Consider the following 56555-nt stretch of genomic DNA (forward strand, 5'->3'; position numbering starts at 1 on the left):
ATGAACATCCTCCTCAACGGCGACTCGCGCGAAGTCGCCGACACCTGCACGCTCGCGCAACTCCTCGACGAGTCCGGCTACGCCGCCAGGCGCATCGCGGTCGAAGTCAACCGCGAGATCGTTCCGCGCAGCCGCCATGCCGAGGTTCGCCTCGCCGACGGCGATCGCGTCGAGATCGTGCACGCGATCGGCGGCGGTTGAGCCTCGCGCGATGATGCGCCCGACGCAGGCGCGCCGGGCCGCGCATGCGCGGCCCGAAATCGGCGAAAATGCTGCGTTCGACCCAGCCGATGCCGCCGCCATGAACACGCTTGCCCAATCGCCGCTCGCCACCGACACGCTCGTCATCGCGGGCAAGCCATATCGTTCGCGCCTGCTGACGGGCACGGGCAAGTTCAAGGACCTCGACGAGACGCAGCGCGCGACCGAGGCCGCGGGCGCGCAGATCGTCACCGTCGCGGTGCGGCGCACGAACATCGGCCAGGATCGCGACGCGCCGAACCTGCTCGACGTGCTGCCACCGGATCGCTACACGATCCTGCCGAACACGGCGGGCTGCTACACCGCCGACGACGCCGTGCGCACCTGCCGGCTGGCCCGCGAACTGCTGGACGGCCACACCCTGGTGAAGCTGGAAGTGCTGGGCGACCAGAAGACCCTGTATCCGGACGTGGTGCAGACCCTGACCGCGGCCGAGAAGCTGGTGGCCGACGGCTTCCAGGTGATGGTCTACACCAGCGACGACCCGATCCTGGCCCGCCGCCTGGAGGACATCGGCTGCGTGGCGGTGATGCCGCTGGCCGCGCCGATCGGTTCGGGCCTGGGCATCCAGAACCGATACAACCTGCTGGAAATCATCGAGAACGCCAAGGTGCCGGTGCTGGTCGATGCCGGCGTGGGCACCGCCTCGGACGCCGCCATCGCGATGGAACTGGGTTGCGACGGCGTGCTGATGAACACCGCGATTGCCGGTGCGCGCAATCCGCTGCTGATGGCCAGCGCGATGCGCAAGGCGGTGGAAGCCGGCCGCGAGGCATTCCTGGCCGGCCGCATTCCGCGCAAGCGCAATGCCTCGGCGTCCAGCCCCATCGACGGCCTGATCGGTTGAGCCGATGACCGATCCGTTCTCCAGTCCCGGCGCCAAGACGCCGCCCAAGCCGTTCACGGTGGAGGAAGGACGGCGCCAGATCCGCAGTTTCGTGCTGCGCCAGGGCCGCTTCACCGAGGCCCAGCAGCGCGCGTTCGACACGCTCTGGCCGCGGTTCGGGCTGGATTACACCGGCCAGCCGCGCGACTACGACGCGGTGTTCGGGCGGCACGCGCCGCGGGTGCTGGAAATCGGCTTCGGCAACGGCGAGGCGCTGCGCTTCGCCGCCGCGCAGGATCCGGATCGCGACTACATCGGCCTGGAAGTGCACGCGCCCGGCGTGGGCCGGCTGCTGAACGCGCTGGCCGAGGACGGCAGCGATCACGTCCGCCTCTACCACCATGACGCGGTCGAAGTGCTCCAGCACGAGGTCGCCGACGGCTCGCTGGACGAGATCCGCATCTACTTCCCCGATCCCTGGCACAAGAAGCGCCACAACAAGCGGCGCCTGATCCAGCCCGGATTCGCCGCCCTGCTGGCGGCCAAACTGCGCAGCGGCGGGCGCTTGCACGCGGCCACCGACTGGCAGGACTATGCCGAGCAGATGTGGGATGTGCTCGACGCCACGCCCGGCCTGCGCAACCGGGCCGGTCCGCGCGGACACGTGCCGCGCCCGCCGTGGCGGCCGCAGACGCATTTCGAGACCCGCGGCCAGAAGCTCGGCCACGGCGTGTGGGATCTGCTGTATGACCGGGACTAGGAATCAGGGAGCCGGGATTGGACGTCTTCGCCACACCGCCTGACCGCCGCGCCGGCGCCGCGCCCGGCCCGCGCCGCCAGCGCGCCTGCCCCGGCACATCCCGAATCGCCACCCTCGACGGCCGCATGGCCGGCCATCCCGAATCCAGGCCGTGATGGAAAACGCGCTGACGCTGACCAACGACATGAAGCTCGTGCTCGGGCTGGTCGGCTTCACGATGGCGATGTTCCTGTTCGAGCGCATCCGCGCCGATCTGGTCGCGCTGGTGGTGCTGGTGATCCTCGGCATCACCGGCCTGATCGCCCCGGAGGAAATCTTCGGCGGCTTCTCCGGCAACGCGGTGATGAGCATCATCGCCACCATGATCCTGGGCGCGGGGCTGGATCGCACCGGCGCGCTGAACCGGCTGGCCTCCTGGCTGCTGCGGCGCGGGCACGGCATCGAGCAGCGGCTGCTGCTGATGACCACCGCCATCGCCGGCCTCAATTCCTCGTTCATGCAGAACCCGTCGGTGATGGCGCTGTTCATGCCGGTCGCCTCGCGCCTGTCCTCGCGCACCGCGCTGTCGCTGCAGCGGCTGCTGCTGCCGATCGCCGCCGCCATCGTGATGGGCGGCGCGCTGACCATGGTCGGCAACTCGCCGCTGATCCTGCTGAACGACCTGCTGGTCTCGGCCAACAACAACCTGCCCTCCGGCATGGCCACGCTGGAGCCGCTGCGCATGTTCGCGCCGCTGCCGATCGGCGTGGCGCTGCTGCTGGCCTCGCTGCTCTACTTCCGCTACTACGGCGACAAGAAGCTGAAGGAAGAGACCGAGACCAGCGTGACCCCGGCGCGCACCGAGAGCTACTTCGCCAATACCTACGGCATCGAGGGCGACGTGTTCGAGCTGCTGGTCACCGCGGAAAGCCCGCTGGTGGGCATGTCGCTGGGCGAGGCCGAGGCCATGCACGACGCGCCGCTGATGCTGGCGCTGCAGACCGGCAACGACACCCGCCTGGCGCCGCCGGCGGACATGCGCATCTGGGTGGGCAGCGTGCTGGGCGTGATGGGCCCGCGCCCGCAGGTGGCCGACTTCGCGCAGAACCATTTCCTGCGCATGTCCTCGCGGCTGCGCCACTTCGGCGATCTGTTCAATCCCAGCCGCGCCGGCATCTCCGAGGCGGTGATTCCGCCCACCTCCAAGTTGATCGGCAAGACCGCCGCCGATCTGCGCCTGCGCAAGCAGGCCGGCATCAGCCTGCTGGCGATCAACCGCGACAAGAAGGTGCTGCGCGAGGATGTGCGCAAGATTCCGCTGCGCGCCGGCGACATGCTGGTCTTCCACAGCATCTGGACCGATCTGCACCAGGCCGCCGAGAGCCGCGACTTCGTGGTGGTGACCGATTACCCGAAGGGCGAGCAGCGCCCGCACAAGTTCAAGATCGCGATGACCATCTTCGCGGTCACCATCATCATCGCGCTGACCTCCAAACTGCCGGTCTCGCTGACCCTGATGACCGGCGTGGCCGGCATGCTGCTGACCGGCGTGCTGCGCATGGACGAGGCCTACGCGGCGATCAACTGGAAAACCGTGTTCCTGATGGCGGGGCTGATTCCGCTGGGCTGGGCGATGGACAGCAGCGGCGCGGCCGCGTGGGTGGCCGGTCACACCGTCGAGCGGCTGCCCGAGGGCATGCCGGTCTGGCTGATCGAAATCGCGGTGGCGCTGCTCACCACCGGCTTCTCGCTGGTGATCAGCCACGTCGGCGCGACCATCGTGATGGTGCCGATGGCGATCAACCTGGCGCTGGCGGCCGGCGGCAATCCCACCGCGTTCGCGCTGATCGTGGCGCTGTCGGCCTCCAACAATCTGATGACCGCCTCCAACCCGGTGATCTCGATGGTCACCGGACCCGCCAACTACACCTCGCGGCAGATGTGGCGGGTCGGCGGACCGCTGTCGCTGATCTATACCGTGGTGGTGGTGCTCGCGGTCAACGCGCTGTTCTGGTGGAACGGCCGCGCGGGTTGAGGCCGATGGCCCTGATCCGTCCGTGATGATCGCGGCGGCGAAGGCCAGGCAAGGAGTTCGCGGCTGACGCCGCTGCCATAGGCCCCGATTCCGTCAGGCCAGCCGCACCATCCCCTCGGTCACCCGCACCGGCACCGCCCGCAGCGAATCGCCACGGCAGGGACCGGCCACGCAGTCGCCGCGCTGCAGTTCGAACGAGGCGCCGTGCGCGGCGCAGACCAGCAGGCCGTCCTTGCTTTTCAGGAACTTGCCGGGCGCCCAGTCCAGCCGGCGGCCGGCATGGGGGCACACATTCAGCCAGGCGCGCACTTCCGCGCCCTGCCGATAGAGCAGCAGGGACTCGCTATCTCCGTCGATATCGGCTTCGACTTCGGCGAAACCACCGTCTTCTATGCTGTCCAGCGCTATAAGAACCATGGCCGTCTTAACGAACTTCTCACACCGTCATATTCTTGTCACCGGATACTGCTCGCCACCCGGCTCCGGCCGCATTGTGTCACGACCCATCGCCATGTTCGCACGCAGCTTCCAGTTCAACGCCTTCCGTTCCGCCTTCGCGCCGCGCAAGCCGCGCCATCCGCTGCTGCGGCTGGCCATCGGTCTGCTGGGCCTGGGCGTGCTGTGCGTGCTGGTGTTCTTCAGCGTGTTCGTGGGCGCAGCGATGATCGCCGCCGGCCTGCTCTACAAGCTGTTCAAGCAGCGCGGCAAGCCGATCGCGCGCGGCGGCGACCGCGTGGTCGAGGGCGAGTACCAGGTGGTGCGCAAGCCGGTGCTCCCGCTGTCGCGCTGATCGCGGCGGACGCCTACACTCAGCGGCTGTTTTCCTGCCCGGCACCGGCCGGCCGCTGACATGACCGATCTGTTTCCCGCTCCTCCCGTTCCGCGCGTCCCGGTGCGCGGTGGCGGCACGTTCCCGGTGCGCCGCATTTTCTGCGTCGGCCGCAACTTCGCCGATCATGCCCGCGAGATGGGCGCCACCGCGCCGGCCTCCAGGGACGAACGCGGACAGCCGACGTTTTTCCACAAGCCCGCCGACGCCATCGTCGTCGACGGCACCGATGTGCCCTACCCGCCCGGCACCCGGGATCTGCACCACGAAGTCGAACTGGTGGCCGCGCTCGGCCACGACGCGCCCGCCGGCCCGCTCGACGCCGCGCAGGCGCAGGCGCTCGTGATTGCCTACGGGGTCGGCCTGGACCTGACCCGCCGCGACCTGCAGGGCGCGGCCAAGGCCAAGGGCCTGCCCTGGGACACCGGCAAGGGCTTCGATCATTCGGCGCCGATCAGCGAACTGGTGCCGGCGGCCGAGGTGGGCGAACTGGCGCCGCGCACGCTGACCCTCGCCATCAACGATCAGGTGCGCCAACACAGCGCGCTGTCGAATCTGATCTGGGACGTGCCCGAGATCGTGCAGGAGTTGTCCAGGCTGTATGCGCTCAAGGCGGGCGACCTGATCTTCATGGGCACCCCGGCCGGCGTGGCCGCGCTGCTGCCCGGCGATCGCTTCACCGCATCGCTGGACGGCGTGGTCGAACTGCGGGGCACGATCGTCGGCTGAAGCGGCACTTCCGCGCCCCGTGTCGGAACCCGATTCCAGGGCGGTCGGCCGGACATCGACCGCCCGCCACCTCGGCCAACCCCGTCGTCCCGGCGAAAGCCGGGCCCCATGCCGGTTTCTTCCGCTTGTTTCTTCGGTGCCACGTCGACGCCGCCAGCGCCGCAATGGATTCCGGCTTTCGCTGGAATGACGACGAAAAAGAGCATGGGGAGGATGCGTTCTTCACCGGCCACGGTATAGTTTTGCGCGTACGGGCACGGCCGCCCGGATCACGAGGACCTCCAGCATGGGCATGATCAGCGAGTTCAAGGAATTCATCGCACGCGGCAACGTCGTCGATCTGGCGGTCGGTGTGGTGATCGGCGCCGCCTTCGGCAAGATCGTCACCACCCTGGTGGACAAGATCATCATGCCGCCGATTGGCCTGCTGGTCGGCAGCGTGGATTTTTCCAAGCTGGTGTGGACGCTGAAGGAAGCCAGTCTCGATGCCGCCGGCAAGGAAGTCCCGGCCGTGGTCATCGGCATCGGTGAGTTCATCAATACGCTGATCCAGTTCGTCATCGTCGCCTTCGCCATCTTCCTGCTGGTCAAGGCGGTCAACCGCCTGCACAAGAAGGCGCCGGAAGCGCCGGCCGCCACGCCCGAGGACGTCCTGCTGCTGCGCGAGATCCGCGATTCACTGAAGAAGTAAGCCACGACTCGCTTCACAATCGAGGAAAGCCGCGGGCTGCTAAGCTCGCGGCTTTCCCATTTCCAGCCCGTCTCCAGCCGGTTTCCAGCCCATTTCCAGCCTGTCCCCAGGGGTACTCCATGCGTCTGACGCCGTTGTTGCTCGCCCTCAGCCTGTCCCTGCCGTCCCTGTCCGCGCACCCCGCGCAGAAACCCACCCGCATCCCCGATGCCGCTCTGGCCACCGCCGCGCAGCTGCGCGAGCAGGCGTTGGCGGACGACACCGGCTGGAAGGTGGTGGAATCGCTGACCACCGAGATCGGCCCGCGCCTGGCCGGCAGCGAGGCCGACGCGCGCGCGGTGGCCTGGGCCACCGCCAAGTTCAAGGCGCTGGGTTTCGACAAGGTGTGGACCGAACCGGTGACCTTCCCCAAGTGGGAGCGCCGCAGTGAACACGCCTCGGTGCTGGGCACGCATCCGCAGCCGCTGACCGTGACCGCGCTCGGCGGCAGCCCGGGCGGCACGGTGGAAGCCGAGATCGTGCGCTTCGCCGATCTGGCCGCGCTGGAGGCCGCGCCGGAAGGTTCGCTGGCCGGCAAGATCGCTTTCGTCGATTACCAGATGAAGGCGGATCGTTCCGGCAGCGACTACCGCAATGGCGGCGCGATCCGCTCGCGTGGCCCGTCGGCGGCGATCCGCAAGGGCGCGATTGGCTATCTGATGCGCTCGGCCGGCACCGATCACCATCGCGTCGCCCACACCGGCATCACCCGCTTCGACGACGGGCTGACTCCGGTGCCGTCGGCCTCCCTGACCATCCCTGACGCCGATCAGCTGGCGCGCCTGCTGGCGCGTGGTCCGGTGAAGGTGCGGATGGCGCTGGACTGCGGCTGGGACGGCGAGGCCACCTCGTACAACGTGATCGGCGAAATCACCGGGCGCAGCCTGCCCAGGGAAGTGGTGGTCATCGGCGGCCACCTGGATTCGTGGGACCTGGGCACCGGCGCCATCGACGACGGCGCCGGCGTCGCCCTGACCATGGCCGCCGGCCATCTGATCGGCCAGCTGAAGCAGGCGCCGAAGCGCACCATCCGCGTGGTCGCCTTCGCCAACGAGGAACAGGGCCTGTACGGTGGCCGCGCGTACGCGGAGAAGCACGCCGCCGACGTGCGCCTGCACCAGATCGGCGCGGAGAGCGATTTCGGCGCCGGCCGCATCTACGCCTTCAACACCAGCGCGCCGGACTACGCCCGCGACGCGACCCGCCAGATCGCCGAGGCGCTGGCGCCGCTGGGCATCGAGTACCAGGCCGACAAGGGTGGCCCGGGTCCGGACATCAGTCCGTTCGCCGCGCAGGGCCTGGCCTGGGGCTGGCTGGCGCAGGACGGCAGCGACTACTTCGATCTGCATCACACCGCCGACGACACCCTCGACAAGATCGATCCCAAGGCGCTGGCGCAGAACGTCGCCGCCTATACCGTGTTCGCCTATCTGGCGGCGGAAGCCGAGGGCGGATTCGGCAGCGAACCCAAGCAGGTCAGGCCGCCGCAGGAATGACGGCGTTCGTCGTCCGGGCATGAAGAAAGAGCGGGCCGTGGGCCCGCTCTTTTTTGGGAGCGAAGGATGCCGGTAATCGAAGCCGCATCCGCGCGCCGCGGCTCAGCCCTTGCGCAGGCGCTGCCGCCACTGGGCCAGGAACACGGCGGTCGCCGAGGCCACGTTGAGGCTTTCCACCGCGCCGGTGCCGGGAATGGACAGGCGCGCGTCGCAGGCGGCGGCCAGTTGCGCGTCCATGCCCTCGCCCTCGGCGCCCATCACGTAGATCAGCCGCTCCGGCAGGCGTGCGGCGAACAGATCATCGCCCCCGCGCACCACCGTCGCCGCCAGCGAGAAACCCGCGCCGCGCAGTTGCGCGATCGCATTGGCGGTGTTGCCCAGGCGCACCAGCGGCACCTGCTCCGCGCCGCCCTCGGCCACCCGCGCCGCCGCGCCGGACAATGCCAGCCCGCCCTGCGGCGGCAGCAGGATCGCCGATACGCCGAAGTGGGCCGCCGAGCGCAGGATCGCGCCGAAGTTGTGCGGATTGCCGACCCCGTCCAGCCAGAGCGCCGACGCCGGGCCGGCCGGCAGTTCGCGCAGCCAGTCGCCCAGCGCCCGCGGTTCGGTCTTGCGCACGTCGACGACGATGCCTTCGTGGTGTTGGCTGGCGGCCAGTCGATCCAGATCGTCCTCCGCCACCACCCGATATCCGACCCGATGCTTCACGCACCAGGCCAGCAGCGCCTTGAAGGAGGGAATCCGCGCTTCGGTCAGATAGACCTTGCGGATGGCGTCCGGACGCCGCGCGAACACGGCCTGCACGGCGTTGATGCCGTACAGCCGCAGCTCGTCACGCGAGCCCGCCACCGGCGCCGCGCGCGCTTCGTCGCGCGGGGCGGGCGGCCGCGGCGGCCGCGGCGGACGCGACGGCCGATCGCCGGAGCCGGTTCCGCGCGGCGGGGTTGGACGCCTGTCCCAGGGACTGCTCATGTCAGTGCGGCTTCTTCTTCCAGAAATCGGCGTTCTTGACCCCGGCCACGTCCGGATCGAACACCGGGTCCAGGCCCAGCTTCTTCTGCCGTTCGTAATCGCGCAGCGCGGCCATGGCCGGCTTGTGCAGGATCAGGATCGCGATGATGTTCAGCCATGCCATCAGGCCCACGCCGATGTCGCCCAGCGCCCACGCGGTCTTGGCGTTGTGGAACGCGCCGAAGATGACCATGCCGATGATGCCCAGGCGCAGCAGCAGCACGGTCAGCGGACGGCGCCGGTTGCCGTTGACGTAGCTCAGGTTGGTCTCGGCCATGTAGTAGTAGGCCATGATGGTGGTGAAGGCGAAGAAGAACAGCGCCACCGCCACGAAACCCGCGCCCCAGCCCGGCAGCACCGATTCCACCGCCGCCTGCGCGTAGCCCGGTCCTTCCTCGATGCCGGGAGGCATGCCGGTGTACAGATGCGGGCCCTTGTCGGGCGAGTAGACGTTGTACTTGCCGGTGGTCAGGACCAGGAACGCGGTCGAGGTGCACACCATCATGGTGTCGAAGTAGATCGCGAATGCCTGCACGTAACCCTGCTTGGCCGGGTGCGACACCTCGGCGGCGGCGGCGGCGTGCGGGCCGGTGCCCTGGCCCGCTTCGTTGGCGTAGATGCCGCGCTTGACGCCCCACTCCACGGCCAGGCCCAGGATCGCGCCGAACGCCGCGTGGGTACCGAACGCGCTGCTGAAGATGACCCGGAACATCTCGGGCACCTGTTCGGCGTTCAGCGCCATCACCGTGACCGCCATCAGGATGAAGCCGGCGGCCATGAACGGCACCACGATCTCGGCGAAGTTGGCGATGCGCTTGACGCCGCCGAAGATGATGATCGCCAGCAGGATCGACACCGTGATGCCGATGCCCAGCTTGAACGCATCGCGCGCCGGCATGCCCAGCCACTGGCCGTCCATCGGACCGCACAGGGCGGTGCCCTGGCAGACGTTGGCGGCGCTGTCGGCGATCGCGTTGGCCTGCACGCCGGGCATCAGGAAACCGGTGGCGGCGATGGTGGCGACGGCGAACAGCAGCGCATACCACTTCAGGCCCATCGCCTTTTCGATGTAGTAGGCCGGACCGCCGCGATAGCGGCCCTCGGCGTCCTTGACCTTGTAGATCTGGGCCAGGGTGGATTCGACGTAGGAAGTCGAGGCGCCCAGGAAGCCCATCACCCACATCCAGAACACCGCGCCCGGGCCACCGAAGGCGATGGCGGTGGCCACGCCGGCGATGTTGCCGATGCCGATGCGGCCGGCCATCGACATGGCCAGCGCCTGGAACGAGGACACGCCGGCCTCGGATTTCTGCCCGCTCACCGTCAGCCGCAGCATTTCGGCAAAGCCGCGCACCTGCATGACGCGGGTGCGGATGGTGAAGTACAGGCCGGCGCCCAGGCACATGACGATCAGTGCCTTGCTCCAGATGATGCCGTTGACGGCATTGATGATGGCTTCCACGCAGTCTCCCCAGCCCAAAAAGAAAGTCCCCGTCACCGGGGGCCGGTCGATTCTCCACGAATCGGCCCGGCCTGCGAAGCCCGGAAAGGGAGAATCTTCCGCTGAACAGGGGATCCGGCGGGGTTCAGTGCGCCGTCGGGGTCCGCAGGCGCGAGAACACGCGCAGATCGTGCAGCTGCCCGTCCTTGCGGATGGCGTGGCGCAGCAGCCCTTCTTCCTGGAACCCGTTCTTGAGCAGCACCCGCGCCGAGGCCGGATTGATGTCCAGCACGTTGGCCTGCACGCGGTGCAGCTGCAGGTGGTCCATCACCCACGGCACGTAGGCGGCCACCACCCGGCTCATCAGCCCCTGGCCCCAGTAGCGGCGCCCCAGCCAGTAGCCGAGATCGGCGCTGCCGCTGCGCTCGCCCGGGCGCGGATGCGCGCCGATGCCGCCGCAGGCGCGGCCGTCGATGTCGATGGCGAACACCGGATCGTTCAGATCCACCACTTCGCCGGCGAGGAAGCGCCAGGCGTCCTCGCGCCGGTACGGGTGCGGGAAGCGCTCGCTGAGCCCGCGCACGACCTGCGCGTCGTTGGCGTGCCGCAGCAGCCAGCGGGCGTCTTCCGCGCGCCAGGGCCGCAGCCTGAATCCATCGCCCTGAATCGTTTTTTCTTCCATGCCTTCCAGATCAACCATGACCGCCTACCGGGGGAGTTTCGTCTTCCAGTCGCCGCAGTTCATGCGCCACGGCTTCGGGGGAACGTGTGAACGGCGCCAGCAGCGCGTAGAACGCCGGCACCACGTACAGCGACAACAATGTGGAGAAGGAGACGCCGAAAATGACCACCACGCCGATCGTGGCGCGACTGGCCGAACCCGGCCCGCCGGCGACCACCAGCGGCACCGCGCCCATCACCGTGGCCACGGAGGTCATCAGGATCGGGCGCAGGCGCACCTTCGAGGATTCGGCGATGGCGCGGGCCACGCTCATGCCTTCGTCGCGCAGCTGATTGGCGAACTCGACGATGAGGATGCCGTTCTTCGCCGCCAGGCCGATCAGCATCACGATGCCGATCTGGCTGAACAGGTTGAGCGTGCCGCCGGTGACCCACAGGCCGATCAGCGCGCCCAGCACCGCCAGCGGCACCGTCAGCATGATCACCAACGGGTGGATGAAGCTCTCGAACTGCGCCGCCAGCACCAGGTAGACGATCAACAGGGCCAGGCCGAAGGTCAGCAGCACCGCGCCGCCGGCTTTCAGGTACTCGCGCGATTCGCCCTTCCAGTCGATCTGCGCGTACTCCGGCAGTTCCTGCTGCGCGGTCTGCCGGGCCCACTCCATCGCCTCGCCCAGGGTGTAACCCGGCGCCAGCGAGGCGCTCAGGGTGATCGCGCGCAGGCGGTTGAAGCGGTTGAAGCTGCCCGGCTCGGCGATTTCCGACAGGGTCACCAGGTTGGACAGCGGAATCAGTTCGCCCGCGCCGCCGCGCACGTAGGTATTGGTCAGGTCGGCCGGCGAGGAACGGCGCTCGCGGTCGGCCTGCATCAGCACGTCGTACTCCTCGCCGTTGTCGACGAAGGTGGTGACCTGGCGCGAGCCCATCATGGTTTCCAGGGTGCGGCCGATTTCCTGCACCGATACGCCCAGATCCGCCGCGCGGCTGCGGTCGATGTTGACCCGCATCTGCGGCCGGGTTTCCTTGTAGTCCGAATCCACGCCGTACAGGCCGGGATTCTGTTCCATGCGCGCCATCATCCGATCGCGCCACTGCGACAGTTCGTTGTAGTCCGGCCCGCCGAGCACCATCCGGAACGGCTGGCCGCCGCCGCGGACCAGGCCGGTGCGCTGGGAGGGCTGGGCGCGGATGCCGGGCATCTTCTCCAGTTGGCCGCGCACCGACTCCAGCACCTCGGTGGTGCTCTCGTGGCGCTTGCTCCAGTCCTGCAGGAACACGATCACCTGGCCGGTATGCATCTCCTCGCTGGCGCCAAAGCCGCCCGGCACGCGGGCGTTGGCGCGCTGGATCGGCTTGCCTTCGCCGATGTTGTCGGCGAACAGATGTTCAACCTGCTGGATCTGTTTCACGGTGTAATCGAAGCCCGCACCTTCCGGTCCCTGGATGGAGACGAAGAAAGAGCCGCGATCCTCCATCGGCGCCAGTTCCTTGGGCACGCGCAGGCCCAGCACCGCCGCCACCGCCAGGCAGGCGCCCATCGCCACCAGCAGGATCAGCAGGATGCGCCGGCCCGGCATCGCCACCAGCCGCTGCACCTGGTGGCCGTAGCCCTCGCTGAGCCGGCCCAGCTGCCGGTTCATCCAGGCATTGAAGCCCTTCGGCTTGCTGTGCGGGCGAACCAGCTTGGACGACATCATCGGGGTCAGCGTCAGGGCGACGAAGGCCGAGATCGCCACCGCCGCCGCCAGCGCCACCGACAGTTCGCGGAACAGCCGGCCGGTGTTGCCCTCCATGAAACCCACCGGCAGGAACACCGCCACCAGCACCGCCGTGGTGGCGATGACCGCGAACGCCACCTGCGCGGTGCCGCGACGGGCGGCCACCAGCGGCGGCTCGCCGAGATCCGCGCGGCGCTGGATGTTCTCCAGCACCACGATGGCGTCGTCCACCACCAGGCCGATGCACAGCACCAGCGCGAGCAGGGTCAGCAGGTTGATCGAGAAGCCGAACGCGTACAGCGCGATGAACGAGGTGATCAGGCAGACCGGCACCGTCACCGCCGGAATCAACGCCGCGCGCAGGCTGCCCAGGAACAGCCAGATCACCGCGAACACCAGGATCATCGCCTCCACCAGGGTGGCGTACACGCGCTCGACCGAGGCCTCGATGAACACGGTGCTGTCGTAGGCGACGAAGATGTTGGTGCCTTCCGGCAGGGTCGGGCGGATGCGCTCGGCCGCCGCGCGCGCGGCGCGGGCCACGTCCAGCGCATTGGCGGTCGAGGTCTTGACGATGCCCAGGCCGACGTTGGGCTGGCCGTTGCTGCGGAAGTAGGCGCGGCGCTCGGCGGTGGTCAGTTCGACCTTGGCCACGTCGCCGACCCGCACCACGTAGCCGTCGGCGCCCTTGGTCAGCGGCATCCGCGCGAACTGTTCGGCGGTCATGTAGCCGCGCTCGACCCGCAGGGTGAAGTCGCGGGTTTCCGATTCGATGCGGCCGGCCGGCAACTCGATGTTCTCGCGTCGCAGCGCCGCCTCCACGTCGCCGGCGGTGATGCCGCGCGCGGCCATCGCCGCTCGGTCCAGCCAGATCCGCATGGCGTAGCGCTGCGCGCCGCTGATGCGCACCTGCGCCACGCCGTCCAGCGCGGACAACTGGTCGACGATGTAGCGATCCGCATAGTCGGTCAGCTGCAGCGTGTCCATTTTGGTCGAACTCATGTTCAACCAGAGAATCACGTCCGCATCGGCTTCGACCTTCTGCACTTCCGGCGGATCCGCCTCGTCGGGCATGCGATCCATCACCCGGCTGACCTTGTCGCGCACGTCGTTGGCGGCGGCCTCGATGTCGCGGGTCAGGGTGAACTCGATGGTGACCTGCGAACGCCCGTTGGAGCTGCGCGACTCGATGGTCTCGATGCCCTCGATGCCGGCCAGCGCGTCCTCCAGGATCTGGGTGACGCGGGTTTCGACCACCGCCGCCGACGCGCCCGGATAGGTCACGTCCACCGATACCACCGGCGGATCGATGTTGGGCAGTTCCCGCAGGGTCAGCCGCATGAACGACATCACGCCCAGCACGATCAGCAGCAGGCTCATCACCACGGCCAGCACCGGCCGCTTGATCGACAGGTCGGACAGCTTCATCGATCAGCCCTTTCTGGCGGCGGGCGCGCCGGCGTCGCCTTCGGTGATCTTCGCGCCGGGGCGCAGTTTGCCGGTGCCGTCGACGACGATGCGCTCGCCCGCCTTCAGCCCTTCGAGAATCTCCACCCGGCCCTCGCGGCGCACGCCGGTGCGCACCTTCACCTGCTCCACGCTGGTGTCGGCCTTGACCCGGTACACGAAGGTATCGCGTCCCACCTGCACCACCGCGATTTCGGGAATCACCAGCGCCTGCCGTTCCGGCCGGAACAGGTTGACGTTGAGCAGCATGCCCGGGCGCAGCGCGCGATCCGGATTGGCGAACACCGCGCGCACGGTGATCGCGCGGGTGGCGGGATCGACGCGGGCGTCGATCGTCTCCACGGTGCCGTCGAAGGCGCGCCCGGGAAAGGCGGCGGTGGTCGCGCTGACCGCGTCACCGTTGCCGACCGAGGCCAGCGCCGCTTCCGGGACCTGGAAGTCCACGTACATGCGCGAGACGTCATCGAGGGTGGCGATGACGGTGCTGGCGGTGATCAGCGAGCCCGGGCTGACCTGGCGGATGCCGAGCACGCCGGCGAACGGCGCGCGCACGCTGCGATCGCCGATGTCGGCCTTCATCTGCTGCACGCGCGCGGCGGCGGCGTCGCGCAGGGCCAGTTGGGTATCCAGGGTCGAGCGGGCGACCAGTTGCTGTTCGGCCAGTTCCTTCTGCCGCCGGTACAGCCGCTCGGCTTCCGCGTAGGTCGCCTCGGCCTGTTCCAGCGACGCCTTGGCGGCATCCCCGCGCAGGGTCACCAGCACCTGTCCGGCCCTGGCGTCCTGGCCGCTCTCGAAATGCACGTCCTGCACGATCTCGCTGACCTTGGCGGTCAGGGTCACCGACTCGCGGGCCTTGGCGGTGCCCAGCGCCTCCAGGGTGTCATTCCATGCCGAGGGCTGGATCACCTGGGTGGTCACCGGCACCGGCCGATCACCGCCCTGCCTGCCCCCGCCCGCGTCTGCGGACTTTCCTCCGCAGGCGGTCAACAGGAACATCGACGCGGCGACGGCCAGCGTCGCCCGCAATCCGGTTCGGCTCAGCATGCATGTACCGTAATGATCGTTATCACGTGAAGTTTACCTTCACGTCATGAACGAAAAAGCGCACGAAGGCGTTGACAGGGCCATGACTAACGACCCTTGTGCAACGCCGGATCGCTAGGCCAGTCCCAGTTTTTCGAGTACCCGCAGCGCCAATTGCTCCGGGCTCTCTGCGCCGGCATCCAGCCGCAGGTCGGGATGTTCCGGTGCTTCGTACGGCGAGTCAATGCCGGTGAAGTTCGGAATCTGGCCGGCACGCGCCTTGCGGTACAGGCCCTTGACGTCGCGCTGCTCGGCGAGCGCCAGCGGAACGTCGACGAAGATCTCCAGGAATTCGCCTTCGCCGAAGCGCTCGCGTGCCATCTGCCGCTCCGCCCGGAACGGCGAAATGAAGCTGACCAGCACGATCAGGCCGGCGTCGGTCATCAGCCTGGCGACCTCGGCCACGCGGCGGATGTTCTCCACCCGGTCCTCGGCGGTGAAGCCGAGATCCCGGTTGAGGCCATGGCGCACGTTGTCGCCGTCGAGGATGAAGCTGTGATAGCCCAGCGCGTGCAGGCGCTTGTCGACCAGATTGGCGATGGTCGACTTGCCCGCGCCGGACAGGCCGGTGAACCACAGCACGCGCGGCTGCTGGCCCTTGATGCGCGCACGCGCCGCCTTGTCCACGTCCAGGTGCTGCCAGTGCACGTTGCCGGCGCGACGCAGCGCGAAATCCAGGGTGCCGGCGGCCACCGTGTGGTTGCTCTGGCGATCGATCAGGATGAAGCCGCCGAGGCTGCGGTTTTCCGCGTACGGCGCGAAGGCGACCGGCTCTTCCAGGCTGAGGTTGCAGTAACCGACCTCGTTGAGCTCCAGCCGCTTGGCCGCCAGGTGTTCCTGGTTGTTGACGTCGACGCGGTGCTTGATCTCGCTGACCGAGGCGGCCACCGTGCGCGTGCCGATCTTCAGCCAGTACGGACGTCCCGGCAGCAGCGCGGCATCGTCCATCCACAGCACGTGCGCGGCGAACTGATCGGCGACCTGCGGCGGATCGTCGGCGGCGGCGATGACATCGCCGCGGCTGATGTCGATCTCGTCGGCCAGGGTCAGGGTGATCGCGTCGCCCGCGCCCGCCTCCGCCACCTCGCCATCCGGACCCAGCACCTGGGCCACCCGCGAACGGCGTCCCGACGGCACCACCACCACCGTGTCTCCGGCGGCCACGCGGCCGGCGGCGACCGTGCCGGCGAAGCCGCGGAAGTTCTGGTGCGGGCGGTTGATCCATTGCACCGGCAGGCGGAACCCGCCGGCGCCGGCGGCATTCTCCACCGGCACGGTTTCCAGGTGGCGCAGCAGGCTCGGGCCGTCGTACCAGGGGGTCCGCGACGAACGCTCGATCAGGTTGTCGCCTTCCAGCGCCGACAGCGGCACGCACAGCACGTCGGTGATGCCCAGTTGCGCGGCCAGCGCGCGGTATTCGCCGGCAATCGCCTCGAACACGGCCGGATCGAAATCCACCAGATCCATCTTGTTCACCGCCAGCACCACATGGCGGATGCCCAGCAGCGAGACAATGTAGCTGTGCCGGCGCGTCTGGGTCAGCACGCCCTTGCGCGCGTCCACCAGCACCACCGCCACGTCCGCGGTCGACGCGCCGGTGGCCATGTTGCGGGTGTACTGCTCGTGGCCCGGGCAGTCGGCGACGATGAACTTGCGCCGCTCGGTGTCGAAGTAGCGGTAGGCCACGTCGATGGTGATGCCCTGCTCGCGCTCGGCGGCCAGGCCGTCCAGCAGCAGCGCGTAGTCGATGTCGCCGCCCCGGGTGCCGTGCCGGCGGCTGTCCTTTTCCAGCGCCGCGAGCTGATCGTCGAACAGCCGCTTGCTGTCGTGCAGCAGGCGTCCAATCAGGGTGCTCTTGCCGTCGTCGACGCTGCCGCAGGTGATGAAGCGCAGCAGCGGCTTCTCTTCGTGCTGCCGGAGATAGGCGGCGATGCTGTTGCCGTCGGGATTCATCAGAAATATCCCTCCAGCTTCTTCTTCTCCATCGATGCGCCGGGATCGTGATCGATCACCCGGCCCTGGCGCTCGGAGGACGTGGTCACCAGCATCTCGGCGATGATCTTCTCCAGGGTGTCGGCGTCGGATTCAATCGCGCCGGTGAGCGGATAGCAGCCCAGGGTTCGGAACCGCACCCGGCGCAGCCGCGGCTGTTCGCCCTCGTGCAGGGGCAGGCGCTCGTCGTCCACCATGATCAGCGCGCCATCGCGTTCCACCACCGGGCGTTCGGCGGCGAAGTACAGCGGCACCACCGGGATGCCTTCGCGGTAGATGTACAGCCAGATGTCCAGTTCGGTCCAGTTGGACAGCGGGAAGACCCGCACGCTCTCGCCCTTGTGGATGCGGGCGTTGTACAGGTTCCACAGCTCGGGCCGCTGGTTCTTCGGGTCCCAGCGATGGCGGTCGTTGCGGAACGAGAACACGCGCTCCTTGGCGCGCGATTTTTCCTCGTCGCGACGGGCGCCGCCGATGGCCGCGTCGAAGCCATGCTGGTCCAGCGCCTGCTTCAGGCCCTGGGTCTTCATCACGTCGGTGTGCACGGTCGCGCCGTGGCTGATCGGGCCGACGTCGCGGGCGATGCCGTCGGGATTGATATGGACCTTCAGCTCGACGCCGGTCTCGGCCACCCGGCGATCCCGGAAGGCGATCATCTCGCGGAATTTCCAGCGCGTATCCACGTGCAGCAGCGGAATCGGCGGCCGCCCCGGCGCGAACGCCTTGAGCAGCAGGTGCAGCAGCACCGAGCTGTCCTTGCCCACCGAATACAGCAGCACGGGATTGCGGAACTCGGCCGCCACCTCCCGCAGGATGTGGATGCTCTCGGCTTCCAGGCGGTCGAGGTGGGACAGATGCTGGGAAATGCTCATCAAAAACGGCTGCGATACGTGAAGGGACGCCGATGCAAAGCGTACCAGTTGCCGCCGTTGCGTTCGCCGGGAGGCCACAGAGCATTCCACGCCGCCCCCGGGCCCGGAAATAAGCCAGGGGGATAAGGCCATAACCAGCCGTCCTTTCTGCGTGGCGCAACGGGTTCCTAACATCGGGTTCCCTTCCGCGCAAGGCGATTGCCCGCGATGACCGCTTCCTCCTCCGCACTGGCGCCCAGCCCCCTGGCCGAGGAGCGTCGTGCGCTGCTGGCACGGTTGGTGGAAGGGCTGGATGCGCCGACGCTGTGGTGGCTGTCCGGCTACACCGCCGGCCTCGCCCAGGGCCAGCACGCGCCGCAGCTGGCGGTGCTGCCCGGCGGCCAGGCCCAGTCCGGACAGCGCCTGACCGTGGTCTACGGCAGCCAGACCGGCAACGCCCGCCGGGCGGCCGAGAAGATTGCCCAGGAAGTCGAAGCCAGCGGACTGCCGGTGCGGCTGCTGCGCGCCGATGCCTACCCCACCCGCGAACTGGCCAGCGAGCGCCTGCTGTACGTGGTGATCAGCACCCAAGGGGAAGGCGATCCGCCGGATGACGCGATCGGATTCGTCGAATTCCTGTCCGGCCGGCGCGCGCCGAAACTGCCGGAACTGCGCTACGCGGTGCTCGGCCTGGGCGATTCCAGCTACGCCGACTTCTGCGGCATCGCCCGCCGCCTGGACGCGCGCCTGGCCGAGCTGGGCGGCCAGCGCCTGTTCGATCCGGGCCTGGCCGATCTGGACATCGAGACCATCGCCGATCCGTGGCGGAACCAGGCGCTGACCCACGCCCGCGAACACCTCAAGCCCCAGAGCAGCACGCCGCTGGCCACGGTCACCCCGCTGCGCCCGGCGCATGCGGCCTCCGCGTGGTCGCACGAAAAGCCGTTCGCGGCCGAACTGCTGCTCAACCAGAGCATCGCTGGCCGTGACTTCAAGGGTTCGGCATTCGGCCAGCACGGCGCGCGCGACAAGGACGTGCGCCACCTCGAACTGTCGCTGGCCGGCAGCGGCCTGCACTACGAGCCCGGCGACGCGCTGGGCATCCGCCACCGCAATCCGGATGCGCTGGTGGAATCGATTCTCCAGGCCGCCTCGCTGCCGGGCGAGACCGAAGTCGGCCTTCAGGGCGACACCCTGCCGCTGCGCGAATGGCTGGCCAGCCGCCGCGAGCTGACCCGGCTTTCGCGCCCGTTCCTGGCCGAGCACGCCGCGCAGGCGGGCGCCGACGATCTCAACGCCCTGCTGGCGCCGGCGCAGCAGCCGTCCCTGGCCGGTCTGCTCAACAGCCACCAGATCGTCGACGTGCTGCGGCGCTGGCCCGCGCACTGGGAAGCCCACGAGCTGGTCGCGGCGCTGCGTCCACTCGCGCCGCGGCTGTACTCCATCGCCTCCAGCCGCAAGCGGGTCGGCGAGGAAGTCCACCTCACCGTCGACGTGCTGGCCTACGAGGCCTTCGGCCAACCGCATGGCGGCGCCGCCAGCGGCTTCCTCGCCGAACGCGCGGAAGGCGACACGGTGCCGGTCTACATCGAGGCCAACGAACGTTTCCGGGTCCCCGCCGATGGCGCGCGCGACATCCTGATGATCGGCCCCGGCACCGGCATCGCGCCGTTCCGCGGTTTCGTCCAGGAGCGCGCCGAGACCGGCGCGCGCGGCCGCAACTGGCTGTTCTTCGGCGCCCGCCACTTCAATCACGATTTCCTCTACCAGTCCGAATGGCAGGACGCCCTGCGCGAGGGTTCGCTGCACCGGCTGGACCTGGCGTTCTCGCGCGACCAGGCCGACAAGATCTACGTGCAGCAGCGCCTGCGCGAACACGCCCGCGAGGTCTACGCCTGGCTCGATGGCGGCGCGCACCTGTACGTCTGCGGCGCCATCGGCATGGGCAAGGACGTGCATGCCGCCCTGCTCGACATCGTCCGCACGCAGGGCGGCCACGACGAAGACACCGCCGCCGAATACCTGGCCCGCCTGCAATCGGAAGGCCGCTACTGTCGTGACGTGTACTGAAACGGGAGCAGGGAATCGGGAAAGGGGGAATCGTCAAGGCGGTTCCACGCGACCGGATCCACCACGCTCACCCATAGGCCGCTTCGCATCGATTTCCGATTTTCCATTCCCGATTTCCGTCCAATGTCCCACTCCGTAGAAGACATCAAATCCGAAAGCCGGCGCCTGCGCGGCAGCCTGCTGGAGAGCCTGGCCGATCCGGTGACCGGGGCGCTGCGCGAGTCGGATCAGACCCTGATCAAGTACCACGGCAGCTACCAGCAGGATGACCGCGATCTGCGCGACGAGCGCCGCCGGCAGAAACTGGAGCCGGCCTACCAGTTCATGATCCGCACCCGCACGCCCGGCGGCGTGGTCACCCCGGCGCAATGGCTGAAACTGGACGCCATCGCCACCCGTTACGCCAATCATTCGCTGCGGATCACCACCCGCCAGGCGTTCCAGTTCCATGGCGTGATCAAGCGCGAGCTCAAGCCGACCATGCAGGCGATCAACGCCGCGCTTATCGACACCCTGGCCGCATGCGGCGATGTCAACCGCAACGTGCTGGTGGCGGCCAATCCGCTGCTGTCGCGGGCGCACGCGCAGGTGCAGGCATGGGCGGCGCGGCTGTCCGAGCACCTGCTGCCCAATACCCGCGCCTACTACGAGATCTGGCTGGACGAGGAACGCGTGGCCGGCAGCGGCGAGGAGGAGGAACCCGTCTACGGCGCCACCTACCTGCCGCGCAAGTTCAAGATCGGCTTCGCGGTGCCGCCGCTCAACGACGTGGACGTGTTCGCCAACGATCTGGGCTTCATCGCGATCCTGGAGGACGGCGAACTGGCCGGCTTCAACCTGGTGATCGGCGGCGGCATGGGCGCCACCCATGGCGACGCCGCCACCTATCCGCGGCTGGGCAACGTGGTCGGCTTCGTGCCGCTGGAAAACCTGCTGGACGTGGCCACCGCCGTGGTCACCACCCAGCGCGATTTCGGCAACCGCGAACTGCGCAAGCGCGCCCGCTTCAAGTACACCATCGACGATCACGGCCTGGAGGTCATCGTCGGCGAGATCGAACGCCGCGCCGGGTTCGCGCTGCCGCCCGCGCGCGCCTGGCGCTTCGAACACAACGGCGACCGGTACGGCTGGGTGGAAGGCGAGGACGGCCGCTGGCACCTGACCCTGCATTTCTTCGCGGGCCGCATCGCCGACACCGCGCGGTCCACCCATCTGACCGGCCTGCGCGAGATCGCCGGCATCCATCGTGGCGAGTTCCGCCTCACCCCCAACCAGAACCTGGTCGTCGCCGGCGTGCCGGCCGGCGAGCGCGAACGCATCGATGCCCTGGTGCGCGCGCATGGCCTGGACGACGGCCGCCGCGCCGGCACCGCGCTGGCGCGCGCCGCGGTCGCCTGCGTCGCCCTGCCCACCTGCGGGCTGGCGATGGCCGAAGCCGAACGCTACCTGCCCGATTTCAGCGCCCGCCTGGAACCGCTGCTGGATCGGCATGGCCTGCGCGACGCGCCGATCCTGCTGCGCATCTCCGGCTGCCCCAACGGCTGCTCGCGCCCGTACCTGGGCGAGATCGCGCTGGTCGGCAAGGCGCCCGGCCGCTACAACCTGATGCTGGGCGCGGATCACCGTGGCCAGCGCCTCAACACGCTGTACCGCGAAAACATCACCGAGGCGGAAATCCTGGAGGCGCTGGATCCGCTGCTGGCCCGCTACGCGCGCGACCGCGAGGCCGACGAAGGCTTCGGCGACTTCCTGCACCGCAGCGGCGTGATCGCCCTTCCGCCCTATCCCACCCACCGACAGATTGCCCTGGAGCTGCACGCATGAGCGCGCCGCAAGCCGTGACACCGACCGAATCCACCGAGGACATCACCGCCCTCAATGCGCGCCTGGAAGCGCAACCGGCCGAGGCGCGGGTGCGCTGGGCGCTGGCCAACGGCCCGGCGCAGGCGGCGATGTCCTCCAGCTTCGGCGCGCAGGCCGCGGTGCTGCTGCACATGCTCACCCGCCAGCAGCCGGATCTGCCGGTCATCCTGATCGACACCGGCTACCTGTTCCCGGAAACCTATCGCTTCGCCGACGAACTGACCGAGCGGCTCAAGCTCAACCTCAAGGTATTCCGCCCGCTGGTCAGCCGCGCCTGGATGGAGGCGCGTCACGGTCGCCTGTGGGAACAGGGCCTGGTCGGCATCGAGCAGTACAACAACCTGCGCAAGGTCGAGCCGATGCGGCGCGCCCTGGCCGAGCTGGACGTGGGCACCTGGTTCACCGGCCTGCGCCGCAGCCAGGCCAGCAGCCGCGCCAACGCGCCGATCGCCGAATGGCGCGGTGCGCGGCTGAAGGTCAATCCCATCGCCGACTGGACCGATCGGGAGGTATGGCAATACCTCAAGCAGCATGACCTGCCCTATCACCCGCTGTGGGAACAGGGCTACGTGTCCATCGGCGACTTCCACACCACCAGCCGCTGGGAGCCGGGCATGCGCGAGGAGGACACGCGCTTCTTCGGGCTCAAGCGCGAATGCGGCCTGCACCTGGACGTGTGACCCGCGCCGACGGCTGACGCCTTGACCGGCGACCCGGCCGCGTGTCGCCCGCGCCGATGGCAGGGATCGGCGCGGCGGCCGCCGCCGGTGTCGCCACCTGATCGGCCCCGTCCCCTGCCGACCCGCCTTCATCGCCCGAATCCGGCTTCCGTCGCCCGCCCCCTTCCCGCCCGGCACGGGCCGGCTATGCTCCGCGGCAATCCAACACCGACGGATCCGCCGTGTTCGCCAGCCTCTTCTTCATCGTTCGCATCTTCGCCGCCTGGACCGGCGTGCTGATGCTCGCCGGCCTGCTCTGGGCCGGTACCTACAACGTCATCACCCACAACGACGACGCCCCGGGACCGGTATTCGCCCTGCTGGCGCTGCTGGTCGCGCTGTCGGTGGTCATCAGCACCTTCTCGCATCTGCGCCGGGTCAGCCTGGTCGCCGGGCGCCTGGATCACGACACCCTGTCCAACCGCCAGCACCGGCGCATCGAAATTCCGCTGGAGGCCGACGAGGCCTTCCTCCTGCTCGAATCGGCGGTGCGCGAACTTCCGCGGGTGGAGGAAGTGGAAAGCGCCCGCGACAGCCTGCAGGTCAAGGCCAAGCTCAAGCGCATCGATCCCTACGGCAATGATCGGCCCTCGCGCTACAACGTGTTCAACTGGTTCAGCACCAAGCGCAACCAGGTCCTGGCCACCGTTACCCCGGGCGCCGGCAGTTGCAGCATCTCGCTGCTGTGCGAGCCCGAAGCCAGCACCTGGAGCGATCTGCTGAAGGTCGACAACGGCACCAACCTGGAAAACGCGGAAGCCATCGTCCGCGCCATCGCGCGCCGAATCGGCGAACGCCGGCGCGAGGAAAAGGCCGACACCGCGCAGACCGTCACCGAGAAGGAACTGACGGTGGCCAAGCTCAACCTGCTGCAGGCCCAGGTGGAACCGCATTTCCTCTACAACACCCTGGCCAGCGCGCAGGTGCTGACCCGCACGGATCCGGCGCGCGCCGACCTCATGCTAGGCCACCTGATCCAGTACCTGCGGCGTTCGCTGCCGCGCGCCGAGAACGCCATGTCCACCCTGGGCGAGGAAGCCGAACGCGCCGAAGCCTATCTGGAAATCCTGAAGATCCGCATGGGCGCGCGCCTCAATACCCAGGTGGAGATTCCCGAGGCGCTGCGCGACGTGGCGATGCCCTCGATGATGCTGCAGACCCTGGTCGAGAACGCCATCAAGCACGGACTGGAACCCAAGCCCGGCGGCGGCACCATCTGGGTCATCGCGCGCGAACAGGAAGGCCGAGTGGCGATCACCGTCGCCGACGACGGCCAGGGGTTCGGCAACCAGACCGGCGGCACCGGCATCGGCCTGAAGAACCTGCGCGAACGCCTGCACCTGACCTACGGCAGCCACGCTTCGTTCGCGATCATCTCCAACTTCCCGCAGGGCGTGGCCGCCACCCTCAACCTGCCGCTGGCGGCCACCGGGGTGTCCCGTGGCTAAGGCCGTGATCGCCGAAGACGAGGAACTGCTGCGCACCGCGCTGGCTTCGCTGCTGCGCGACACCTGGCCGCAGCTGGAGCTGGTGGCCGAGTGCGAGGACGGCGCCTCGGCGCTGGAGGCCATCGCCGAGCACCAGCCCGACGTGGCGTTCCTGGACATCCGCATGCCGGGGCTGACCGGACTGGAAGTCGCCACCGCGATCACCGAGGCCAGCCCGGCCACCCAGATCGTGTTCGTCACCGCCTACGACCAGTACGCGATCGACGCGTTCGATCAGGGCGCGGTCGACTACCTGCTCAAGCCCATCACCCGCGAACGCCTGGCCACCACCGTCCAGCGCCTGCAACAACGCAGCGGCCACCATCCCGATGCCGCCACCCTGGCGGCCCTGCTCAGGCAGATCGGCGGCCGCGCGTCGGCCGACGACAAGCCGCCGCTGGTCTGGATCACCGCCAGCACCGGCAAGGAGACCCGGCTGATCCTGATCGACGACGTCGCCTACTTCCGTGCCGACAACAAGTACACGGTGGTGATGACCGCCGAAGGCGAGGCGCTGCTGCGCACGCCGCTGCGCGAGCTGCTGGACGCGCTGGATGCGCGGATCTTCAAGCAGATCCATCGCTCCACCATCGTCAACCTGAAGGCGGTGGCCTCGATCACCCGCGACGATGCCGGCCGCGGCGTGCTCAAGCTGCGCAACCGCCCGGAAACCCTGCTGGTCAGCCAGCCCTTCATGTCCCTGTTCCGCGGCATGTGAACACCGCCGTGACATCACCCCGACACGCACCGCCATCGAGGCCCGCCATGCGCATCATCGCCACCGCCCTGTCCTTCCTGCTCGGCCTGGTCGGCTGCCAGGAAAAGCCGTCCGTGACCTCCGTGGTCCGCAGCGAGGCCAACGGCGTCGATCTGATCCACAGCCGCAGCGTCATCCGCGCAGGCGAAGGCCGCTTCCGCTGCCTGGCCAGCGCCACCGGCAAGTGCCACTACGTCATCGTCGCCCCCGAGGCCTGCGCGCCAGGTGGCGCATGTCCGCCGCACAAGTTGCAGGCCTTCGTGCTGGACGTCGGCGGCGAGCATCGCATCGACGGCCTGCCGCGCGGCGCGCATTCCTGCGTGGATCGCGATCGCGAACCCGACGCCACCACCTGCCTGAACTAGCCGGCCGGCGTCACCGGCGCATCAATGGGCGTGGCGGACCACGGTCTTGCCGCCACAGCCGATGCACTTGCGGTAGATCTCCCCGCGCCGGCCCAGGCGCGGCCGCGACATCAGGCCGCCGCAGCCGCAACGCCGCTCGCGTCCCAGCGCCCAGCGATAGAGCCGCCAACTGGAATGCAGCGCCCAGGCGGTGCCCAGCAGGATCGCGGCGAGAAACGACAGCGAGGCCATGCGCGCGCTGCTCAAGCCGCTGAAGCTGGCCTGGGTCCGGGTCACCGTCTCGGCCACCACCAGGCCGCCCACCGCGATGATCACGGCGGGAGCGTACATGCGCAGCACCATCCGGGAGACCATCTTCATCCGCGGCGCCTCATGGCAACGGGCGATGGCCGTAACTGAGCACGCGCGACACCTTCCACTGGCCGCCTTCGAGCTTCCAGACCTGGCTGAAGCCGGCAATGCCCACAGCCTTCTCGGGGCCGTCGCCCTTGCGTTCATGGAACCGGTGTTCGCCGATCTCCATCGCGCCGTAGCCGGGAATCGGATCGACCTGCAACGAGGATTCGATCAGTTCCCGGCGCGAGCGCCAGGCGTCCGGCGCCTGGCGGGCCGCGCAGTTCTTCTCGATGACCGCGATGAAATCGGCGGCCGAGCGCGCCACCACGCCGCCCTTGTCGTGATAGAACTCCATGTCATCGGCCAGCATCGGCTTCAACGCGTCGATGTCGCAGGTTTCGAAGGTGATCGCGAACAGGGCGAGATCGCGTTCGCGGATGATCCGCTTGAGTTCCTCCGGCGCGGGCAAGGTCACCTGGCCGGCGGCGGGTTCGGCGGAGGAGGCGGGACGCGCCGGCAGGCCGCAGGCCAGGCCGAACGCCAGCAGGATCGCGAGGCGCATATCGATGTCCTTTTCGAATCAGGGCCGGAGTATGCAATCCCGCCACCGGCGCCGGAAGTGCCGCCGCCAGCCGCGGCTCGTCAGGTGGTGATGGTCTGGGTCAGCGATTCCCAGCTCGGCGGCTCCGGCCAGTCGGCGACCTGGTTGCCATCCAGCACCCGGCGCAGATCCCGGCGGTCGACCTGCGGCGCCAGCGCGTGCACCAGCTCCAGCGCGTAGTCGCGCAGCACCCGCTCGCGCGGCAGCACCGCCCAGGCGATGCACTCCTTGATCTCCGCCGGCGCCGGCCAGGATCGCAGGTCGGTATCGGTGCTGCCCACCGCCATTTCCGCCAGCAGGCCCACCCCCAGCCCCGCGCGCACGTAGGTCTTGATCAGGTCCGCGTCCAGCGCGGTGACCGCGATGGTCGGCTCCAGCCCCGCGCTGGCGAACGCGCGTTGCAATGAAGAACCCGGGCGGGTCGAGGAGTCGTAGCTGACCAGCGGCAGGTCGACCAGCTCGCGGATGCTCGGCGCCGCGCCCTCGCGATCCAGCGCGTGCCCGCGCGGCACCAGCACCAGCCGGCGCCAGCGGTACAGCGGCACGGCGATGCCGCCCTGCGGTTCGTCGCCGGCGGTGCTGATCACCGCGATGTCGGCGTCGCCCTGGCTCAGCAGATCCAGCGCGGTGCTTTCGGCGGCGTGCTGGAGATGCACGCTGACCTGCGGATAGGCGCGCTTGATCCGGGCGATGGCCGGCGGCAGCACGAAGCGCGCCTGGGTGTGGGTGGTCGCCAGGATCAGCTGCCCCTGGCTCTCGCGGCGCTGGTTGGCGGCGTAGGTGCGGATGTTGTTGGCTTCGGCCAGCACCGCGCGCGCGCGCTCGATCACTTCCTCGCCGGCCGGCGTCACCGACTCCAGGCTGCGGCCCTTGCGCACGAACAGCAGGAAGCCCAGCTCGTCCTCCAGTTGCTTGAGCTGCTTGGACAGACCCGGCTGGGTGGCATGCACGCGGGCCGCGGCCAGCGTGATGTTGAGGTCGGCGTCGGCGATCGCCACCAGGTAGCGCAGTTGGGTCAGCGTCATCGGAATCCGTCTCGGGACCGCCTCGACGGGCGGTGCAGGGGGAGCGAGGACTGTAGAGGATTTTCCCGGACCGTAACGCCAGCGGCTTATAACCGCAAGGCATGTCCGATCCGGCGCAAGTTATTTCCTTGTGCCGAAGCGCCGACGCTACGGTCATGAGCCTTGAATCGACCGTTCCGCCGTGGCCAACCTGTTTCCTCTTTTTGCCGATCTGCATGACCGTCCGGTGCTGGTGGTGGGCGGTGGCGTGGTCGCCGAGCGCAAGGTGCAGGCGCTGCGCGAAGCCGGCGCCCGCATCCACCTGCAGGCGCCCGCCCTGACCCCGGCCCTGCAGGCGCTGGCCGACGCCGGCCGGATCGGCTGGGAACCCGGAACCTTCCGCGCCGGAGCACTCGACGGCGTCTGGCTGGTCATCGCCGCCACCGACGACGCGGACGTCAACAGCGCCGTCGCCGATGCCGCCAGTCGTCGTCGCGTGCTCGCCAACGTGGTCGACGACGCGGTCCTGTCCAGCTTCCACGTGCCGGCCGTGGTCCAGCGCGGCGAACTGCAGATCGCGGTGTCCAGCGGCGGCGGCGCACCGATGGTAGCGCGGCATCTGCGGCGGCAACTGGAATCCTGGCTGGACGAGTCGTGGGGCGCGCTGACCGCGCTGCTGGCCCGCGAGCGAAAGCGCATCCGCGCCCGGTTTCCGGAACCCGGCGCGCGTCGCCGGTTCTTCGAACAACTGCTGGCCGGGCCGCTGCCGCGGCTGTTGCGGCAACGGCAACCGGAGCAGGCCGAACGCCTGCTGGCCGGCGCGCTCGATGGCCCGGTTTCCCCGTCACCGGGTTCGGTGATCCTGGTCGGCGCGGGTCCGGGTGATCCCGGGCTGCTGACCCTCAACGGCCTGCGCGCGCTCAACGAGGCCGACGTCATCCTGCATGACCGCCTGGTGAGCGACGCGGTCCTGCGCCTGGCCCGCCGCGACGCGCAGCGCATCGAGGTCGGCAAGTCCGCGCAGGGCCACAGCGTGCGCCAGGAAAGCATCCACGCGCTGATGCTGGAGCACGCGCGCGCCGGTCGCCGGGTGGTGCGCCTGAAAGGCGGCGATCCGTTCGTGTTCGGGCGTGGCGGCGAGGAGCTGGAGTTCCTGCGCGCGCACGGCATTGCCTATGAAGTCGTTCCCGGCATCACCGCGGCGGTGGCCTGCGCGGCCTACGCCGGGATTCCCCTGACCCACCGCGACCACGCCCAGTCGGTGCGGCTGGTGACCGCCCACTGCCAAGATTCGCTGGACACCCTGGACTGGGCGGCGCTGGCGCGTGGCCGCCAGACCCTGGCGTTCTACATGGGCGTGGCCGGGCTGGAGACCGTGCAGGCGCGACTTTCCGCCGAAGGGTGTCCGGCCTCGACGCCATTCGCGTTGATCGAGAATGGGTCGCGCGCCGAACAGCGCGTGATCACCGGCCGCCTGGACGGGCTGGCGCGGACCGCCCGCCACCATCAGGTGCGGTCGCCCGCCCTGCTCGTCCTGGGCGAGGTCGCCGGCCTGGCCGATGCCCTGCACTGGTTCGGGTCGGCGCCGCTGGCCGCGCCACCACGTTCCGATCACCTGCCGGCCGCCACACTCCCGCACGCCGCCTGACATCCCCTTCCGGAGATTCCCTTCATGCCCATCTACGACAGCATCCTGGACACCGTCGGCCGCACGCCGGTGGTCAAACTCAACCGCGTGGCGCCCTCGCATGTCGAGCTGTACGCCAAGGTGGAATCGTTCAATCCCGGCGGCTCGGTGAAGGACCGCCTGGCCCTGGCGATCGTCCTGGATGCCGAGGCCAAGGGCCTGCTCAAGCCGGGCGATACGATCGTCGAAGCCACGTCCGGCAACACCGGCGTGGCGTTGGCGATGGTCGCCGCCGCGCGCGGCTACAAGTTCGTCGCCACCATGGCCGAAACCTTTTCCATCGAACGCCGCAAACTGATGCGCGCCTACGGCGCCAAGGTCATTCTGACCCCGGCCGCCGAACGTGGCAGCGGCATGGTGCGCCGGGCCGAGGAACTGGCGAAGAAGCACGGCTGGTTCCTCGCCCGCCAGTTCGCCAATCCCGCCAACCCGGCCTATCACCGCCAGACCACCGCGGCGGAAATCCTGCGCGATTTCGCCGGCCGCCGGCTGGATCATTTCGTCACCGGCTGGGGCACCGGCGGCACCCTCACCGGGGTGGGCGAAGTGCTGCGCGTGGCCCGTCCGGAAGTGCGCATCACCGCCTCCGAACCGGCCGGCGCGTCGCTGCTGCAGGGCAAGGACTGGGCGCCGCACAAGATCCAGGGCTGGACACCGGACTTCATTCCGGAGGTGCTGAACCGCGAGGTGTTCGACGAGCTGCTGCCGGTGGACGACGCCACCGCCATCGCCACCTCGCGCCGGCTGGCCGCCGAGGAAGGCATCTTCGTCGGCATCTCCGCCGGCGCCACCGTCGCCGCCGCACTGCAGGTCGCCGAAAAGGCCAGCGAAGGCGCGGTGATCCTGGCGGTACTGCCGGACACCGGCGAACGCTACTTCTCCACCCCCCTGTTCGAAGGCGTCAACGAGGGCTCCGACGACGAGTGGCTGGCCTCGCTGGGTTGAGCCGGCATCGAAGCGGCGGCGATCCGGTCAGGGATCGCCGCAATCGCGCGTCCAGGTCCATTGCATGCGCGGTCCCTGTTCGCCGCCACCGTCGATGCTGGCCTGCAACCGATCACCTTCCAGCCGTTGATAGACGATCCGCTTGGGGAAATCGTGCCGCGGATTGGCGAATTCGACACGATCCGGCGTCACCTGGGTGGCTGTGAACGCGACCGGCGGTCGGCCGCCTGGCTGCGCCAGATAGGTCCACTGCCCTTCCCGCTGGACGATGCTGAGAAATTCGATGCCGGCGAGGCTGCCGTCGCGGGTGTCGCGGTGCATGCCCACCAGCGCGCCGCCGCGCGGCGGCATCCAGGTCTCTTCGTTGAACACGCCGTCGTTGAGCCCGCACCAGCGGCCGGCCAGCCACTCCAGATCCGCCGCCGACGCCGTCGACATCGCGCCGGCGACTGCAATCAGCACCGCCGCCAGGCCACGCTTTACCGCTTTCCTGTTCGTCATTCCCGGTACCCCGTCATGCTCCCTGCGGAGCGGAGGCGCCATGCTGGCCGGGCATGGACCGGCGGTCTTGAAGAAAATCGACAGGCCGCGCAGAGTCGCGCCATGTTCGCCCTGTTGCCGACGCCGCAGGATCTGGCGCCCTGGGTCCGCTGCATCTGGACCTTGCGCACCGATGCCAGCGCGCACCCGGAACCGCCCATCGCGCCGGATGGCTGCTGCGAATGGATCCTGCATGTGGGCACGCCGCCGCTGATGGCGGTCGAAGGCGGCTGGACCCGGCAGTCCCATGAATTCCTGTTCGGACAACTCACGGGTCCCCTGCATCTGCATGGCGACGGTGCCATGGCCCTGATCGCGGTGCGCTTTCATCCGCACGCCGCCACCGCGTTGTTGCGCGTGAGTGGCCCGGCCCTGTGCCCGCAGCCGATGGATCCGGCCCGACTGGCGCCCGGACTGCGGCGCGGGCAGCGTATCGATGCGCATGCCGGCATCGGCGACGCCTATCGCGCAATCCTTGCCAGGCTGCGGTTCCTGGCGGCGCGCGCGCGTGATCTGGATCCCTTGGTGGCGGATGTCCTGCAACGACTGGACCGGAGCGACGGCGCGCGCCTCACGCCCCTGCCGCGCGAACTGGGCTTTTCCCTGCGCACGCTCGAGCGTCGCTTCCTCGCCGCCACCGGGCTGGGCATGAAAACCTATGCGCGCATCCAGCGCATGCAGCAAACCCTGCACGCGCTGTCCCGACCAGAAGCGGCGCTGGCGGTCGTCGCCCAGGAGCTGGGGTTTTCCGACCAGGCCCACCTGACCCGCGAACTGGCGGCGCTGGCCGGTCGCCGCCCGCAGTGCGCGCCCCCGCTGCGCCTGTCCTGATCGGTTGCGGCGCCTTCCGCCGCGTTGCTAGGCTCGTCCCGGTTCATCGTCGCGGAGTCCGTCATGAAGCTGCCTGGTTTGCTGCTCCTGTCCTCGCTGTTCGCCATGTCCGGCGCCGTCGATGCCGCGCAGTCCGCGAAATCGCCCTCTCCGCTTCCGGCGGCCGGCTACTTCGACAACACCGGGCGCGAGGACGTGCTGTCCGGCGGCGCCCGCATGATTCCGATCCACACCCCCGCCGGCGACTTCAAGGTCTGGACCAAGCGGGTCGGCAACAACCCGCGCATCAAACTGCTCCTGCTGCATGGCGGGCCGGGCGCCACCCACGAGTACTTCGAAGCCTTCGACAGCTTCCTGCCCGCGGCCGGCATCGAGTACTACTACTACGATCAGCTGGGTTCGGCCTACAGCGATCAGCCCGATGATCCCCGGCTGCTGGACACGGCGCGTTTCGTGGAGGAAGTCGAACAGGTCCGCCAGGCGCTCAAGCTGGACCGGGACAATTTCTTCCTGCTCGGGCATTCCTGGGGCGGCATCCTGGCGATGGAATACGCGCTCAAGTATCCGCAGCACCTCAAGGGCCTGATCATCTCCAACATGATGTCCAGCATTCCCGCGTACAACGACTACGCGCACACGGTGCTGGAACCGAAGATGGATCCCGCCGCGCTGGCTGAAATAAAGAAACTGGAGGCGGAGAAGCGCTTCGACGATCCGCGCTACATGGAACTGCTGCTGCCGCATTACGAGGCGCACGTACTGCGCATGCCCGCCGCGCAGTGGCCGGAACCGGTCAACCGCTCCTTCGCCCACATCAACAAGAAGGTCTACGTGCCCATGCAGGGTCCCAGCGAACTGGGCGCCAGCGGCATCCTGGCAAACTGGGATCGCACGGCGGACCTGGGGAAGATTCCCGTTCCCACCCTGGTCATCGGCGCCCGCCACGACACCATGGACCCGGCCTACATGGAAATGATGAGCAAGCGCTTGCCGAAGGGCCGCTACCTGTTCTGCCCGGAAGGCAGCCACATGGCCATGTACGACGATCAGAACACTTACGTGAACGGGCTGATCGATTTCCTGCGCGATACCGACGCGGGGCGTTGATCCGGAATCCTCGCTTCGTGCGAGCGACGTGAGTGGCTAACGGCTGGCGGCTGGCGGCTGGCGGCTGGCGGCAACATCACGAATCGCGCCCCACGTCGCTCCCACCGGTGCGCTCAATCCTCGTATAGCTCCAGCGGCAGATCGTCCGGATCCGCGAAGAAGGTGAAGCGTCGCCCGGTGAATTCATCCACGCGGATCGGCTCCGACGCCACGCCGTGCGCCTCGAGGTGGGCGACGGCCGCATCCAGATCCGCCACTCGCAGCGCCAGATGACGCAGGCCGCATGCTTCCGGACGCGACAAACGCGCCGGCGGCGAGGGAAAGGAGAACAGTTCGATCCGGGTCCCCCCGTCCACGCGCAGGTCCAGCTTCCAGGAATCGCGCGCCTCCCGGTAATGCTCCGCCAGTACTTCCAGCCCCAGCACTTCGGTGTAAAAGCGCCGCGAACGCGCGTAGTCCGAAGCGATGATGGCGACGTGGTGGATGCCGAGCAGTTTCATGCCAGTCATTCTAGTCCTGCCCTTGCGGGAGCGACGCAAGTCGCGCCCCTGGCTGTGGAGGAGACGCAGGCCGCGACCCGCACCGATCCCGCGTCAATGCGCCGCCGCCGCGTCCGCGCCCGCCGAACCACCGCTCGGGTGCTTGCCGCTCTGCATCAGCAGCACCAGCGGCATCGAGACCAGCGTCAACAGCATCATCAGCTTGAAGTCGTTGAGATAGCCTATCGCCGCCGACTGCCGCATCACCTCGACGTTGAGCAAGGCGGCGCCGCTCACGGTGTCCGGATTCCACATCGGCGGCAACAGCGTGGTCTCGGCGCCGAAGGCGGGAATACGCGCGCCGATTTCCGCATGGTTGATCTGGCCGGCGCGCGACAGCAGCGTCATCACCACCGAAATGCCGACCGAGGATCCGATATTGCGGACCAGACTGAACAATCCTGCCGCCTCCGTGCGCTGGTGCGGCTCCAGGGTGGCATACGCCACGGTGGAAATCGGCACGAACACCAGGCCCAGACCCAGGCCCTGGATGACGCCCAGCCAGACGATCGCCGACATCGAGGCGGTGGGACCGAACTGGGTCATGCCGTGCAGCGAGAGCACCATCAGTCCCATGCCGATCAGGATCGGCCCGCGTGCGTCCACCTTCCCCAGCAGGCGCCCGACCACCATCATGCTCAGCATGGTGCCCACGCCGCGCGGCGCCAGCACCAGGCCGATGGTCAGCACCGGATAGTTCATCAGCGTGCTCAGATAAGGCGGCAGCAACGCGAGCGTCGCGAACAGCACGATGCCGACGATGAAGATCAGCGCGCAGCCGACCGCGAAGTTGGCGTTCTTCAGCAGGCCCAGATCCAGCAGCGAATGCTCGCGATGGCGCCACCACCACAAGGCGTAGGTATAGAGCGCCAGGAACGCCAGCGCGGCTTCTATCTGGATCTCCAGGCTGCCGAACCAGTCTTCACCCTGCCCACGATCCAGGAACAGCTGCAGCGCGCCGATGCCCAGCGCGAGCAGGCCCAGGCCGATACCGTCCAGCGGTCGCTCATGCGGCTGGTCCTTCTTCACGCTGGCGAGAATGCCGATGAGTGCCAGGATGCCGATCGGCAGATTAATCAGGAACACCCAGTGCCAGCTGTAGTTCTGGGTCAGGAAGCCACCCAGCGGCGGCCCGAGGATGGGGCCGACCATGATGCCCATGCCCCACATCGCCATCGCCGCGCCGTGTTTTTCCTTGGGAAAGGCATCGAGCAGCAGCGACTGCGAGATCGGCACCAGCGAGGCGCCGAACACGCCCTGCAGGATCCGATAGAAAACCATCTCGCCGATGCCGGTGGCGATGCCGCACAACAGCGAAGCCACGGTGAAACCGCCGACCGCGATGATCAGCAGGCGACGCCGACCCAGCCGGCCCGCCAGCCAGCCGGTAACCGGGGTGAGGATCGCGGCGGCGACGATGTAACTGGTCAGCACCCACGATACCTGGTCCTGGGTCGCCGACAGCGAACCCTGCATATCGGGCAACGCGACGTTGGCGATGGTGGTGTCCAGCGCCTGCATCAGCGTCGCCAGCATCACCGACACCACCAGCAGGGTGCGATTGCCGCTGGCTTCGTTGTTCTTCAATCGGCTGATCATGGCATCACGGCCCGCGGATGGCCGCGGCGCCAGCGACGCCACGGCCTGGAATCAGGAGTCATCCCGGAGCGCCGCGGAACCACCACGACTCCACCACAGCGCCGTGACACGGTCCGCAGACGCCCGGAATGACGAAAAAAGACGAAGCTCGTCAGCGCGCCGCCGTCGCCTTGCTGGCGTGGCTGCCACCGTCCGCTTCGCGCAGGTCGACCTTGACGTCGGCGCTCATGCCGGCGCGCAGCTGCGGCGCGTCCTGCTTGTCGGCGCCGTCGATCTCCAGCCGGACCGGAATGCGCTGCACGATCTTCACCCAGTTGCCGGTCGCGTTCTGCGGCGGCAGCACGCTGAACTCGGCGCCGGAGGCCGGCGCGATCGAGGCCACGTGCGCCTTCCACTTCACGCCCGGATAGGTATCGACCTCGATGGTCGCCGGCTGGCCGACGTGCATCCGGGTGAGCTCGGTTTCCTTGAAGTTGGCTTCCACCCAGATCGGGTTGGCCGCCACCAGCGGCATCGCGGTCTGGCCGACGTTGATGTATTCGCCGACCTGCAGGTCATGCAGGCCGATGATGCCGTCCACCGGCGCGCGCACTTCGGCGTGCGCCAGATCCAGTTTGGCCTTGGCCAGCATCGCCAGCGCGCCGCGATAACCGGGCAATTCCTGCAGCGGTGTGCGCGCACTGCCGCTGAGCGCCGCATTGGCTTCCGACTCCGAGGCGATCGCGTCGGCCAGATCGGTCTTCGCCTCGGCCACCGCGTGGCGCGCATCGTCCAGCATCTTGCGCGAGACCAATTGCTGGCTGGCCAGCTGCTGCATGCGGGCCAGGTCGCGCTGCGCCCAGGCCAGGGTCTCGCGCTTGGCCGACACCGAGGTGCCCGCGCCGGTCACCTTGGCGCGGCTGGCGCTGGCGGTGTTGGCGACATAGGCCAGGGTGGCTTCGTTCTGCGCGAGCGCGATCTGCAGCGGCTCGGGATCGATGCGGAACAGCAGGTCGCCCTTCTTCACCGGCTGGTTCTGGGTCACCGCCACTTCCACCACCCGCCCGCCAACCTGCGGCGCGATGAGGATGCGCTCGGCCTTGATGTAGGCGTTATCGGTGCTGACCTGGCGGCTGGACACCACCCACTCCCAGCCGAAGAAGCCGATGACCGCCGCTGGCGCGGCGATCCACAGCCAGAGCGGTACGCGCCGACGCCGGGGAGGAGCGGGAGTGGCCGCCTGTTCGGCGGCGGCATTGATCTTGGTGGTCATCGTGGTGGGGTCACTTGCGCAGGGAAGACTCGCCGCGGCTGGCGCGATCGAGGTGGGAAAGGGTTTCGCGGATCTGGGACAGCACCCTCAAGGTGGTCTGCAACTCAGCGGGATCGACTTCGGCCAGGCTGTCCTCGCGCAGGCCGGTGGCGACACCCTCGATCAGATCCATGAGTTGGTTCGATTGCGGCGACAGGTGCAGGCGCCAGCAGCGGCGATCGCTGGGGTCGTTGCGGCGTTCGACGAAGCCGGCCTTCTGCAGGCGATCGATCACCCGACCGACCGCGATCGGTTCCATGTCCATCACGTCGGCCAACGCCGCCTGGGTCAGCCCTTCGTTCTGGTGGATGCGCTTGAGCGCGCGCCACTGGACCCGGGTCAGGCCAAGGTGCGCGGCGCGCCGATCGAACACCCGGCCGTACAGGCGGCTGAGATCGGCGATCAGGTAGCCGAGGGAGGCGGGATTACACGGGTCGCTCATGGCTGCCTATGATATAGCTGCCTAGGCAACAATATAGAGGGAAGCCATTTTTCTTGAACGGGCGTTCAGGTTTCCCGGCCCATCGCCGGGCGCCGCAAAGAAAAACGCCGGCGCGAAGGCCGGCGTTTTTCGTCTCACCGCTGGGCTGGCGGAAGCGCGCTCAGCCTTCCCACTTGCCCAGCGCGGCCAGGCCGTTGTCCTTGGCGCGCGCGTAGACGGTGGACTGGGCCTTGGCGAAGTTGCCCTTCAGGTCCTCGGACCACAGCTTCAGCGCGGCCTGCTGCATGGCGCGACCGTAGGAGAACGACAGCGGCCACGGCAGCGCGCCCAGGCGATTCATCGCATCCAGGTGGGCGGTGGCGTCCTCGTCGCTCTGGCCGCCGGACAGGAACACGATGCCCGGCAGGATCGCCGGCACCGTGCTCTTCAGGCACATCACGGTCGACTCGGCGACTTCCTCGACATCGGCCTGATCCGGGCAGTCCTTGCCGGGCACGACCATCGATGCCTTCAGGATGGTGCCTTCCAGCAGCACGTTATGCTCGTACAGGGCGGCGAAAAGCGAGCGCAGCACCGCTTCGGTGACTTCGTAGCAGGTCTGGATGTCGTGCTCGCCGTCCATCAGCACTTCCGGCTCGACCATCGGCACCAGGCCGGCTTCCTGGCACAGCGCCGCGTAACGGGCCAGCGCGTGCGCGTTCGCCTCGATGCAGGTGCCGGTCGGGATGTCCTCGCCGATGTTGATGACCGCGCGCCACTTGGCGAAGCGGGCGCCCAGCGCGTAGTACTCCTTCAGGCGATCACGAAGGCCGTCCAGGCCCTCGGTGACCACTTCGCCCGGGCAACCGGCCAGCGGATGGGTGCCCTTGTCGACCTTGATGCCCGGGATGATGCCGTGCTGGGCCATGTACTTGGCGAACGGCACGCCGTCCTTGGTGGATTGGCGGATGGTTTCGTCGTACAGGATGGCGCCGGAAATGTAGTCGCTCAGCTTGGGCGTGGTGAGCAGCAGTTCGCGATAGGCGCGGCGGTTTTCCTCGGTGTTCTCGATGCCCACGCCGGCAAAGCGCTTGGCGATGGTGCTGGTGGATTCGTCGATCGCGATGATGCCCTTGCCCGCGGCCACCATGGCCTGGGCGGTTTCGGCAAGCTGTTCGATGCTCATGTGGGTCCTGGAGGAGCGGCGGGAAAGATACCAATTATAGCCCAATCGCGAGAACGGCTTGGGCCGGTGGAACTTGCAAACGATTACAAGCGTGACGTGACGGCGGCGTGGCGTTTCACTCCGGAGCCTGGTGTTGTTCGTCGGGCTGCCGGCCATAACGCCAACGATGCACGAGGCGGGCCAGTCCGGGTCCCTGCAACAGGAAAATCCCGGCCAGTACGGCTTCAATCACCAGGCTCGCCGCGTTGATCAGGAACGGCTGGGAATCGCCCTCCAGCCACAGCGAACCCGCCGTCGCGCGAGAAAGCATGATCCATTGGACCAGCAGCGGTACCGCATCGCGCAGTACCTGGAACAGGAAGTAGGCGCCGATGATCGAAAACGCCAGGCCGAGCCAGGCATTCGCCTCGATCCGGCTGTCGAACACCGGCTCTTGCGGTCGCGCCAATGCCAGGCGCGCCAGCTTGTCGGCAAACAGCCAGGCCAGCCCCAGCATCACCGCCGGAAACAGCACCGCTCCCACGATCAGCCAGACGACCCCGCCCTCGTAGCCCCCATTGCGGCCCCCCAGCAGGATGCCTGGAAGCGTCAACAGCAGGGACGCGAAGAACCAGACGACAACCGCGCGAATCGCGACGCACAACAGCGTGTAGGCGTTGGTCCTGGTCATGTATCCCGCTTCCTTTTTCCGGCAACCGGCCGCAGCCTCGCCCGAAAAGTCGGGAATTACAACTCGCCCAGCCCCTCGGCCTGTCCCTGCATGCCGATCTGCAGCAGGCGCAGGGTGTTGGTGGCGCCGTGCTTTTCCATGTGATCGCCGCTGGTGAAGATGATGCGGTCACCCTCGGACAACAGCTTGCGGTCGTACAGGCAGCGCATTGCCTCGCGCGCGGCCTCGCGCGGCGCAAGGCCGCGGCTGTCGAACGCGATCGGGAACACATCGCGCATCATCGCCATCCGCCGGCGCGCGCCATCGTGGCGCGAGAACGCGTAGACCGGCGCCCGCGCGCGGAAGCGCGACAGGTAGCGGGCGGTGCCGCCGGACTCGGTCATCGCGACGATCGCGCGCACGCCGATGTGCTCGGTCAGGAACATCGCGGCCATCGCGATGGCCTGGTCGGCGCGCGCCAGATCGCGCGGCGCCTTCTCGAAATCGGTGTCGGTCTCGAACTGCTTTTCCGCGCCCAGGCAGATGCGCGCCATCGCCTCCACCGCCTTGACCGGATAGCTGCCGGCCGCGGTTTCCGCGGACAGCATCACCGCGTCGGTGCCGTCGATGACCGCGTTGGCCACGTCCAGCACCTCGGCGCGGGTCGGGATCGGATTGTCGACCATCGACTGCAGCATCTGGGTCGCGGTGATCACGACGCGGTTGCGCGCCAGCGACTCACGGATGATCTTCTTCTGCAGGCCCGGCAGTTCGGCGTCGCCGATTTCCACGCCCAGATCGCCGCGCGCCACCATCACCACATCGCTGGCCTCGACGATCTCGGCCAGGTTCTCGATCGCCTCGGTGCGCTCGATCTTCGACACCAGCGCGGCATCGCTGCCGTGTTCGCGGGCAATGCGCCGCGCCTCGTTCATGTCCTCGGCATTGCGGCAGAACGAGACCGCGATGAAGTCGACGCCGATCTCGGCGACAATGGCGATGAGTTCCTTGTCGCGCTCGGTCAGCGCGCCCAGCGACAGGCCACCGCCCAGCTTGTTGAGTCCTTTGCGATCGGACAGCACGCCATCGTTGAGCACGGTGGTGATGATGCGTTCGCCTTCCACCTGCTCGACCCGCAGCTGCATCAGGCCGTCATCGAGCAGCAGGGTGTCGCCGTGGGTGACGTCGCCGGGCAATCCGAGGTAGCTCACGCCGACCTGCGAGACATCGCCCGCCGGAGCGTTGGCATTGGCGACGAGATCGAAGCGCGCGCCGGCCTTGAGCACAACCTTGCCTTCGGCGAAGCGCTCGATGCGGATCTTCGGTCCCGGCAGATCGGCCAGGATGCCGACTTCGGCGCCGGCGCGCTGCGCGGCCGCGCGGACCGCCGCGGCGCGCCTAGCCTGGCCGGAAGGATCGCCGTGGGAAAAGTTCAGGCGGACCACGTTGACGCCGGCACGGAACAGCTCGTCAAGCACGCCCGGCGGGTCGGTGGCCGGTCCGAGGGTGGCGAGGATCTTGGTGCGGCGCTGGCGTTCGATCATTGGTACGGTTCCCTGAGTTGGCGCAAACGCTACCACACCGCGCGCATGCTGCAACGCTGATGACGGCGACCGCACGCGCCGTACGTCGGCGCGTGCGCGTCCATCCGGGAGGGAATCCATCGAAACCGCTGTTTTCAGGCGATTTCATGCGCGTCATCGACACGCCGATACTGGTATTTTTTTGGTCTCGTGAGTGCGCCGCCATGTTGCGGACGCACCCGGTTTGCGCGCCACCACCGGCGGGCGCGACGGTCAGGCCAGCAACGCGCGCAGTTCGACGGGTGCCGCCGCCAGTCGCTCCGCGCCGGCCTGGCGCAGTTCCGCTTCGCCGCCGAATCCCCACAACACGCCGATGTTGCGCATGCCGTGGTGGCGCGCGCCGTCGATGTCCATGTGGCGGTCACCGATCATCCAGCACTGCGCTGGCGAAAGCGACAGCCGGCGCATGGCCTCGGCGATCAGCTCCGGCTTGTGGCTGAGACTGCCATCGATGGTGGAACCGATCACATCCTCGAAGCGATGCCCGAACGGCAGGTGCTCGATGATCTTGCGCGCATGCGGTTCGTTCTTCGCGGTGACGATCGCCAACCGATGTCCTTGCGCATGCAGCGCCTCCACCGTTTCGCCGATGCCCTCGTAGACATCGTGTTCGGCCCAGCCATGCGATTCGAAGCGCGTACGGTAATGAGCGACGGCCTGCTCGACCTGCTGCGGGTCCTTCAGCAGCGGACCGAAGCTGGTCCGCAACGGCGGGCCGATCCAGCGCCGCAGCTCGGCTTCCGGCGGAATCGGATGCCGCATCTGCTCCAGCGCGTAGGCCACGCAACGGGTGATCCCGACGGCGGAATCGATCAGGGTGCCGTCGAGATCGAAGAACAGGGCGTCCCGTGTCACCGCCCGCGGGCCTCCAGCGCGGCCACCGCCGGCAGGGTCTTGCCTTCCAGGAATTCCAGGAATGCGCCGCCACCGGTGGAGATGTAGCTGACCTCGCCGGCGATGCCGTACTTGTCGACCGCGGCCAGGGTGTCGCCACCGCCCGCGATCGAGAACGCCGACGACGACGCGATCGCGCGGGCCAGCGCTTCGGTGCCCTTGCCGAAGGCGTCGAACTCGAACACGCCGACCGGACCATTCCACACCACCGTGCCCGCCGAACGGATCATCTCGGCATAGCGCGCCGCGGTCTGCGGGCCGATGTCGAGAATCAGGTCATCGGCGGCCACCGCGCCGACCGCCTTCACCTCGGCCGGCGAATCGGCCTTGAACTCCTTCGCCACCACCACATCGGACGGCAGCGGGATGTCGGCGCCTCGCGCCTTGGCGTCCGCATCGATCCTGCGCGCGGTTTCAATCAGGTCCGGCTCGTACAACGACTTGCCGACCGCGTGCCCTGCGGCGGCGATGAAGGTGTTGGCGATGCCGCCGCCGACGATCAGCTGGTCCACCTTGCCGACCAGGTTGGACAGCAGCTCCAGCTTGGTCGACACCTTGCTGCCGGCCACGATCGCCAGCAGCGGGCGCGCCGGCTTGTCCAGCGCCTTGGCCAGCGCGTCCAGTTCGGCCATCAGCAGCGGACCGCCGGCGGCGACCTTGGCGAAACGGATGACGCCGTGGGTCGAGGCCTGTGCACGGTGCGCGGTGCCGAACGCATCCATCACGAACACGTCGCACAGCGCGGCGTATTTCTTCGACAGGGCCTCGTCGTCCTTGCCCTCGCCGGGGTTCATGCGGCAGTTCTCCAGCAGCACGAGCTGGCCGGGCTTCACCTCCACGCCGTCGACCCAGTCGCGCACCAGCGGCACGTCCACGCCCAGCAGTTCGGCCAGACGGGCCGCCACCGGCGCGAGCGAGTCGGCCTCGCTCCACACGCCCTCCTTCGGACGCCCCAGGTGCGAAGTAACCATCACCGCCGCGCCCTGCCCCAGCGCGTGCTTCAGCGTCGGCAGCGACGCGGTGATGCGCTGTTCGGAGGTGATCCGGCCCTCCTCGATCGGCACGTTGAGATCCTGGCGGATCAGCACGCGCTTGCCGGCGAGATCGAGGTCGGTCATGCGGACGATGGACATGGGCATTCCTTCGAAACGGGGAAAGATGCCTATTGTCCCGGCTGCGCGCGGGCGCCGCAAACCGCGGGAATCAGCCCGGCGGCGGCTTGCGCAGCAGGCTGAAGGCGAATCCCGCCACCAGCAGGGCGCCAGCGACCAGCAGCCCCCACAGCAGCCAGGCCTTCCAGTCGCGCTGCGGCGGAGCCGGCGCCAGCGCGGCTTCGCCAGCCAGGGTCCTGTCCGGCCCCAGCGTCGCCAGCGCCGGTTGCCAGGCGGGGCCGCGCTGCTGGCGCAGCGCCGCCACCAGTTCCACCAGCGGCGCGTCGTCCCGCCGGGTGCGCGCGCTCCCGGCCGCGAGTGCGAACGGCGCCTCGCCCTGGGCGACGAACACCAGCGTCTCGGGACGGTAGCCCAGACGCAGCCGCGGCAGATCCGTCGTCGCGCCGCGCGTGGCGGTCAGGCGCCAATGACGATCCCGGCGCATGCCATCCAGCGCCTGCGGCGGCGAGGCATCGGTGCGGCCTCCGGACTGCAGCCGGTACGCCACCCAGGGAGATGCGGCCCGACGCCAAGGTGCGGCGGCGTCATCGCGGGATTCCAGTGTCCATGATCGGGTACTGTTGCCGGGCAACGACACATCGGCGCGTTCGATGGGAAAACGACCGGGCAAGGTGAACTCGTAATGCACGGTGCCAGCGGGATCCTCGCTGCGGGTGGCCGGCAGTTCCTGCCAGGCCCACGCCGGTTCGCCGCCCGCCTGCGCCAGCTCCGCTTCGATGCGCTCCACGCGCGGGGCCGTGCCCGCGGCCAGCGGCGCAAGCCGCAGGTAGCGCGCCTTCACCGGCGTCAGCTCGATGCGATCACGCAGGACCCGTTGCCCCTGATTTTCCAGTTCGACCAGGTGCGCCTCGTCCTGCACGGTCTGCCAGTCGCGGAGATTGTCCGATGCCAGCACGCGGTAGGCGCGATCGAGCGGCGCCTGCCCTGTCGTCCAGCGCACGCGCAGCGCGACCGGCGCCGTCGCCAGGCGGCTGGCGTCGATCAGGATGCCGCCATCCTGCGCATCCGTCGTGCGCAGTTCGACCCGACGCAGGCTGCCGTCGGTGGCGATCTCGCTGATCGCGGCGATGTCGCGCGACGCGGCGCCCGTCATCACCGGCAACGGGAACCACGGCACCGTTTCCAGTCGCGCCGGCGCGGACGCCGGCCGGACCGGATCGAACAGGGCGGACGGAACAGCCTGGCCACGCGCGTCGAACACCTCCAGATCCCGCAACTGCGGCGACTGCACCTGTCGGTAGATCGCCTCATCCAGCACCACCCGGTAAGCGCCCGCATCGGATTCCGATGTGGCCAGCGGCCATTCGCGCGCGTAGTCGTTGCGGGATCCGGCCAGGGCCAGCGCGGGCAGTAGCGACAGCAGCAGCCCCTTCGCGATGCGTGATGCCATCGGCTTCATGCGTGTTCTCCGTCGTTTTCGGCAAGCGCCGCGCGCGGCGGCGCAGGCGCCAGATAGCCGACGACCGTGCACAGCAGGCCATAGGCGATGAAGGAAGCGATGCCCAGCACGTCGCCCAGGTTGCCGCGATCCACCAGGATCAGCTTCACCAGCACGACCCCCATCAGCACCGCGCCGGCCAGCCACAGCCCGCGCTGGCCGCGCCGCGAGCCGGCGATCCAGCCCAGCACGCCCAGCACGCTCCACACGACGGTCAGACTGGTCTGGGCCAGGCCGGTCGAAATCAGGTTGCCGTTCCAGGCCACGCCACCCCAGTGATGCACCGCATGCAACACGATCGAGGTGATCAGCACGAAGCCGAGCAGCGCGAGCACCATCGGCCGCCAATGCCGCAGCGGTTCCGGCGCCTGCGGTGACCAGGCCCAGCGAGCAAGCAGGACGAAGGCCGCCAACTGGGCCAGTTCCAGCGGATTGAGCAGCGGCACCCACGGCAACGGCGCGGCGCCGCCGGCCAGCCACAACGACCACAGGCCGGCCACGCCCAGGACCGCGAACAGGACGGTCAGCAACGCGCCACGGTAACCATCGAAGCGTTCGCCCAGCGGCGCCGCCAGCCACGGCCAGCGGAACAACCCCAGTGCGGCGGCCGCAAGCCATGGCAGACCGATGCCCAGCGCGCGCCAGCCTTCGGCGAGCTCGAAATGCCCGCCCGTCCATTCCAGCAGCATCGACAGCACCGACGGCCACACCAGCAGCCACGCGAACTGCGCCCATCCGGCCAGCGGATGCTCGCTGGAGCGCAGGCACAACAGGCTGCGCACGCCAAGCGCCGCATAGACCAGCCACGCAAGCGCGCCGTGTCCGGCGAACGGCTGCCCGTGTGCCTGCGCCTGCAGCAGCGCCAGAGGCAGGGCCGCGACCAGCGCCAGCAATGTGGTCATCGCCAACGCGGTCGCGGGACGGCGGCGGTGGACCTCGGCGGCGATCCAGCCGGTGACGGCGACCAGCGCCAGCACCGCATCGGCGCGCGCGTCCCAGTCGATGAAGCGGCCAATCTCGTTGACCGTCGCGCCGAGCCACCACGCCAGGCCCCACAGGTAGAACACCAGCGCCGGCATCGGTTTCTCGTGCGCGCGCAGCACCCATGCACTCGCCAGTCCGGCAAGCGCGATCAGCAACGCTCCCATGAACGCCGGATTGGCGATCGCCGTGTCAGGCAGTATCCGGCTCAGGCCAACCAGGAACGCGAACGCGGCCAGCAGTTGCAGGCCGGTGCCGCTGATCAGCGGCAGTCGGCGCTGCTGCCGCAATCCCAGCCAGACCAGCGCCGCGCCTTCCAGCGCGAACACGCTGGCGGTGGCGTGCGCGGACAACGCGAGTGGCACCGCCAGCGTGGCGAAACCCACCGCGAGCACCGCGTAGGACGGCACCATCCGCTCAAAGCCGCCGCGCCGGCGCAACGCCGCCGCCAGCAGCGCGTACAGCGCCGCCAGTCCCAATGCGTTGAACGCCAGCGGCAACCGCGCGCCCTCCAGCAGGCCGGCCTGCAGCGAGAAAGCCACCAGCGGCGTGCCGAACACCAGGCAGCCTTCGACCAGGCCGCGCCGCCCTTCCGGCTGCCGGCGGGCGTACAACAGCGGGACAATCAGGTAAAACGCGAAGAACAGCAGCAGGAACGGTTCGGTGGTCGCGAACTTGGCGGGCTGGTAGTCGAACACGCCCCACGCCGTGCCGATGCCGAAGGTGAACACGAAACCCAGCAGGTTGAGGATGCGCCACGGCTTCCACCAGGCCACGCCCAGGATCGCCGCGTTGAGCACCGCGTAGTACGAGAACAGGGCGACATGGTTGCCGCTGCCGGTGGACAGCCAGATCGGCGCGAGGAAACCGGCGAGCAGGGCGAAGACCGCAAGCGCCTTCGCGTTCTGCAGTACGGCCAGCGCGCCCGCGCCGGCGATCAGGATGACGCTGAGGGCGAAGGCCGGTGTCGCCTCCAGCAACCCGTAGCGCTTGAACGCCGCGAACACCGTCAACAGCAGAATGCCGATCGCGCCGCCCTGCAACGACAGCGCGAAGCTGCGGTTGCTTTCGCGCTTGCGCCAGGCGAACACCAGCGCAGCCAGCGCGGCCGCCGCGATTCCGGCCAGCCGCAGTTCGAGCGGCAGGCTCAGCCAGCCCTGGTCACTGGCGTACTTCAGCAGGGCGGCGACGCCGGCGAACAGCACCAGCACGCCGATCTTCACCGGCACGTTGCCGACGGTGAACCAGCGTTTGACCGCGCGCAGGCCCAGGCTGATCACGTCGGGACGCGGCGGCTCGGCCGGTGCGGCCGGTGCGGCCGGCGCCCGCGGACGCGCCGCGGCCTGCGGCGCAGCGGCTGCGGACGCCGCGTCCACGGGCGGCAATGGCGGAGGCACCGGCGCGGCCGCGCGTGGCGGCGGCGTCGCGTCCCGCGTTGCCGCGGCGGCACGCATCTGTTCGGTGAGCGTGGGCGAAGTCGCGTCGCCGGTCGGCGGCTCCGGCCGCACGCGTTCGTGCGGGGGAACCTCTGCGCGGGCATCACCCGTCGCACCGGCCGTCGCGTGCTTCCGCAGGCCGTCCAGTTGCTGCTCCAGCGTCGTTACCCGCCGTTTCAGGCCGGCGATCGACACCAGCGCCAGAATCAGCAGCACCGGTACCGCCAGCACGACCAGCCCCATCAGGACCAGCAAGCCCGCCAAGTCATCCATTTCCTGTCCTCTCGAGTAGCCCGCGCGGGCTGAAGCCGCAGGGGCGCCCGCAGCGTCCGGCAAAGCGGGAGGTATTGCAAGAAGCTGGCCCCGGGTCGCCTCGTGCTTCCCGCCGGGTATAACGTGGCGCTACCCGGCGAACCGGGACGGAAATCGTCCCGCCCCAAACGCGGAAGGCGCCCGCGGGCGCCTTCCCGTACCGCCAGGGAAACCGGTTTACTTGCCCGCGACCACGCGGACCATTTCCAGGCACTTGTTGGAATAGCCCCACTCGTTGTCGTACCAGCTCACCAGCTTGACGAAGGTACCGTCCAGGGCGATGCCGGCATCGGCGTCGAAGATCGAGGTGCGGGTATCGCCGCGGAAATCGGTGGCGACCACCTTGTCCTCGGTATAGCCCAGGATGCCCTTCAGCGCGCCTTCGCTCTGCGACTTCATCTCCGCGCAGATCTCGGCATAGGTGGCCGGCTTTTCCAGTTCACAGGTCAGATCCACCACCGACACGTCGCTGGTCGGCACGCGGAAGCTCATGCCGGTCAGCTTCTTGTTGAGTTCCGGGATCACCACGCCGACCGCCTTGGCCGCGCCGGTGCTGGAGGGAATGATGTTTTCCAGGATGCCGCGGCCACCGCGCCAGTCCTTGTTGGACGGGCCATCGACGGTCTTCTGGGTGGCGGTGGCGGCATGCACGGTGGTCATCAGGCCACGCTTGATGCCCCACTTGTCGTGCAGCACTTTGGCCAGCGGCGCCAGGCAGTTGGTGGTGCACGAGGCGTTGGAGATGATCGCCTCGCCCTTGTAGGTCTTGTCGTTCACGCCGTAGACGAACATCGGCGTGTCGTCCTTCGACGGCGCCGACAGGATCACCTTCTTCGCGCCGGCATCCAGGTGCTTCTGCGCGGTGGTCTTGTCGAGGAACAGGCCGGTCGATTCGATCACGACCCCGGCGCCGATCTCGTCCCACTTCAGGTTGGCCGGATCGCGTTCCTGGGTCAGGCGGATCTTCCTGCCGTTGACGATCAGCGTATTGCCTTCGACCTTGACGTCGCCCTTGAAGCGGCCGTGCACGGAGTCGTACTGCAGCATGTAAGCCAGGTAGTCCGGTTCCAGCAGATCGTTGATGGCGACGATTTCGATGTCGTCGGCGAAGTTCTGCACGGCGGAACGCAACACGTTGCGACCGATACGGCCGAAGCCGTTGATACCAACCTTGATCGACATTGCTCGGGACTCCTGCGGCCGCGCCCGGCGCGGCGGGGTTGACGGGGACGCCTATTCTATCAGGGCTGGCGCAACTCACATTCCCTTTCCAGGCCAGGCATTTTCCCGGCCCGCACCGCCCATGCACACCGCCCCATACCCGGGCATGAACACCGGAATTCACATATTTCAGGACATTGATCCGGATCAAGGCAGGGATCCGGGATGGCGCGGACACTGGCATCCGTTCCTCACAACCGACAGAACAACATGAAAAAGCCCCTTTCCGCCTTCCTCGCCGTCGCCATCGCCGGCTGCGCGCTGCCCGCTTTCGCCCAGTCCAAGGGTGACTGGACGCTCGGCGTCGGCGTCCATCAGGTCAATCCGAAATCCGACAACGGCAAGCTCGCCAATGGCACGCTGGCGCTGGACATCGACAGCGACGTCAAGCCGACGGTGACCTTCGAGTACTTCCTGCGCGACAACCTGGGCCTGGAAGTGCTGGCCGCGCTGCCGTTCAAGCACGACATCGAGATCAAGGGTCTGGGCCGGGTCGGCAGCACCAAGCACCTGCCGCCGACCTTCACCCTGCAGTACCACTTCAACAACCAGGGCAAGGTGTCGCCGTTCCTGGGCGCCGGCGTCAACTACACCACCTTCTTCAGCGAAGACACCCGCGGCGCGCTGGCCGGCAGCAAGCTCAAGCTGAAGGATTCCTGGGGCCTGGCCGCGCACGCCGGCCTGGATTTCAAGGTCAGCGAACGCGGCGCGGTGCGCGTGGACGTGCGCTGGATCGACATCGACAGCGACGTGAAGGTCGACGGCGTGAAACTGGGCCAGGCGAAGATCGATCCGCTGGTCTACGGCGCGGCATATGTGCTGAAGTTCTAAGTCTGTAACCACCCGGGCGGGTCATGTCGGTTAAAGTGCCGGCATGACCCGTACCGCTTTCCACGCCCTCCTCGTTTTCATTCTGGCCCTGCCGCTGTCGCCCGCCGCGCATGCATGGGGACCGCTGGGACACCGCCTGGTCGCGCGCCTGGCCGACGCCGATCTGGATCCGCAAGCGCGCGCCGAAATCAATCGCCTGCTGCGCGACGAAGCCGAGCCCAGCCTCGCCGGCATCGCCAACTGGGCGGACAACCTGCGCGAGAACGATCCGGATCTGGGTCGGACATCGGCGCGGTGGCACTACGTCAACATCGGCGAGCACGATTGCAGCTATCAGCCCGCGCGCGACTGTCCCGACGGCAAGTGCGTGATCGAAGCCATCCGCGCGCAGAGCGCCATCCTCGCCGACCGACGCCGTCCGGACGCCGAGCGCCTGCAGGCGCTCAAGTTCGTCGTCCACCTGGTCGGCGACGCCCACCAGCCGCTGCATGCCGGCTATGCGCGCGACAAGGGCGGCAATGATTTCCAGACCAGTTACCAGGGCAAGGGCGGCAATCTGCACCGGGTCTGGGACAGCGGCCTGCTCAACAGCCGTGGACTCGACGAGGACGCCTACCTGCGCGTGCTGCGCGCCCTGCCCGCGCCCGCGCCGGACCGCGCCGACGTGCTGCCCCCCGCTTCGGCGGATTGGGCGAGGCAATCCTGCGCGATCGTGGTGGCGCCCGGTTTCTATCCCGCCCGCGCCACGCTGGAATCCGCCTATTACGAAGCGCAGCTTCCGATCGCCGAACGCCAATTGCGGCTGGGCGGCGCGCGATTGGCGGCCCTGTTGAACGCGACCCTCGCGGCGCGCTGAATTCCACCGTGTCAGGACGCATCCCGATGAATGCCCGTGTCTCGTTCCACGGATACCTGCTGACGTCCATCTGCCCGCGATGGCCCGCTGTGCCCGCTCGTTCCGGAACGCGCGCGCCCGGCGCGTGGCGTTCGCCGGTCCGGACATCCTGACCCGCCTGTCGTCCTGAATCCAAGAGGAGCACGCCATGAGCCTCTCCACCTTTCTTCGCCGGCGCCGTGTGCGCCTGGGCCTGCTGGCCCTGTTGCCATGGCTCGCCACGGTCGCCTGTGCCCAAGACAGGACGCCGCTGACCGTCTTCGCCGCGGCCAGCCTGAAGGAATCCATGGACGAAGCCGCCGCCGCCTACCAGCGGCGCACCGGCGTTCCGGTGCGTGTCTCCTACGCGGCCAGTTCCGCGCTGGCGCGTCAGATCGAACAGGGTGCGCCCGCCGACGTATTCTTCTCCGCCGATCTCGAGTGGATGGACTATCTGCAACAGCGTGGCAAGCTCGATCCGGCGCAACGACGCAACCTGCTCGGCAACCGGCTCGTGCTGGTGGCGCCGAAGGCGAGCGCGCTGAAGGTGGACCTGGGCGAGGCCGGTTCGCTCGCCACCGCGCTCGGCCAGGGCCGGTTGGCGCTGGGCCAGACCAGCAGCGTTCCCGCGGGCAAATACGCCCGCGCCTCGCTGGAGAAACTCGGTCACTGGACCAGTGTGCAGGCGAAGCTGGCGGAATCGGAAAGCGTGCGCGCCGCGTTGATGCTGGTGGCGCGTGGCGAGGCGCCGCTAGGCATCGTCTATCTCTCGGACGCGCGCGCCGAGCCGGCGGTGCGCGTGGTGGCCACGTTTCCCGATGACAGCCATCCGCCGATCGTCTACCCGGTCGCGGCGCTGCGCGGCGAACGCAATGCCCGGGCCGGCACGCTGGTGACCTGGCTGGCATCACCCGAGGCCGCGGCGATTTTCGAGCGGCGCGGTTTCGTCCTGCTGAAATAGGCCGCTCGGTTGGACTGGTTCACGCCCGAGGAAATCACCGCCATCCGCCTGAGCCTGAAGGTGGCGATCACGGCCGCCCTGGCCAGCCTGCCCTTCGGCGTGCTGGTCGGATGGCTGCTGGCGCGCCGGCGGTTCCCCGGCAAGGCATTGCTGGACGCGCTGGTGCATCTGCCGCTGGTGCTGCCGCCGGTGGTGATGGGCTACGCGCTGCTGATGACGCTGGGCACCCAGGGCGCGGTGGGCGGCTTCCTGGAGCGGCATTTCGGGATCGTGTTCGCGTTCCGCTGGACCGGCGCGGCGCTGGCCTGCGCGGTGATGGGATTCCCGTTGATGGTGCGCGCGATCCGCCTGTCGCTGGAGAACACCGACCGACGACTGGAACAGGCCGCGGCCACCCTCGGCGCGGGGCCCTGGCGGGTGTTTTTCACCGTCACCCTGCCGCTGGCCTGGCCCGGCCTGGTCGCCGGCACGGTGCTGGCTTTCGCCAAGGCCCTGGGCGAATTCGGCGCCACCATCACCTTCGTTTCCAACATTCCGGGCGAGACCCAGACCCTGTCGTCCGCCATCTACGGGCTGATGCAGGTTCCCGGCGGCGAAGCCGGCATCTGGCGGCTGGCGATGGTGGCGATCGCCATCTCGCTGGTCGCGCTGCTGCTCTCCGAATGGCTGACGCGCCGCCATCGCGGTCGGGAGGAGGCGTGATGCTGCGACTGGATGCCGAACTCAGGCGCGGTGCGTTCCATCGTCGCGTGCGCATCCATTCGGATGCGCGGGTACTGGCGCTGACCGGTCCTTCCGGCATCGGCAAGACCACCGTGCTCAACGCCATCGCCGGGCTGGTCGCGCCCGTGGCCGGCCATATCGAAGTGGATGGCCGGGTGCTGTTCGACAGCACGGACCGGATCGACGTGCCCACCCATCGCCGCCGCATTGGCTATGTATTCCAGGACGCCCGGCTGTTTCCGCACCTGGATGTGCGCGGCAACCTGCGCTATGGGCGGCATGGGCGGGATACCCCGGTGCGCTTCGGCTTCGACACGGTGGTCGATCTGCTGGGCATCGGGCCGTTGCTGGGCCGGCGCACGCGCAATCTTTCCGGCGGCGAGGCGCAGCGGGTGGCGATCGGCCGCGCCCTGCTCTCGCAACCGGCGATCCTGCTGTTCGACGAGCCGCTGTCGGCGCTGGACCAGGCACGCCGCGAGGAACTGATTCCCTATCTGCAGCGGGTACGCGACGAAATCCGCCTGCCGATCATCTACGTCAGCCATCACGCCGAGGAAGTACGACGCCTGGCCGACGCCGTGCACGCGATGGAGACAGGCGGCTAGCGTTTCGCCGCCGCCACCTCGCCCTTGCCGTTGCGCAGGCTGAAGGTGAAGGCATAGGCCAGCGATACCGGCACCACCCGCGCTTCGACCGTCTCACCCGCGCAGCCCTGGCCGTTCCAGTCGCGATCCCGGGTGGCCGCGTCCGGATAGTCGCAGAACATCGCCGGTTCGAAGCGCCAGCCGTTGACCGCGGCCAGCATCGCATCGCGCAACAACGCGAACTGTTCCGCCGGCGCGCAGCCTTCCTGCGTCAAGGGGTTTACCTGGGTCGGTTCACCGCGCTCGTCCACCACGAAGGATACGCACAGCGTTGTCGGCGCGAGTTCCCGCGCCGGATAGTCGGCGGGGAATACCGGTGAGGCGTTGTCCCTTGGTGCCGGATAGGCGAATGCCTGATGCGCCGCCATTTCGTAGCGGGCGCCGCCCTCCGGCATGATCAGCCGACGCTCGACGCTGTCGATGCGGGTTTCCTTCGGAGCACCCGCGCATGCCGCGAGGCCTGCGATTGCCAGTGCCAGCAGCGCGCCTGACGAACCCGTGTACCGGATGCGCTTCATCGCCGTTCCATCCGTGCTTCGTTCCGCATGTTTCCCTCCGATGCGCGCGCGTCCCGCCGCGCGATGGCTTGCGGCTCGTCCAGGGAGAATTCCACCGGGACCCGGACCGTGGACGCCACCGCCCGTCCTCCCTCGATGGCGGGTTCGATGTACCAGCGCCGCGCGGCGGTCATCGCGGCCTGGTCCAGATCCTCGAAGCCGGAGCTGCGATCCAGGCCGACCCGCGTCACCCGTCCATCACGCCCGACATCCAGCCGCATCACCACTTTGCCTTCGTGCCTGCTGGCGGGATAACGAGGCGGGGCCAGCTTCGAACGGTCGATGCGGCGATCCGGTTCATCCGCTGGCTCAGCATCACGCGCGAACGCCGATGCCGCCTCCGGTTCGCGGGCGGCCGTAAGTTCGATCGCCAGCGGCGGCGTCCCGTTCCGGCCCTCGACGCGGATTCCCGGTGGCTTGTCGCGGTCGATGACGGATTCAGGCATTGAAGCCGCCCGCGGCTGCGCGGGTTGCGCGGCCCACGCGCCATAACCGGCTGCGACGGTCATCAGGGTGATCACGAACGACGCCAGCGCGCGGCGCCGGGCCGAAGGCAGCTTCTTCCCGAGCAGGGCGATTCGTTCCCTGAGCGGGTGCGGCGCGGGCCAGTGGCAAGCCAGGGGCATCGGCAGGTCCTCCAGCTGCGCCTTCAACATCGCCTCGCCATAGGCGCGGCGCGCACCGGGATGACGCCAGATGACGTCCGCGTCGCAGGCCAGTTCCTGATCGACACGGAAGCGGCGCGCGGCCAGGTGAATCACGGGATTGAACCAGTAGACGCAGCGCAACGCGGACACCACCGCGTTGGCCACCAGGTCGCCACGACTGACGTGGAGCCGCTCGTGGCAGGCAATCAGGCGCCGCTCGCGGGTGTCATAGCGCGAGTCGAAATCGTTGGGCACCACGATCCGGGTACGGAACAGGCCCACCGCCGCGGGCAGGTCCCGCGAGGTCTCCGATGTCCACAGTCCGTCTCCGCGTCGGCGCAATTCGCCCAGCCCACGCACGAAACGGTGCTGCCGCCTCCACAACCCGATCGCCATCGCCCCCATGCCGCCCAGCCACACGGCGAGCAGCAACATCTCCCACATCGGCGCCTGCATCGACGACACGGCGGCGGTCGCGGCGCGCACCGGTTGCAGCACCACGCCGATCGCCCCCCATTCCACCGGCGCTTCGCGCGCGGGCAGCAGCACCGCGATGACGGCGGCCGGCACGGCAGCCCAGGCGGCATACGCGGCGCCGGCGCCCAGCCAGCGCCGGAGCGGCGCCCGCAGCAGGTGCAACAGCAGGACGACGACGGAGGCGGCCAGGGTCGTCCCGAGCAGCAGCCGCAGGATGTCATTGCTCATCGTCGAGCTCCGCGATCAGTTTCTTCAGCTCGGCGATGTCGCGCCGCGACAACCGGCCACGCTCGCTGAAATGCGCCACCAGCGGCGCCACCCGGCCGCCGAACAGGCGTTCCAGCAGACCGGCGCTCTGCTGCTGCACCCAATCCCCGCGGGCCAGCACCGGCGAATAGAGATAACGACGTCCTTCTTTCCGGGCCTGGATCGCGCCCTTGTTGAGCAGGCGATTGAGCAGGGTCTTCACGGTCGGCTCGGCCCAGCCGGTCCGGGTGGACACCATCGCCAGCACCTCGTCTGCGCCCTGCGGGTGCTTCTCCCACAGCGCCTCCATCACCACGGCTTCGGCTTCGCTGATCGACATTCCGTTTACACCTGTAATTTTTATCGATTACGCGCGTAATCGGATTGCCTGTCAAGTGCCTGGCCTCGCTCCCGTTTGAACGCCCCTCACCGACTTTCGCCTAAGCTCCTCCCCATGACCGTCCATCTGGATTCCCTCGACGAAGCCGTCGACTTCATCCTGCGGCAGGCACCGCAGACCCTGCGCATGGGCGCGCCGCTGGGCATCGGCAAACCGCACCGCCTGATCAACGCGCTGTATGCCCGGCTGGAACAGGATCCTTCGCGTCCCTGGTTCCTGTACACCGCGTTGTCGCTGGATCCGCCGCAGGCCAAACCCGGGCTGGAAGCCCGCTTCCTGGGGCCGTTCGCCACGCGTCATTTCGGCGAGGACTTTCCGCGCCTGGCCTACGTGCAGGCCATGAAGCGCGATGCATTGCCGGCGCATATCGAGATCGAGGAGTTCTACATGCAGTCCGGCGCGTTGCTGGGCTCTTCGCAGGCGCAGCGACATTACGCCAGCCTCAACTACACCCACGTGGCCCGTGCGCTGGGCGAGCGCGGCCTCAACGTGATCGTGCAGAAGGTCGCGCGCGAACCGGGCGGCCGCCGGTTGTCGCTGTCCTGCAACAACGATCTCACCCAGGATGCGGTGGAAGCGGTCCAGGCGCGCGGTCTGCCACGTCCCCTGCTGGTGGCGGAAGTGGATCCGCAGTTGCCCTGGCTGGGCGGCACCGCCGCGGTGGACGAGGACTACTTCGACGCGGTGGTGACGCCGCCCGGCCCCTACCCGATGCTGTTCGGCCTGCCGCGACAACCGGTATCCGACGCGGAGTACGCCATCGGGCTCTACGCCAGCGCGCTGGTGCGCGACGGCGGCACCCTGCAGATCGGCATCGGCGCGCTGGCCGACGCACTGTGCCACGCGCTGGTCCTGCGCCACACCGACAACACGGCCTATCGCGAGGTGCTGGCGGCGCTGGATCCCGAATTGGAACGGCATCCCGCGGTCATCGAGAGCGGTGGATTGGGCCCCTTCGAGATCGGCCTGTACGGCTGCAGCGAGATGATCAACGAAGGCTTCAAGCGACTCGTCGAAACCGGCGTCATGCGCCGCAAGGTGGTCGATGACGAACTGCTGATGCGCCGCGTCTCAGACGGCACCGCCAACCTCGGCGACCACGCGCGCCTGCAACGCGATGGCGAATATCTGCACGGCGCCTTCTATCTGGGTTCGCCGGCTTTCTACGACTGGCTGCGGCAACTTCCCGACGACGAACGCCGCGCCATCGGCATGCGCCGCATCGGCAGCGTCAACCAGCTCTACGGCGGCCATGAGTCTCTGGAGCGCCTGCAACGGCGCGACGCCCGATTCTTCAATTCAGCCATGATGATCACCGCGCTGGGCGCGGCGGTCTCCGACGGTCTGGAGGATGGCCGGGTGGTGTCCGGCGTCGGCGGCCAGTACAACTTCGTGGCGATGGCGCACGCGCTGGAAGATGCGCGTTCGGTGCTGATGTTCCGCGCCCTGCGCGATGCGAACGGGAAACCGCAGTCGAACGTACGCTGGAACTACGGGCACACCACCATCCCGCGCCATCTCCGCGATCTGTGCATCAGCGAGTACGGCATCGCCGACCTGCGTGGCCGCAACGACGAGGACTGCGTGATCGCGATGGTGGGCATCACCGATGCTCGCTTCCAGGCAGGGCTGCTGGAACGGGCGCAGCGCAACCGGAAACTCCGGCGCGGCTTCATCGCGCCCCCCGCATGGGCGGACAACACGCCGGCCCATCTCACCGCGTCCCTGCGGCGCTTCCGCCACGACGGCACCCTGCCCGATTATCCCCTCGGCAGCGACTTCACCGAGGTGGAGCAGCGGCTGGTGAAGGCGCTGTCCTGGTTGAAGAACCAGACAGCGACGCCGGTGGCGAAAGCGGGCACCGTGCTGCGGGCGTTGTTCGCGGGCGCCGGGGAGCCCGAGGCGATGACGCGGATGGGATTGGCGAAGCCTGCCGGTGCGGGGGAATGGTTGGAGGCGAGGTTGTTGGCGTTGGGGTTGCGGAAGACGCGGGGGTAGGTATTCGCGGTGTGCTCTTTGTCGGCGCATTCGCGCCGGAATTCGCCAGACGCACGCAAGAAAAAAGCCGGGCAACGCCCGGCTTTTTCAGTTCGAACAGCGCAGCCTAAATCAAGCCAACGACTTCGCCGCCTCGACCACCTTCTCGACCGTGATCCCGAAGTGCTTGTACAGCGCCTCCGCCGGCGCCGAGGCGCCGAAGCTCTCCATGCCCACGACCGCGCCATCCAGGCCAACGTACTTGCGCCAGAAATCGACCGTCGCCGCTTCCACCGCCACGCGCTTGCGCACCGCCTTCGGCAACACCGCTTCGCGGTACTCGGCCGGCTGGCGATCGAACACGTCGGTCGACGGCATCGACACCACGCGGGTCTGGATGCCTTCCGCGTCCAGCAGCGCCTTGGCCTGCGTCGCCAGGCCCACTTCCGAACCGGTCGCGATCAGGATCACGTCCGGCGTACCGGCGGCGTCGGCCAGCACGTAACCGCCGCGCGCGATGTCGGCCACCTGCGCCTCGCTGCGCGCCTGGTGCGGCAGGTTCTGGCGCGAGAAGATCAGGCAGCTCGGACCATCGCGACGGACAATCGCCGCCTTCCACGCGACCGCGGACTCGACCGCGTCGCACGGACGCCACACGTCGTTGTTGTGGATGTAGCGCAGCGACGCCAGGTGCTCGACCGGCTGGTGGGTCGGACCGTCCTCGCCCAGGCCGATCGAGTCGTGGGTATAGACATGGATCGCATGCGCGGGAATCAGCGCGCTCATGCGCACGGCGTTGCGCGCGTAGTCGCTGAACACAAGGAAGGTCGCGTCGAACGGCAGGAAACCGCCGTGCAGGGCCAGGCCGTTGCTGATCGCGGTCATGCCGAACTCGCGCACGCCGTAGTACACGTAGTTGGCGTTCGGATCATCGCTGGCGACGGACTTGCTGGCCTTCCACAGGGTCAGGTTGGAGTGCGCCAGGTCCGCGGAGCCGCCGATCATTTCCGGCAGCAGCGGCGCGAATGCTTCGATGGCCAGCTGCGAGGCTTTGCGCGATGCGATCACCGGGCCTTCGGCCTGGGTCTTGGCGATGAAGGCGTCGGCAGCCGCCAGGAAGCCTTCCGGCAGTTCGCCATGCGAGCGGCGGCTCAGTTCGGCGGCCTGCTCCGGATACTGCGCGGCGTACTTGTCGAACAGCATGTTCCACTGCTCCTCGCGCACCAGGCCCGAGTTGCCGGCGCGCCAGCCGTCGTAGATTTCCTGCGGAATCTCGAACGGGCCGTACGGCCAGT

General features: G+C 68.5%; 52 protein-coding genes (1 of these 52 running past the window's edge). 24 read left to right on the plus strand and 28 right to left on the minus strand.

The genetic code is table 11. The annotated features are described in order from the left end of the window. The 4 genes from thiS to ACTHN1_RS01195 form a co-directional block, all read left to right on the plus strand. Nucleotides 1-201 (plus strand): sulfur carrier protein ThiS (thiS, locus tag ACTHN1_RS01180; RefSeq protein WP_440247020.1); only part of this gene is annotated, 201 nt, incomplete at its 5' end. Between the two features lie 100 nt (nucleotides 202-301). Then, entirely contained in the window at nucleotides 302-1108 is an 807-nt protein-coding gene (locus ACTHN1_RS01185) for a thiazole synthase (RefSeq protein WP_440469145.1), read from the plus strand. Between the two features lie 4 nt (nucleotides 1109-1112). Beyond that, entirely contained in the window at nucleotides 1113-1847 is a 735-nt protein-coding gene (trmB, locus tag ACTHN1_RS01190) for a tRNA (guanosine(46)-N7)-methyltransferase TrmB (protein ID WP_440469146.1), read from the plus strand. 154 nt (nucleotides 1848-2001) lie between these two features. After that, on the plus strand, nucleotides 2002-3861 hold the full coding sequence (locus ACTHN1_RS01195) for an SLC13 family permease (RefSeq protein ID WP_440469147.1): 1860 nt from the start codon (nucleotides 2002-2004) through the stop codon (nucleotides 3859-3861). Nucleotides 3862-3954: 93 nt separating this feature from the next. On the opposite strand, the gene ACTHN1_RS01200 is transcribed toward ACTHN1_RS01195, so the two are convergent. Continuing rightward, entirely contained in the window at nucleotides 3955-4278 is a 324-nt protein-coding gene (locus ACTHN1_RS01200) for a Rieske (2Fe-2S) protein (RefSeq protein ID WP_440469148.1), read from the minus strand. A gap of 94 nt (nucleotides 4279-4372) precedes the next feature. On the opposite strand from ACTHN1_RS01200, the gene ACTHN1_RS01205 reads away from it, so the two are divergent. The 4 genes from ACTHN1_RS01205 to ACTHN1_RS01220 all read left to right on the plus strand — a co-directional run bounded on the left by ACTHN1_RS01205 (nucleotide 4373) and on the right by ACTHN1_RS01220 (nucleotide 7645). Next, complete coding sequence (locus ACTHN1_RS01205; RefSeq protein ID WP_440469149.1) at nucleotides 4373-4651, plus strand: hypothetical protein; 279 nt, start codon at nucleotides 4373-4375, stop codon at nucleotides 4649-4651. Nucleotides 4652-4711: 60 nt separating this feature from the next. After that, a complete protein-coding gene (locus tag ACTHN1_RS01210) occupies nucleotides 4712-5419 on the plus strand; it encodes a fumarylacetoacetate hydrolase family protein (protein WP_440469150.1) in 708 nt (235 codons plus the stop codon). 286 nt (nucleotides 5420-5705) lie between these two features. Continuing rightward, entirely contained in the window at nucleotides 5706-6110 is a 405-nt protein-coding gene (gene mscL, locus ACTHN1_RS01215; protein ID WP_440469151.1) for a large-conductance mechanosensitive channel protein MscL, read from the plus strand. 119 nt (nucleotides 6111-6229) lie between these two features. Then, on the plus strand, nucleotides 6230-7645 hold the full coding sequence (locus ACTHN1_RS01220; protein WP_440469152.1) for a M20/M25/M40 family metallo-hydrolase: 1416 nt from the start codon (nucleotides 6230-6232) through the stop codon (nucleotides 7643-7645). 102 nt (nucleotides 7646-7747) lie between these two features. Here the strand turns inward: ACTHN1_RS01220 and ACTHN1_RS01225 are convergent, their stop codons facing one another. The 7 genes from ACTHN1_RS01225 to cysD all read right to left on the minus strand — a co-directional run bounded on the left by ACTHN1_RS01225 (nucleotide 7748) and on the right by cysD (nucleotide 17910). Beyond that, a complete protein-coding gene (locus tag ACTHN1_RS01225) occupies nucleotides 7748-8617 on the minus strand; it encodes a TrmH family RNA methyltransferase (RefSeq protein ID WP_440469153.1) in 870 nt (289 codons plus the stop codon). 1 nt (nucleotide 8618) lies between these two features. Beyond that, a complete protein-coding gene (locus ACTHN1_RS01230; protein ID WP_440469154.1) occupies nucleotides 8619-10118 on the minus strand; it encodes an alanine/glycine:cation symporter family protein in 1500 nt (499 codons plus the stop codon). A gap of 124 nt (nucleotides 10119-10242) precedes the next feature. Further along, entirely contained in the window at nucleotides 10243-10797 is a 555-nt protein-coding gene (locus ACTHN1_RS01235; protein ID WP_440469155.1) for a GNAT family N-acetyltransferase, read from the minus strand. Next, entirely contained in the window at nucleotides 10790-13924 is a 3135-nt protein-coding gene (locus ACTHN1_RS01240) for an efflux RND transporter permease subunit (protein WP_440469156.1), read from the minus strand. Before ACTHN1_RS01240 ends, ACTHN1_RS01235 begins: the two co-directional genes overlap by 8 nt. 3 nt (nucleotides 13925-13927) lie before the next feature. After that, complete coding sequence (locus ACTHN1_RS01245) at nucleotides 13928-15007, minus strand: efflux RND transporter periplasmic adaptor subunit (protein WP_440469157.1); 1080 nt, start codon at nucleotides 15005-15007, stop codon at nucleotides 13928-13930. Between the two features lie 114 nt (nucleotides 15008-15121). Then, nucleotides 15122-16999 carry a sulfate adenylyltransferase subunit CysN gene (gene cysN / locus ACTHN1_RS01250; RefSeq protein WP_440469158.1) on the minus strand — a complete coding sequence of 626 codons (1878 nt, stop codon included), beginning with the start codon at nucleotides 16997-16999 and terminating at the stop codon, nucleotides 15122-15124. Beyond that, the gene (cysD, locus tag ACTHN1_RS01255; RefSeq protein ID WP_440469159.1) at nucleotides 16999-17910 is read right to left on the minus strand and encodes a sulfate adenylyltransferase subunit CysD; all 912 of its coding nucleotides are present in this window, start codon (nucleotides 17908-17910) and stop codon (nucleotides 16999-17001) included. The genes cysN and cysD overlap by 1 nt, the downstream gene beginning before the upstream one ends. Nucleotides 17911-18117: 207 nt before the next feature. Here cysD and ACTHN1_RS01260 point away from each other — a divergent pair, with 207 nt between their 5' ends. The 6 genes from ACTHN1_RS01260 to ACTHN1_RS01285 all read left to right on the plus strand — a co-directional run bounded on the left by ACTHN1_RS01260 (nucleotide 18118) and on the right by ACTHN1_RS01285 (nucleotide 25150). Beyond that, entirely contained in the window at nucleotides 18118-19959 is a 1842-nt protein-coding gene (locus tag ACTHN1_RS01260; protein ID WP_440469160.1) for an assimilatory sulfite reductase (NADPH) flavoprotein subunit, read from the plus strand. A 123-nt stretch (nucleotides 19960-20082) separates the two neighbouring features. After that, nucleotides 20083-21783, plus strand: a complete 1701-nt coding sequence (gene cysI / locus ACTHN1_RS01265; RefSeq protein WP_440469161.1) for an assimilatory sulfite reductase (NADPH) hemoprotein subunit — start codon at nucleotides 20083-20085, stop codon at nucleotides 21781-21783. Beyond that, nucleotides 21780-22502 (plus strand): phosphoadenylyl-sulfate reductase, encoded by a 723-nt coding sequence (locus ACTHN1_RS01270; protein WP_440469162.1) that lies wholly within the window; start codon nucleotides 21780-21782, stop codon nucleotides 22500-22502. Before cysI ends, ACTHN1_RS01270 begins: the two co-directional genes overlap by 4 nt. A gap of 221 nt (nucleotides 22503-22723) precedes the next feature. Next, nucleotides 22724-23989: a sensor histidine kinase gene (locus tag ACTHN1_RS01275; RefSeq protein WP_440469163.1), complete on the plus strand. Its 1266-nt coding sequence runs from the start codon at nucleotides 22724-22726 to the stop codon at nucleotides 23987-23989. Beyond that, on the plus strand, nucleotides 23982-24746 hold the full coding sequence (locus tag ACTHN1_RS01280; protein WP_440469164.1) for a LytR/AlgR family response regulator transcription factor: 765 nt from the start codon (nucleotides 23982-23984) through the stop codon (nucleotides 24744-24746). Before ACTHN1_RS01275 ends, ACTHN1_RS01280 begins: the two co-directional genes overlap by 8 nt. A gap of 47 nt (nucleotides 24747-24793) precedes the next feature. Then, on the plus strand, nucleotides 24794-25150 hold the full coding sequence (locus ACTHN1_RS01285; RefSeq protein WP_440469165.1) for a hypothetical protein: 357 nt from the start codon (nucleotides 24794-24796) through the stop codon (nucleotides 25148-25150). A 21-nt stretch (nucleotides 25151-25171) separates the two neighbouring features. Here ACTHN1_RS01285 and ACTHN1_RS01290 read toward each other — a convergent pair whose 3' ends face one another. The 3 genes from ACTHN1_RS01290 to ACTHN1_RS01300 all read right to left on the minus strand — a co-directional run bounded on the left by ACTHN1_RS01290 (nucleotide 25172) and on the right by ACTHN1_RS01300 (nucleotide 27112). Continuing rightward, nucleotides 25172-25510, minus strand: a complete 339-nt coding sequence (locus ACTHN1_RS01290; RefSeq protein ID WP_440469166.1) for a hypothetical protein — start codon at nucleotides 25508-25510, stop codon at nucleotides 25172-25174. 10 nt (nucleotides 25511-25520) lie between these two features. Then, nucleotides 25521-26048, minus strand: coding sequence for a nuclear transport factor 2 family protein (locus tag ACTHN1_RS01295; RefSeq protein WP_440469167.1), 528 nt, complete (start codon nucleotides 26046-26048; stop codon nucleotides 25521-25523). Between the two features lie 80 nt (nucleotides 26049-26128). Continuing rightward, the gene (locus tag ACTHN1_RS01300; protein WP_440469168.1) at nucleotides 26129-27112 is read right to left on the minus strand and encodes a LysR family transcriptional regulator; all 984 of its coding nucleotides are present in this window, start codon (nucleotides 27110-27112) and stop codon (nucleotides 26129-26131) included. Between the two features lie 181 nt (nucleotides 27113-27293). On the opposite strand from ACTHN1_RS01300, the gene cysG reads away from it, so the two are divergent. Together cysG and cysK are read left to right on the plus strand one after the other, a co-directional pair. Continuing rightward, nucleotides 27294-28739, plus strand: a complete 1446-nt coding sequence (cysG, locus tag ACTHN1_RS01305) for a siroheme synthase CysG (RefSeq protein WP_440469169.1) — start codon at nucleotides 27294-27296, stop codon at nucleotides 28737-28739. A 24-nt stretch (nucleotides 28740-28763) separates the two neighbouring features. Then, nucleotides 28764-29723 (plus strand): cysteine synthase A, encoded by a 960-nt coding sequence (gene cysK / locus ACTHN1_RS01310; RefSeq protein ID WP_440469170.1) that lies wholly within the window; start codon nucleotides 28764-28766, stop codon nucleotides 29721-29723. Nucleotides 29724-29750: 27 nt separating this feature from the next. Here the strand turns inward: cysK and ACTHN1_RS01315 are convergent, their stop codons facing one another. Further along, nucleotides 29751-30224 (minus strand): DUF6265 family protein, encoded by a 474-nt coding sequence (locus ACTHN1_RS01315; protein ID WP_440469171.1) that lies wholly within the window; start codon nucleotides 30222-30224, stop codon nucleotides 29751-29753. 102 nt (nucleotides 30225-30326) lie between these two features. Between ACTHN1_RS01315 and ACTHN1_RS01320 the strand changes: the two genes are divergently transcribed. Next, complete coding sequence (locus tag ACTHN1_RS01320) at nucleotides 30327-31094, plus strand: DUF6597 domain-containing transcriptional factor (RefSeq protein WP_440469172.1); 768 nt, start codon at nucleotides 30327-30329, stop codon at nucleotides 31092-31094. Between the two features lie 63 nt (nucleotides 31095-31157). Further along, the gene (locus tag ACTHN1_RS01325; RefSeq protein WP_440469173.1) at nucleotides 31158-32201 is read left to right on the plus strand and encodes a proline iminopeptidase-family hydrolase; all 1044 of its coding nucleotides are present in this window, start codon (nucleotides 31158-31160) and stop codon (nucleotides 32199-32201) included. Nucleotides 32202-32314: 113 nt separating this feature from the next. Here ACTHN1_RS01325 and gloA2 read toward each other — a convergent pair whose 3' ends face one another. The 12 genes from gloA2 to gap form a co-directional block, all read right to left on the minus strand. Continuing rightward, the gene (gene gloA2 / locus ACTHN1_RS01330) at nucleotides 32315-32701 is read right to left on the minus strand and encodes an SMU1112c/YaeR family gloxylase I-like metalloprotein (RefSeq protein ID WP_440469174.1); all 387 of its coding nucleotides are present in this window, start codon (nucleotides 32699-32701) and stop codon (nucleotides 32315-32317) included. Nucleotides 32702-32794: 93 nt separating this feature from the next. Further along, nucleotides 32795-34339 (minus strand): MDR family MFS transporter, encoded by a 1545-nt coding sequence (locus tag ACTHN1_RS01335; protein ID WP_440469175.1) that lies wholly within the window; start codon nucleotides 34337-34339, stop codon nucleotides 32795-32797. Nucleotides 34340-34490: 151 nt separating this feature from the next. Then, a complete protein-coding gene (locus tag ACTHN1_RS01340) occupies nucleotides 34491-35591 on the minus strand; it encodes an HlyD family secretion protein (protein WP_440469176.1) in 1101 nt (366 codons plus the stop codon). A gap of 10 nt (nucleotides 35592-35601) precedes the next feature. After that, on the minus strand, nucleotides 35602-36072 hold the full coding sequence (locus ACTHN1_RS01345; RefSeq protein ID WP_440469177.1) for a MarR family winged helix-turn-helix transcriptional regulator: 471 nt from the start codon (nucleotides 36070-36072) through the stop codon (nucleotides 35602-35604). A 160-nt stretch (nucleotides 36073-36232) separates the two neighbouring features. Next, nucleotides 36233-37237: a class I fructose-bisphosphate aldolase gene (locus ACTHN1_RS01350; protein ID WP_183644257.1), complete on the minus strand. Its 1005-nt coding sequence runs from the start codon at nucleotides 37235-37237 to the stop codon at nucleotides 36233-36235. Between the two features lie 115 nt (nucleotides 37238-37352). After that, on the minus strand, nucleotides 37353-37907 hold the full coding sequence (locus ACTHN1_RS01355; RefSeq protein WP_440469178.1) for a hypothetical protein: 555 nt from the start codon (nucleotides 37905-37907) through the stop codon (nucleotides 37353-37355). Between the two features lie 56 nt (nucleotides 37908-37963). Then, a complete protein-coding gene (gene pyk / locus ACTHN1_RS01360; RefSeq protein ID WP_440469179.1) occupies nucleotides 37964-39430 on the minus strand; it encodes a pyruvate kinase in 1467 nt (488 codons plus the stop codon). A gap of 252 nt (nucleotides 39431-39682) precedes the next feature. Beyond that, complete coding sequence (locus tag ACTHN1_RS01365; protein ID WP_440469180.1) at nucleotides 39683-40324, minus strand: HAD hydrolase-like protein; 642 nt, start codon at nucleotides 40322-40324, stop codon at nucleotides 39683-39685. Beyond that, complete coding sequence (locus tag ACTHN1_RS01370) at nucleotides 40321-41496, minus strand: phosphoglycerate kinase (RefSeq protein WP_440469181.1); 1176 nt, start codon at nucleotides 41494-41496, stop codon at nucleotides 40321-40323. Before ACTHN1_RS01370 ends, ACTHN1_RS01365 begins: the two co-directional genes overlap by 4 nt. A 70-nt stretch (nucleotides 41497-41566) precedes the next feature. Continuing rightward, complete coding sequence (locus tag ACTHN1_RS01375) at nucleotides 41567-42934, minus strand: DUF3999 domain-containing protein (RefSeq protein WP_440469182.1); 1368 nt, start codon at nucleotides 42932-42934, stop codon at nucleotides 41567-41569. Beyond that, nucleotides 42931-45654 (minus strand): DUF2339 domain-containing protein, encoded by a 2724-nt coding sequence (locus ACTHN1_RS01380; protein WP_440469219.1) that lies wholly within the window; start codon nucleotides 45652-45654, stop codon nucleotides 42931-42933. The genes ACTHN1_RS01375 and ACTHN1_RS01380 overlap by 4 nt, the downstream gene beginning before the upstream one ends. A 225-nt stretch (nucleotides 45655-45879) precedes the next feature. Then, complete coding sequence (gene gap, locus ACTHN1_RS01385; RefSeq protein ID WP_440469183.1) at nucleotides 45880-46884, minus strand: type I glyceraldehyde-3-phosphate dehydrogenase; 1005 nt, start codon at nucleotides 46882-46884, stop codon at nucleotides 45880-45882. Nucleotides 46885-47133: 249 nt separating this feature from the next. Between gap and ACTHN1_RS01390 the strand changes: the two genes are divergently transcribed. From ACTHN1_RS01390 to modC, 5 genes are all read left to right on the plus strand, one after another. Next, nucleotides 47134-47754, plus strand: coding sequence for an OmpW/AlkL family protein (locus ACTHN1_RS01390; protein WP_440469184.1), 621 nt, complete (start codon nucleotides 47134-47136; stop codon nucleotides 47752-47754). Nucleotides 47755-47797: 43 nt separating this feature from the next. Next, nucleotides 47798-48610 (plus strand): S1/P1 nuclease, encoded by an 813-nt coding sequence (locus ACTHN1_RS01395; RefSeq protein WP_440469185.1) that lies wholly within the window; start codon nucleotides 47798-47800, stop codon nucleotides 48608-48610. Nucleotides 48611-48797: 187 nt separating this feature from the next. Next, entirely contained in the window at nucleotides 48798-49589 is a 792-nt protein-coding gene (modA, locus tag ACTHN1_RS01400; protein ID WP_440469186.1) for a molybdate ABC transporter substrate-binding protein, read from the plus strand. Between the two features lie 9 nt (nucleotides 49590-49598). After that, complete coding sequence (gene modB, locus ACTHN1_RS01405) at nucleotides 49599-50291, plus strand: molybdate ABC transporter permease subunit (RefSeq protein ID WP_440469187.1); 693 nt, start codon at nucleotides 49599-49601, stop codon at nucleotides 50289-50291. Next, nucleotides 50291-50917 carry a molybdenum ABC transporter ATP-binding protein gene (gene modC / locus ACTHN1_RS01410; protein ID WP_440469188.1) on the plus strand — a complete coding sequence of 209 codons (627 nt, stop codon included), beginning with the start codon at nucleotides 50291-50293 and terminating at the stop codon, nucleotides 50915-50917. The genes modB and modC overlap by 1 nt, the downstream gene beginning before the upstream one ends. Here the strand turns inward: modC and ACTHN1_RS01415 are convergent. The 3 genes from ACTHN1_RS01415 to ACTHN1_RS01425 are packed head-to-tail and all read right to left on the minus strand — an operon-like array spanning nucleotide 50914 to nucleotide 53223. Then, nucleotides 50914-51474, minus strand: a complete 561-nt coding sequence (locus ACTHN1_RS01415) for an energy transducer TonB (protein ID WP_440469189.1) — start codon at nucleotides 51472-51474, stop codon at nucleotides 50914-50916. The genes modC and ACTHN1_RS01415 overlap by 4 nt on opposite strands. Continuing rightward, nucleotides 51471-52865: a TonB family protein gene (locus tag ACTHN1_RS01420; RefSeq protein WP_440469190.1), complete on the minus strand. Its 1395-nt coding sequence runs from the start codon at nucleotides 52863-52865 to the stop codon at nucleotides 51471-51473. Before ACTHN1_RS01420 ends, ACTHN1_RS01415 begins: the two co-directional genes overlap by 4 nt. Continuing rightward, nucleotides 52855-53223, minus strand: coding sequence for a BlaI/MecI/CopY family transcriptional regulator (locus ACTHN1_RS01425; protein WP_440469191.1), 369 nt, complete (start codon nucleotides 53221-53223; stop codon nucleotides 52855-52857). The genes ACTHN1_RS01420 and ACTHN1_RS01425 overlap by 11 nt, the downstream gene beginning before the upstream one ends. 114 nt (nucleotides 53224-53337) lie before the next feature. Between ACTHN1_RS01425 and ACTHN1_RS01430 the strand changes: the two genes are divergently transcribed. Next, complete coding sequence (locus tag ACTHN1_RS01430; RefSeq protein WP_440469192.1) at nucleotides 53338-55281, plus strand: acetyl-CoA hydrolase/transferase C-terminal domain-containing protein; 1944 nt, start codon at nucleotides 53338-53340, stop codon at nucleotides 55279-55281. A gap of 111 nt (nucleotides 55282-55392) precedes the next feature. On the opposite strand, the gene tkt is transcribed toward ACTHN1_RS01430, so the two are convergent. Beyond that, nucleotides 55393-56555, minus strand: the 3' portion of a protein-coding gene (gene tkt, locus ACTHN1_RS01435) for a transketolase (protein WP_440469193.1). Its footprint extends 838 nt past the window's final position; 1163 of the gene's 2001 nt are visible here — the last part of the coding sequence; the start codon falls outside the window, past its right edge — the gene reads right to left on this strand; the stop codon is at nucleotides 55393-55395.

The sequence above is a fragment of the Pseudoxanthomonas sp. genome (assembly GCF_051953815.1).
Classification (GTDB): domain Bacteria; phylum Pseudomonadota; class Gammaproteobacteria; order Xanthomonadales; family Xanthomonadaceae; genus Pseudoxanthomonas_A.

Bases quoted from the DNA above. Each gene is read 5' to 3' on its own strand.
- ACTHN1_RS01185 (WP_440469145.1), top strand. From the start codon at position 302: ATGAACACGCTTGCCCAATCGCCGCTCGCCACCGACACGCTCGTCATC.
- trmB (WP_440469146.1), top strand. From the start codon at position 1,113: ATGACCGATCCGTTCTCCAGTCCCGGCGCCAAGACGCCGCCCAAGCCG.
- ACTHN1_RS01195 (WP_440469147.1), top strand. From the start codon at position 2,002: ATGGAAAACGCGCTGACGCTGACCAACGACATGAAGCTCGTGCTCGGG.
- ACTHN1_RS01200 (WP_440469148.1), bottom strand. From the start codon at position 4,278: ATGGTTCTTATAGCGCTGGACAGCATAGAAGACGGTGGTTTCGCCGAA.
- ACTHN1_RS01205 (WP_440469149.1), top strand. From the start codon at position 4,373: ATGTTCGCACGCAGCTTCCAGTTCAACGCCTTCCGTTCCGCCTTCGCG.
- ACTHN1_RS01210 (WP_440469150.1), top strand. From the start codon at position 4,712: ATGACCGATCTGTTTCCCGCTCCTCCCGTTCCGCGCGTCCCGGTGCGC.
- mscL (WP_440469151.1), top strand. From the start codon at position 5,706: ATGGGCATGATCAGCGAGTTCAAGGAATTCATCGCACGCGGCAACGTC.
- ACTHN1_RS01220 (WP_440469152.1), top strand. From the start codon at position 6,230: ATGCGTCTGACGCCGTTGTTGCTCGCCCTCAGCCTGTCCCTGCCGTCC.
- ACTHN1_RS01225 (WP_440469153.1), bottom strand. From the start codon at position 8,617: ATGAGCAGTCCCTGGGACAGGCGTCCAACCCCGCCGCGCGGAACCGGC.
- ACTHN1_RS01235 (WP_440469155.1), bottom strand. From the start codon at position 10,797: ATGGTTGATCTGGAAGGCATGGAAGAAAAAACGATTCAGGGCGATGGA.
- ACTHN1_RS01240 (WP_440469156.1), bottom strand. From the start codon at position 13,924: ATGAAGCTGTCCGACCTGTCGATCAAGCGGCCGGTGCTGGCCGTGGTG.
- ACTHN1_RS01245 (WP_440469157.1), bottom strand. From the start codon at position 15,007: ATGCTGAGCCGAACCGGATTGCGGGCGACGCTGGCCGTCGCCGCGTCG.
- cysN (WP_440469158.1), bottom strand. From the start codon at position 16,999: ATGAATCCCGACGGCAACAGCATCGCCGCCTATCTCCGGCAGCACGAA.
- cysD (WP_440469159.1), bottom strand. From the start codon at position 17,910: ATGAGCATTTCCCAGCATCTGTCCCACCTCGACCGCCTGGAAGCCGAG.
- ACTHN1_RS01260 (WP_440469160.1), top strand. From the start codon at position 18,118: ATGACCGCTTCCTCCTCCGCACTGGCGCCCAGCCCCCTGGCCGAGGAG.
- cysI (WP_440469161.1), top strand. From the start codon at position 20,083: ATGTCCCACTCCGTAGAAGACATCAAATCCGAAAGCCGGCGCCTGCGC.
- ACTHN1_RS01270 (WP_440469162.1), top strand. From the start codon at position 21,780: ATGAGCGCGCCGCAAGCCGTGACACCGACCGAATCCACCGAGGACATC.
- ACTHN1_RS01285 (WP_440469165.1), top strand. From the start codon at position 24,794: ATGCGCATCATCGCCACCGCCCTGTCCTTCCTGCTCGGCCTGGTCGGC.
- ACTHN1_RS01290 (WP_440469166.1), bottom strand. From the start codon at position 25,510: ATGAAGATGGTCTCCCGGATGGTGCTGCGCATGTACGCTCCCGCCGTG.
- ACTHN1_RS01295 (WP_440469167.1), bottom strand. From the start codon at position 26,048: ATGCGCCTCGCGATCCTGCTGGCGTTCGGCCTGGCCTGCGGCCTGCCG.
- ACTHN1_RS01300 (WP_440469168.1), bottom strand. From the start codon at position 27,112: ATGACGCTGACCCAACTGCGCTACCTGGTGGCGATCGCCGACGCCGAC.
- cysK (WP_440469170.1), top strand. From the start codon at position 28,764: ATGCCCATCTACGACAGCATCCTGGACACCGTCGGCCGCACGCCGGTG.
- ACTHN1_RS01315 (WP_440469171.1), bottom strand. From the start codon at position 30,224: ATGACGAACAGGAAAGCGGTAAAGCGTGGCCTGGCGGCGGTGCTGATT.
- ACTHN1_RS01320 (WP_440469172.1), top strand. From the start codon at position 30,327: ATGTTCGCCCTGTTGCCGACGCCGCAGGATCTGGCGCCCTGGGTCCGC.
- ACTHN1_RS01325 (WP_440469173.1), top strand. From the start codon at position 31,158: ATGAAGCTGCCTGGTTTGCTGCTCCTGTCCTCGCTGTTCGCCATGTCC.
- gloA2 (WP_440469174.1), bottom strand. From the start codon at position 32,701: ATGAAACTGCTCGGCATCCACCACGTCGCCATCATCGCTTCGGACTAC.
- ACTHN1_RS01335 (WP_440469175.1), bottom strand. From the start codon at position 34,339: ATGATCAGCCGATTGAAGAACAACGAAGCCAGCGGCAATCGCACCCTG.
- ACTHN1_RS01340 (WP_440469176.1), bottom strand. From the start codon at position 35,591: ATGACCACCAAGATCAATGCCGCCGCCGAACAGGCGGCCACTCCCGCT.
- ACTHN1_RS01345 (WP_440469177.1), bottom strand. From the start codon at position 36,072: ATGAGCGACCCGTGTAATCCCGCCTCCCTCGGCTACCTGATCGCCGAT.
- ACTHN1_RS01350 (WP_183644257.1), bottom strand. From the start codon at position 37,237: ATGAGCATCGAACAGCTTGCCGAAACCGCCCAGGCCATGGTGGCCGCG.
- ACTHN1_RS01355 (WP_440469178.1), bottom strand. From the start codon at position 37,907: ATGACCAGGACCAACGCCTACACGCTGTTGTGCGTCGCGATTCGCGCG.
- pyk (WP_440469179.1), bottom strand. From the start codon at position 39,430: ATGATCGAACGCCAGCGCCGCACCAAGATCCTCGCCACCCTCGGACCG.
- ACTHN1_RS01370 (WP_440469181.1), bottom strand. From the start codon at position 41,496: ATGTCCATCGTCCGCATGACCGACCTCGATCTCGCCGGCAAGCGCGTG.
- ACTHN1_RS01375 (WP_440469182.1), bottom strand. From the start codon at position 42,934: ATGAAGCCGATGGCATCACGCATCGCGAAGGGGCTGCTGCTGTCGCTA.
- gap (WP_440469183.1), bottom strand. From the start codon at position 46,884: ATGTCGATCAAGGTTGGTATCAACGGCTTCGGCCGTATCGGTCGCAAC.
- ACTHN1_RS01390 (WP_440469184.1), top strand. From the start codon at position 47,134: ATGAAAAAGCCCCTTTCCGCCTTCCTCGCCGTCGCCATCGCCGGCTGC.
- ACTHN1_RS01395 (WP_440469185.1), top strand. From the start codon at position 47,798: ATGACCCGTACCGCTTTCCACGCCCTCCTCGTTTTCATTCTGGCCCTG.
- modA (WP_440469186.1), top strand. From the start codon at position 48,798: ATGAGCCTCTCCACCTTTCTTCGCCGGCGCCGTGTGCGCCTGGGCCTG.
- modC (WP_440469188.1), top strand. From the start codon at position 50,291: ATGCTGCGACTGGATGCCGAACTCAGGCGCGGTGCGTTCCATCGTCGC.
- ACTHN1_RS01415 (WP_440469189.1), bottom strand. From the start codon at position 51,474: ATGAAGCGCATCCGGTACACGGGTTCGTCAGGCGCGCTGCTGGCACTG.
- ACTHN1_RS01420 (WP_440469190.1), bottom strand. From the start codon at position 52,865: ATGAGCAATGACATCCTGCGGCTGCTGCTCGGGACGACCCTGGCCGCC.
- ACTHN1_RS01425 (WP_440469191.1), bottom strand. From the start codon at position 53,223: ATGTCGATCAGCGAAGCCGAAGCCGTGGTGATGGAGGCGCTGTGGGAG.
- ACTHN1_RS01430 (WP_440469192.1), top strand. From the start codon at position 53,338: ATGACCGTCCATCTGGATTCCCTCGACGAAGCCGTCGACTTCATCCTG.